52 protein-coding genes (2 of these 52 only partly in view) are annotated in these 57,671 nt (G+C 70.9%); 10 read left to right on the top strand and 42 right to left on the bottom strand.

Annotated features, from left to right (window positions below):
• Positions 1-482, top strand: partial view of a YncE family protein gene (locus FKO37_RS36110; protein ID WP_238607432.1) — the 3' end only. Its footprint begins 499 nt before the window's first position; only the last 482 of its 981 coding nucleotides appear in the window; its start codon lies off the left edge, out of view; the stop codon is at positions 480-482.
• Positions 483-530: 48 nt separating this feature from the next.
• Here the strand turns inward: FKO37_RS36110 and FKO37_RS36115 are convergent, their stop codons facing one another.
• The 3 genes from FKO37_RS36115 to FKO37_RS36125 form a co-directional block, all read right to left on the bottom strand.
• The gene (locus FKO37_RS36115; RefSeq protein ID WP_238607433.1) at positions 531-5,000 is read right to left on the bottom strand and encodes a hypothetical protein; all 4,470 of its coding nucleotides are present in this window, start codon (positions 4,998-5,000) and stop codon (positions 531-533) included.
• Positions 5,001-5,220: 220 nt separating this feature from the next.
• Positions 5,221-6,024 carry a hypothetical protein gene (locus FKO37_RS36120; RefSeq protein ID WP_037814632.1) on the bottom strand — a complete coding sequence of 268 codons (804 nt, stop codon included), beginning with the start codon at positions 6,022-6,024 and terminating at the stop codon, positions 5,221-5,223.
• Positions 6,024-7,487 carry a hypothetical protein gene (locus FKO37_RS36125; RefSeq protein WP_238608389.1) on the bottom strand — a complete coding sequence of 488 codons (1,464 nt, stop codon included), beginning with the start codon at positions 7,485-7,487 and terminating at the stop codon, positions 6,024-6,026. The genes FKO37_RS36120 and FKO37_RS36125 overlap by 1 nt, the downstream gene beginning before the upstream one ends.
• Before the next feature lie 77 nt (positions 7,488-7,564).
• On the opposite strand from FKO37_RS36125, the gene FKO37_RS36130 reads away from it, so the two are divergent.
• Together FKO37_RS36130 and FKO37_RS36135 are read left to right on the top strand one after the other, a co-directional pair.
• A complete protein-coding gene (locus tag FKO37_RS36130) occupies positions 7,565-8,005 on the top strand; it encodes a PPOX class F420-dependent oxidoreductase (RefSeq protein WP_037814629.1) in 441 nt (146 codons plus the stop codon).
• A 181-nt stretch (positions 8,006-8,186) separates the two neighbouring features.
• Positions 8,187-10,262 (top strand): PQQ-dependent sugar dehydrogenase, encoded by a 2,076-nt coding sequence (locus FKO37_RS36135; RefSeq protein ID WP_238607434.1) that lies wholly within the window; start codon positions 8,187-8,189, stop codon positions 10,260-10,262.
• 48 nt (positions 10,263-10,310) lie between these two features.
• On the opposite strand, the gene FKO37_RS36140 is transcribed toward FKO37_RS36135, so the two are convergent.
• From FKO37_RS36140 to uvrC, 5 genes are all read right to left on the bottom strand, one after another.
• Positions 10,311-11,285, bottom strand: a complete 975-nt coding sequence (locus tag FKO37_RS36140) for an LLM class flavin-dependent oxidoreductase (RefSeq protein WP_134730936.1) — start codon at positions 11,283-11,285, stop codon at positions 10,311-10,313.
• A gap of 516 nt (positions 11,286-11,801) precedes the next feature.
• The gene (gene whiA / locus FKO37_RS36145) at positions 11,802-12,791 is read right to left on the bottom strand and encodes a DNA-binding protein WhiA (protein WP_093574335.1); all 990 of its coding nucleotides are present in this window, start codon (positions 12,789-12,791) and stop codon (positions 11,802-11,804) included.
• A gap of 36 nt (positions 12,792-12,827) precedes the next feature.
• Positions 12,828-13,790, bottom strand: a complete 963-nt coding sequence (gene yvcK / locus FKO37_RS36150) for a uridine diphosphate-N-acetylglucosamine-binding protein YvcK (protein ID WP_043827416.1) — start codon at positions 13,788-13,790, stop codon at positions 12,828-12,830.
• A 1-nt stretch (position 13,791) separates the two neighbouring features.
• The gene (gene rapZ, locus FKO37_RS36155) at positions 13,792-14,649 is read right to left on the bottom strand and encodes an RNase adapter RapZ (protein ID WP_020658140.1); all 858 of its coding nucleotides are present in this window, start codon (positions 14,647-14,649) and stop codon (positions 13,792-13,794) included.
• A gap of 52 nt (positions 14,650-14,701) precedes the next feature.
• The gene (uvrC, locus tag FKO37_RS36160) at positions 14,702-16,720 is read right to left on the bottom strand and encodes an excinuclease ABC subunit UvrC (protein WP_238607435.1); all 2,019 of its coding nucleotides are present in this window, start codon (positions 16,718-16,720) and stop codon (positions 14,702-14,704) included.
• Positions 16,721-16,915: 195 nt separating this feature from the next.
• Between uvrC and FKO37_RS36165 the strand changes: the two genes are divergently transcribed.
• Positions 16,916-17,701 carry an exodeoxyribonuclease III gene (locus FKO37_RS36165; protein ID WP_238607436.1) on the top strand — a complete coding sequence of 262 codons (786 nt, stop codon included), beginning with the start codon at positions 16,916-16,918 and terminating at the stop codon, positions 17,699-17,701.
• Between the two features lie 6 nt (positions 17,702-17,707).
• Here FKO37_RS36165 and FKO37_RS36170 read toward each other — a convergent pair whose 3' ends face one another.
• From FKO37_RS36170 to rpe, 5 genes are all read right to left on the bottom strand, one after another.
• Positions 17,708-18,154, bottom strand: a complete 447-nt coding sequence (locus tag FKO37_RS36170; RefSeq protein ID WP_037814999.1) for a PH domain-containing protein — start codon at positions 18,152-18,154, stop codon at positions 17,708-17,710.
• A 5-nt stretch (positions 18,155-18,159) separates the two neighbouring features.
• Positions 18,160-18,666: a 6,7-dimethyl-8-ribityllumazine synthase gene (gene ribH / locus FKO37_RS36175; RefSeq protein WP_037814621.1), complete on the bottom strand. Its 507-nt coding sequence runs from the start codon at positions 18,664-18,666 to the stop codon at positions 18,160-18,162.
• On the bottom strand, positions 18,663-19,994 hold the full coding sequence (locus FKO37_RS36180) for a bifunctional 3,4-dihydroxy-2-butanone-4-phosphate synthase/GTP cyclohydrolase II (RefSeq protein ID WP_037814620.1): 1,332 nt from the start codon (positions 19,992-19,994) through the stop codon (positions 18,663-18,665). Before FKO37_RS36180 ends, ribH begins: the two co-directional genes overlap by 4 nt.
• 33 nt (positions 19,995-20,027) lie before the next feature.
• Entirely contained in the window at positions 20,028-20,633 is a 606-nt protein-coding gene (locus FKO37_RS36185; protein ID WP_238607437.1) for a riboflavin synthase, read from the bottom strand.
• A gap of 84 nt (positions 20,634-20,717) precedes the next feature.
• Positions 20,718-21,401, bottom strand: coding sequence for a ribulose-phosphate 3-epimerase (rpe, locus tag FKO37_RS36190; protein WP_037814617.1), 684 nt, complete (start codon positions 21,399-21,401; stop codon positions 20,718-20,720).
• Between the two features lie 169 nt (positions 21,402-21,570).
• On the opposite strand from rpe, the gene phoA reads away from it, so the two are divergent.
• Positions 21,571-22,974, top strand: coding sequence for an alkaline phosphatase (phoA, locus tag FKO37_RS36195; protein ID WP_238607438.1), 1,404 nt, complete (start codon positions 21,571-21,573; stop codon positions 22,972-22,974).
• A 69-nt stretch (positions 22,975-23,043) separates the two neighbouring features.
• On the opposite strand, the gene FKO37_RS36200 is transcribed toward phoA, so the two are convergent.
• Genes FKO37_RS36200 through fmt form a run of 3 tightly spaced genes read right to left on the bottom strand, consistent with a single transcriptional unit; the run spans position 23,044 to position 25,894 of the window.
• Entirely contained in the window at positions 23,044-23,550 is a 507-nt protein-coding gene (locus tag FKO37_RS36200; protein ID WP_134666288.1) for a flavoprotein, read from the bottom strand.
• Positions 23,547-24,971 (bottom strand): RsmB/NOP family class I SAM-dependent RNA methyltransferase, encoded by a 1,425-nt coding sequence (locus tag FKO37_RS36205; RefSeq protein ID WP_238607439.1) that lies wholly within the window; start codon positions 24,969-24,971, stop codon positions 23,547-23,549. The genes FKO37_RS36200 and FKO37_RS36205 overlap by 4 nt, the downstream gene beginning before the upstream one ends.
• Positions 24,968-25,894: a methionyl-tRNA formyltransferase gene (fmt, locus tag FKO37_RS36210; protein ID WP_134730944.1), complete on the bottom strand. Its 927-nt coding sequence runs from the start codon at positions 25,892-25,894 to the stop codon at positions 24,968-24,970. The genes FKO37_RS36205 and fmt overlap by 4 nt, the downstream gene beginning before the upstream one ends.
• A 125-nt stretch (positions 25,895-26,019) precedes the next feature.
• Here fmt and FKO37_RS36215 point away from each other — a divergent pair, with 125 nt between their 5' ends.
• Positions 26,020-26,478 (top strand): GatB/YqeY domain-containing protein, encoded by a 459-nt coding sequence (locus FKO37_RS36215; protein ID WP_238607440.1) that lies wholly within the window; start codon positions 26,020-26,022, stop codon positions 26,476-26,478.
• A 593-nt stretch (positions 26,479-27,071) separates the two neighbouring features.
• Here the strand turns inward: FKO37_RS36215 and FKO37_RS36220 are convergent.
• The 3 genes from FKO37_RS36220 to FKO37_RS36230 all read right to left on the bottom strand — a co-directional run bounded on the left by FKO37_RS36220 (position 27,072) and on the right by FKO37_RS36230 (position 28,794).
• On the bottom strand, positions 27,072-27,356 hold the full coding sequence (locus FKO37_RS36220) for a hypothetical protein (RefSeq protein WP_199817737.1): 285 nt from the start codon (positions 27,354-27,356) through the stop codon (positions 27,072-27,074).
• A 120-nt stretch (positions 27,357-27,476) separates the two neighbouring features.
• Positions 27,477-28,139, bottom strand: a complete 663-nt coding sequence (locus tag FKO37_RS36225) for a Crp/Fnr family transcriptional regulator (RefSeq protein ID WP_037814608.1) — start codon at positions 28,137-28,139, stop codon at positions 27,477-27,479.
• A gap of 34 nt (positions 28,140-28,173) precedes the next feature.
• Complete coding sequence (locus FKO37_RS36230) at positions 28,174-28,794, bottom strand: hypothetical protein (protein ID WP_037814607.1); 621 nt, start codon at positions 28,792-28,794, stop codon at positions 28,174-28,176.
• 253 nt (positions 28,795-29,047) lie between these two features.
• Between FKO37_RS36230 and FKO37_RS36235 the strand changes: the two genes are divergently transcribed.
• A complete protein-coding gene (locus FKO37_RS36235; protein WP_134730950.1) occupies positions 29,048-30,115 on the top strand; it encodes a helix-turn-helix domain-containing protein in 1,068 nt (355 codons plus the stop codon).
• Positions 30,112-31,269, top strand: a complete 1,158-nt coding sequence (locus tag FKO37_RS36240) for a hypothetical protein (protein ID WP_238607441.1) — start codon at positions 30,112-30,114, stop codon at positions 31,267-31,269. The genes FKO37_RS36235 and FKO37_RS36240 overlap by 4 nt, the downstream gene beginning before the upstream one ends.
• A gap of 4 nt (positions 31,270-31,273) precedes the next feature.
• On the opposite strand, the gene FKO37_RS36245 is transcribed toward FKO37_RS36240, so the two are convergent.
• The 14 genes from FKO37_RS36245 to pyrR form a co-directional block, all read right to left on the bottom strand.
• Positions 31,274-31,819: a GNAT family N-acetyltransferase gene (locus FKO37_RS36245; RefSeq protein ID WP_134730954.1), complete on the bottom strand. Its 546-nt coding sequence runs from the start codon at positions 31,817-31,819 to the stop codon at positions 31,274-31,276.
• 437 nt (positions 31,820-32,256) lie between these two features.
• Positions 32,257-34,359, bottom strand: a complete 2,103-nt coding sequence (locus FKO37_RS36250; RefSeq protein WP_134666302.1) for a primosomal protein N' — start codon at positions 34,357-34,359, stop codon at positions 32,257-32,259.
• Positions 34,360-34,893: 534 nt separating this feature from the next.
• Entirely contained in the window at positions 34,894-36,096 is a 1,203-nt protein-coding gene (metK, locus tag FKO37_RS36255; RefSeq protein WP_037819197.1) for a methionine adenosyltransferase, read from the bottom strand.
• 90 nt (positions 36,097-36,186) lie between these two features.
• Complete coding sequence (gene coaBC / locus FKO37_RS36260; RefSeq protein ID WP_078870735.1) at positions 36,187-37,419, bottom strand: bifunctional phosphopantothenoylcysteine decarboxylase/phosphopantothenate--cysteine ligase CoaBC; 1,233 nt, start codon at positions 37,417-37,419, stop codon at positions 36,187-36,189.
• Entirely contained in the window at positions 37,412-37,681 is a 270-nt protein-coding gene (gene rpoZ, locus FKO37_RS36265; protein WP_020658117.1) for a DNA-directed RNA polymerase subunit omega, read from the bottom strand. The genes coaBC and rpoZ overlap by 8 nt, the downstream gene beginning before the upstream one ends.
• Positions 37,678-38,349, bottom strand: a complete 672-nt coding sequence (gmk, locus tag FKO37_RS36270; protein ID WP_037818934.1) for a guanylate kinase — start codon at positions 38,347-38,349, stop codon at positions 37,678-37,680. Before gmk ends, rpoZ begins: the two co-directional genes overlap by 4 nt.
• Complete coding sequence (mihF, locus tag FKO37_RS36275; RefSeq protein ID WP_003096398.1) at positions 38,346-38,663, bottom strand: integration host factor, actinobacterial type; 318 nt, start codon at positions 38,661-38,663, stop codon at positions 38,346-38,348. Before mihF ends, gmk begins: the two co-directional genes overlap by 4 nt.
• A 107-nt stretch (positions 38,664-38,770) precedes the next feature.
• The gene (gene pyrF / locus FKO37_RS36280; protein ID WP_238607443.1) at positions 38,771-39,613 is read right to left on the bottom strand and encodes an orotidine-5'-phosphate decarboxylase; all 843 of its coding nucleotides are present in this window, start codon (positions 39,611-39,613) and stop codon (positions 38,771-38,773) included.
• Positions 39,610-42,927, bottom strand: a complete 3,318-nt coding sequence (gene carB, locus FKO37_RS36285) for a carbamoyl-phosphate synthase large subunit (RefSeq protein WP_134731715.1) — start codon at positions 42,925-42,927, stop codon at positions 39,610-39,612. Before carB ends, pyrF begins: the two co-directional genes overlap by 4 nt.
• Positions 42,927-44,054, bottom strand: coding sequence for a glutamine-hydrolyzing carbamoyl-phosphate synthase small subunit (carA, locus tag FKO37_RS36290; RefSeq protein ID WP_037818937.1), 1,128 nt, complete (start codon positions 44,052-44,054; stop codon positions 42,927-42,929). Before carA ends, carB begins: the two co-directional genes overlap by 1 nt.
• Positions 44,051-44,554, bottom strand: coding sequence for a hypothetical protein (locus FKO37_RS36295; RefSeq protein ID WP_037818938.1), 504 nt, complete (start codon positions 44,552-44,554; stop codon positions 44,051-44,053). The genes carA and FKO37_RS36295 overlap by 4 nt, the downstream gene beginning before the upstream one ends.
• Complete coding sequence (locus FKO37_RS36300) at positions 44,554-45,840, bottom strand: dihydroorotase (RefSeq protein WP_238607444.1); 1,287 nt, start codon at positions 45,838-45,840, stop codon at positions 44,554-44,556. The genes FKO37_RS36295 and FKO37_RS36300 overlap by 1 nt, the downstream gene beginning before the upstream one ends.
• Positions 45,837-46,784 (bottom strand): aspartate carbamoyltransferase catalytic subunit, encoded by a 948-nt coding sequence (locus tag FKO37_RS36305; RefSeq protein WP_238607445.1) that lies wholly within the window; start codon positions 46,782-46,784, stop codon positions 45,837-45,839. Before FKO37_RS36305 ends, FKO37_RS36300 begins: the two co-directional genes overlap by 4 nt.
• Positions 46,781-47,377 (bottom strand): bifunctional pyr operon transcriptional regulator/uracil phosphoribosyltransferase PyrR, encoded by a 597-nt coding sequence (gene pyrR, locus FKO37_RS36310; RefSeq protein WP_009075803.1) that lies wholly within the window; start codon positions 47,375-47,377, stop codon positions 46,781-46,783. Before pyrR ends, FKO37_RS36305 begins: the two co-directional genes overlap by 4 nt.
• 261 nt (positions 47,378-47,638) lie before the next feature.
• Here pyrR and FKO37_RS36315 point away from each other — a divergent pair, with 261 nt between their 5' ends.
• Positions 47,639-48,127 carry a transcriptional regulator gene (locus FKO37_RS36315; RefSeq protein ID WP_003096372.1) on the top strand — a complete coding sequence of 163 codons (489 nt, stop codon included), beginning with the start codon at positions 47,639-47,641 and terminating at the stop codon, positions 48,125-48,127.
• A gap of 838 nt (positions 48,128-48,965) precedes the next feature.
• Here FKO37_RS36315 and nusB read toward each other — a convergent pair.
• From nusB to FKO37_RS36330, 3 genes are read right to left on the bottom strand one after another with little or no spacing between them, the layout of a single operon-like run.
• Positions 48,966-49,424 carry a transcription antitermination factor NusB gene (gene nusB / locus FKO37_RS36320; RefSeq protein WP_037818946.1) on the bottom strand — a complete coding sequence of 153 codons (459 nt, stop codon included), beginning with the start codon at positions 49,422-49,424 and terminating at the stop codon, positions 48,966-48,968.
• The gene (gene efp, locus FKO37_RS36325; protein ID WP_134666313.1) at positions 49,424-49,987 is read right to left on the bottom strand and encodes an elongation factor P; all 564 of its coding nucleotides are present in this window, start codon (positions 49,985-49,987) and stop codon (positions 49,424-49,426) included. The genes nusB and efp overlap by 1 nt, the downstream gene beginning before the upstream one ends.
• 43 nt (positions 49,988-50,030) lie before the next feature.
• Positions 50,031-51,122, bottom strand: a complete 1,092-nt coding sequence (locus FKO37_RS36330) for a Xaa-Pro peptidase family protein (protein WP_134666315.1) — start codon at positions 51,120-51,122, stop codon at positions 50,031-50,033.
• A 117-nt stretch (positions 51,123-51,239) separates the two neighbouring features.
• On the opposite strand from FKO37_RS36330, the gene FKO37_RS36335 reads away from it, so the two are divergent.
• Positions 51,240-51,857, top strand: coding sequence for a B-4DMT family transporter (locus tag FKO37_RS36335; RefSeq protein ID WP_238607446.1), 618 nt, complete (start codon positions 51,240-51,242; stop codon positions 51,855-51,857).
• Here FKO37_RS36335 and FKO37_RS36340 read toward each other — a convergent pair.
• The 6 genes from FKO37_RS36340 to aroC all read right to left on the bottom strand — a co-directional run.
• Complete coding sequence (locus FKO37_RS36340; protein WP_238608390.1) at positions 51,781-53,271, bottom strand: beta-xylosidase; 1,491 nt, start codon at positions 53,269-53,271, stop codon at positions 51,781-51,783. The genes FKO37_RS36335 and FKO37_RS36340 overlap by 77 nt on opposite strands.
• 609 nt (positions 53,272-53,880) lie before the next feature.
• Positions 53,881-54,312 carry a type II 3-dehydroquinate dehydratase gene (gene aroQ, locus FKO37_RS36345; RefSeq protein ID WP_037818952.1) on the bottom strand — a complete coding sequence of 144 codons (432 nt, stop codon included), beginning with the start codon at positions 54,310-54,312 and terminating at the stop codon, positions 53,881-53,883.
• Positions 54,309-55,424 (bottom strand): 3-dehydroquinate synthase, encoded by a 1,116-nt coding sequence (aroB, locus tag FKO37_RS36350; RefSeq protein ID WP_037818953.1) that lies wholly within the window; start codon positions 55,422-55,424, stop codon positions 54,309-54,311. Before aroB ends, aroQ begins: the two co-directional genes overlap by 4 nt.
• Before the next feature lie 8 nt (positions 55,425-55,432).
• Entirely contained in the window at positions 55,433-55,606 is a 174-nt protein-coding gene (locus FKO37_RS36355; RefSeq protein WP_238607447.1) for a hypothetical protein, read from the bottom strand.
• A 416-nt stretch (positions 55,607-56,022) separates the two neighbouring features.
• Positions 56,023-56,547 (bottom strand): shikimate kinase, encoded by a 525-nt coding sequence (locus FKO37_RS36360; protein ID WP_238607448.1) that lies wholly within the window; start codon positions 56,545-56,547, stop codon positions 56,023-56,025.
• Positions 56,544-57,671, bottom strand: partial view of a chorismate synthase gene (aroC, locus tag FKO37_RS36365; protein WP_037818955.1) — the 3' portion only. Its footprint extends 60 nt past the window's final position; only the last 1,128 of its 1,188 coding nucleotides appear in the window; its start codon lies beyond the right edge, outside the window; its stop codon occupies positions 56,544-56,546. Before aroC ends, FKO37_RS36360 begins: the two co-directional genes overlap by 4 nt.

Consider the following 57,671-nt stretch of genomic DNA (forward strand, 5'->3'; position numbering starts at 1 on the left):
GCGGCGAGGTCGAGAAAATCTCCGTGCCCGGCAGTGAAGGGCTGGAGGTTTCCCGGGACGGCAAGCGGCTGTACGTCGCGGCTCCGTATCTGGAAAACGGGACCGAGCCGGTTCGCGCGGCACCCGGGATCCGGGTGTTCGACGCGGTCACCGGGACTCTAGAAACCCTGTTGCCGACGGAACGTCCGGTGCTGCCGATCCATTGCACGGCGTCCGGCGAGGTGCTGGCCGCCGAACTGGGCGGGCGGTTGCTGGCGTTTTCGGCGACCAGCCACGAGCTGCTCGGCTCGATGGAGCTGCGGACGGAGTTCCCGCTGGCCATTCTCGCCGACCCGGACGGCCGGATCGCGTTCGTGTCAGGGGCGGCATCGACCGAGGTGGAGGTCATCGATCTCGAGACCCGCACACTGGTGACCACATTGGACACTGAAGCGGCCGGGGCGGCAGGCGGTCACGGGCTGGCGTACGTGCCCGTCAGCTGACGGGTCTCGGCGCGCGGTGTGCCGCCTGGGCAGACCGCGCGCCAGCCGTCAGGCCGGTTGTTCTTCTTCGGCAGACGAGTCCACTGCGGGAGCGGAAGGCCCCCGGCTGAACATCCGCGTCGCCGAAAGCCGGGCGACCCCGTCCGGGTCCCCGAGGTCGTCGAGGGAATTCCGGATCGTCGCGTCCACCGACAGGTACTTCCGCCCGGCCCGCAGGTCCGCGTCGTTGCGCAGCCGCACGATCAGCGGGAATTCCGCCAGCGCGCCCGCGTCGAACAAGCCCGTCGTGTAGATCAGCTGCACGCCCAGCGCCTCCGCGACGGCCCGCTGCAGTTCCAGCAGGTATCCGGCGGACGCACGGCCGATCGGGTTGTCCAGGAACAGCACGCCCGAATGCCGGTTCCGTGCCTTGCCCCGGTTGTTGGCGCGCAGCGCGGCGAGCGTGCAGTACAGGATGATCGCCGCGGTCAGCTGCTGGCCGCCGGAGAACACGTCGCGGATTTCCGACACCCGCTGGCGTTCGGTGCGCAGCACGGAGTCCGGCTTGAGCATGTCGACCCGATACCCCTTGGGCGCGGCGACGTGCACCCCGCGCAGCACCAGCGACAGCCCGTCGCGCTTCACGTCGCGGCCGTCGGCGGTCTTGCCCGCGGCCGCCTCGTCGACGACCTCGCCCAGTTTTTCCGCCAGCACATGGTCTTCCAGCTCGGTGAACCGGATCCGCAGGAATTCCTGGCCGGACCAGTCGCCGAGCCCGTCCGGCAGCCGCGACACCCGCTGCGCCGACCGCAGGGTGCGCAACGCGCCTTCGACCATCCCCTGCAGCCGCGTGATGATGCCGCCGCGGTGCCGGTCGATCTGCGCGAGGTCGTCGGTGAGGGTCCGCAGCCGAGGGCGCAGCGCCTCGCTCCATTCCGCCGCGTGCGCGGGAAGCTGGTCCCGCTTCACGGAAATCACCTGCTGCCGCACCGGAGTGCTGAGCTTTTCGAACCGCTTCTCGGTCGCGTATTGCGCCAGCTGGTCCGCCGCCGCGCGCACCCGCCGGTCGCCGGAATCGGCCGCCGACTGCGCGTCGTTCAGGACGGTGTTGAGCTGGTTGTACCGGGTCCGCGCGGACTCGACGTCGCCGTCGTAGGCGTCCGCGGGTTCCTCGGAACGCAAGTGCGCCAACGATTCCGACAGCAACCCGAAGCCGGACGCCGAAGCCTTGCCCGCTTCCAGCGTCGCTTCCGCCGCCGCTCGGCGCTCTTGCAGTTCTTCCCATTTCCGGGCCGCCGCAGACACTTCCAGCGAAGCCGCGTCGATCAGCTCGAGGCCGTGCTCGATGTCGCGCGGCCGCTCGGCCGGAGACGCGACGCCGGTCTGCAACGGCAGCACGTCCAGCTCCGCCCGGCGCGTCGACACCTGGCCGATCGCCTCGGTGCGTTCCTCCTCCAGCGCGTCGACGACCCGCCGAGCCCGCGCCAACGCCGCCGCCCGAGTGGAAGCGTCCGAACCGTCCGGCGTCTCCAGCAACGCAGCCGCGCGCACCCGGACCTCTTCGTCCAGCGCTTCCAACGCCGACGAGGCCGCTGCCTCAGCGGATTCCGCCTGCTCCAACTCTGCCCGGAGATCGCTGCCGACCTCGACCTTCGCGTAAGACTCGGAAGCTGACACAAAGGTGCGCCGCAACGCGTCCACCGGTTCCGAAGGCGCTTCAACGTCCTCCGGCAGCTCGGCCGCGCCAGGCACCTCAGCCAGCTCGGACCGTGCGGTGGTGACGGTGCGACGGTGTCCGTCAGCGGTCCGCTGCTCCTCCGCCGCCTGCTCGCGCAACCGCGCCGCTCGCGCCGATGCCTCAGCTGCCGACGTCTCCGCGCGTTCCGCGATTTCCGTTGCCCGCTCGACTTCTTCGGTCCACTCCGCGACACGCGCGGCCCGAGTGGACAGTTCGCCGAGCCGACGCGCCTTCTCCTCGGCTTCTGCCGCTGCGGTCCGCAACGCCGGGACTCGCTCCCGCAAGGCGGTGATTTTTTCGCTCAACCGGGCGAATTCCGCCTCCGCTTGCGCGAGCGCGGTCTGCGCGGTCTCCCGGGCGACGCGAGCGCTTTCGGCCTGCTCAGCAAGCGTTCCGATCGCGCCGGCCGGATAGTCCTCGCGCCAGGTGGTCAGCTTCCACGTCAACGCGCCATCAGCCGCCAGCGACTCCGACAGCTGCTCCAGCCGACGCTGCCGTTCGGCGTGCCGCTGCGCCACGGCTTCCCGCTCGGTGTCCGCGGCTTCCTCGTCGTACATCGCCGGGTTCGGCGGCACGAGGAACTCGACACCCGCAGCGGCCGGACCGTCCTTTTGGAACGCGTCCGTGGTCCCGACCGCGATCACCGCGCTCGGCAGCAGCCGCGAAGCCGCCAGCACTTCCCGCGCCCGCTTCGCCTGCGCCGCGTCGTTCAGCAGTACGCCGGCGACGAGCTGTGGCATTCGCTCCAGCACTTCGTCGCGTCGCACCGAGTCCAGTTTGGACAGATAACGCCAGCCCGACCACGCGGTGATTCCCGCCTGCTCCAACGCATCCAGCGCGGCCTGGACATCCTCCGGCGGCGGCAGCAGCCCGCCCGAACCGAGCGCGGCCAGCGCCCGTTCGTCGGCCGACTCCTCCATCCGCAGCGCGGTCTGTTCCTTCTCCACCGCCGCGCTCGCGTCGCGCAAGCGCTGCAGCAGCACCGGAAGATCGCTCTCCAGCTTCACGTCGTCCGCGCCGAGCAGCTCCATCAACCGCGGTTCGGCGGCCAGCGCGTCGGTCCGCCGGTGCGCGCGTTCGAGGTCTTCGGCCGCCCGCACGAGACGGTCCTGAGTGGACCCGGCGAGCTGATGCGCCTCGTTCACCGAACGCTGCGCCGCTTGCAGATCCTCGCCGACGCGGTCGAGTTCCTGTTCCCGGCGAACGGATTCCGCCGCCGCGGCCTCGGCTTCCGCCCGCGCGGACCGCGCGGCTTCGGCGACATCCGTCCCGGAGGACAACAGTCCACTTCGGACCGATTCGGAAATTTCCTCGCGCAGCTCAGCAATCCGCGACGACAGTCCACGCGCCTCAGCCCGGCGACCAGCAGCCAGGTTCGCCGCCTCATCCCGCTCGACCTGCGCCTTCTCCGCTTCGGCGCGCAACGCGTCCGCGTGTGCCTCGGCTTTGTCCGCCTGCCGCTGCGCGTCACGCGCCAGCGAAAGCAAACCGCGCCCCAACGCGACCGCCGCCGCATCCCGGGCGGCCAACGCCGGCTTCGCCTTCTCCTCCCGGTTTCCGACCAGCTCACGCAGGTCTTTCGCCTTGCGCGCAGCGTTCAACCGGTTCAGCACGGTCGCGGTTTCGCGCCACGCTTCCGCCTGCGTCTTCGCCTCGGCCAGCTCGCCGTCGACGCGCTCGCGTTCGATCTGCGCTTCTTCCAGCCGCAGCACCGCGACCAGCCGCCGCAGCTCGGTGACGCCCGCGGTCAGCCGCCGATGGTCGCCCTCGGCGAGCTTTTCCGCACTGCGCACTTCCTCGACGTGTTCTTCCAGCCCCGACAGCCGCGCGTTCTCCAGCTCGTTGCGCGCGTGGATCCGCCCGGCCAGCTCGCCGAGATCCTCGCGCGCCGATTCGGCGATCCGCCGCGAAGCCGCGGCCACGCCTTCCTCCTCGGCCAGCGGACCGAGCAGTTCCAGCGCACCCTCGACGAATTCCTTCTCCGCCATCAGATCGCCGCGCTGCGCGAGGTTGTTCGCGTACGTCGACACGACCTCGGCGAGGTCCTTCGGCTCGTCCTCGGACAGCACCGCGCGCAGCAGGAACTCCACGAACGCCTCGTCGGTGGAGAACTGGAACGCGTCGGCCGCCTCGCCCTCGCCCGCGTTCATCGCGCGCTGGTAGCGGAACAGCTCGGTGTCGAGACCGAGCTGGTCGAGCCGCCCGGTCCACTCGTGGTGCCGGCGCGTCCAGAACAGCTCCAGCTCCGGTTCGGCCATCGCCGCGCCCGCGATCCGGTCGTGGAACCCGGACATCGTCAGCAGGCGGCCGTCCTCGGTCAGCGGCAGCGAATCGAGCGCGACGTCGGCGGTCGGGCGGAAGCAGTACCAGGAGTCGACGAGGTTTTCCGAGTCCGCCGACGTCACGTGCCCGCGCCACTCCGACACCTTGCCGGTGATCACCCGCTGGCCGGTCTCGACGTGCAGCCACTCCAGCACCACGTGCGCGACGTCCTTGGCCGTCACGAACTTCTCCAGCACCTTCGTGCTCGTGGTGCCGACGACCTGGCGCCGCCCGGGCAGCATCACCGAGAAGATCAGCTTGATCAGCACGGACTTGCCGCCGCCGTTCTCCAGGAACAGCACGCTCGCCGGAGACGGGCGGCGCACCGGCCCGCCGGCGTGGATGCCCGCGGAGAACAGCGCGTCCTGCTTCGGCGCGGTGATCGTGGCCCCGACGCCGCTGAAGTCCAGCACCACGTCCTGGTACCGGGCGCCCGCCGGGCCCACCGAATGCAGGCGGACCCGCGAAAGCTCGTACATTCCCGTCCCCTCTACCGCGCCTGCTGGTCCGTGAAGGGCCCCTTCACGGACGCTGATTCCCATGCCGGGGGCTCAAGCCGAGCGGCCTCACCCGATTGATGCCCGCAGGACCGCTTCCGCGAGGCCGTGAGGGGAACCCTGAGGGAATCTGATTCCCTGAGGGTTCCCCTCACGGCCAGCACACCGTCCCGCCGCCCGCGCCGCTTCAAGGCCCCGGCCCTCATTGCAGCGTGTCCGAGGCCGTCGCGCGCAGCGTTCCCCCGGCCCCGGCGACCGCGACGACGTCGAGCGCGAGCAGGTCGTCGAACGCGGCGTCCGCGGCCAGCTCCCGCACCTGGATCTGGTACCGCGGCGTCGTGCGGTAAGTGCCGCCCTGCTCGTCGCTCACCTGCACCAGAAAGCCTTGATCGGCAAGGAATCGCAGCGCCCGCGACACCATGCCGCGCGTGGTGTCCGCCGCCATCCGGCCGTCCTTCGTCGCCGCTGCGGCCGGACGCCGAGCGTACGCACGCCACGCCTGCTCCAGCTCCGGCGCGTCCGCGAGCGGGTCGTTGTTCGCCTCGGCCAGCTGTGCCCGCTCGTCGAGCACCCGCGCGGCTTCGCGGACCATCGCGTCGACCTGCTCGACGCTCACCCGGCCGATGTAGGTGTCGTTGGCCAGGTCGTCCGGCCGCGGGTAGCCGAGCGCGGCCGTCGCGAGGTGGATCAGGCCGTGCAGCACCTTTTCCGTCTCGCGCCGCTCGCGGATCTTGGCCTGCCGCGCGTAGCTGTCCATCTTGATCTCGAAGACGGACTCGTCGGTGGCCGCGAGCACGCATCCGGCCTGCTGCGTCACCTCCAGCACCATCAGCCCGAGCCCGGACGCGACCGCGTGGGTGAGCGCCTTGAACGCGTTGTCCTCGCCGTAGCGGCGCACCAGCTCGCCGTACACGACGTCGCGGGCGGGCAGCTGCTTCGGGCGCATCCCGAACGCGACGAGGCGCGCGGCGGCCTCGGCGTCGACGCTCGTGTGCGTCACCGGCATCAGGCGACCTCCTCGGTCTCGTCGTCAGCTCGTTCGACCTCCGCGGTGATCAGCAGCAGATCGGCCCCGCCGAACTCCGGGTCGTCGAGCAGGGTGCCGTCGTCGACGGCGAGCAGCACCTGGCGTTCCCCCTGCCGGCGCGCCGGGCCGACCTCGGGACTGTAGGCGTGCAGCGCACGCAGCGCGACCAGGGACGCCAGGTTCGGCTGCCCGGAGCGGCGCGCGTCCTCCAGCAGCCCGGACAGCCGCCGCGGCACGTCGGGCAGGTCGAGCAGTTCGTCGGCGAGCCGCCACACGTCGTCGCCGAAGCGGTCGGTCACCTCGGCGGGCACCAGCTCCGGCTCCGGCACCTCGCCGACCAGCTGGTCGCGTTCCGGGGCGGGCCGCAGCAGCAGCGAAACCAGCGAAGACAGCGACGGCACGACCGGCGTCGTGATCCCCGCGACGGCGTGGAAGAAGTGCTCGGCGGGCGCGGTGGCATCGGCGAGCGGCAGCCCGAGCGTCGGCATCAGGAGCTGGCCGAACAGGTCGATGGTGGCTCGCTGCGGCGGTCCGGAGAACTGCTGGCGGTCCTGTTCGGCGCGGAAGACCGCGCCCGCGTCGGCCAGCCGCGACTGGAGGCGGGTGTGCCGCCGGATGCAGTCGGCGACGATGTCGACCAGTTCGGCGGCGCGGCGCTTGTGGTCGACGTCCTCGGACTCGTCGCGCGCGGTGGTGATGTTCTTCAGGATCGCGTTCTCCGCGCGGAACCGGGACTCGATGTGCCCGAGCGCCGACTCGATCAGCTCCGGCACTTCGCTCTCCCAGTCGACCGCGCGCACGTCGCGGCGAGTCGCGTCGAGCTTCGCGCGCAGCGTCTCGCCATACTGCACGGTGCGGTAGCGCGCCTGCTCCGCGGCGAGCTTCGCGTCGGCGAGGCGGCCGCGGTTGATCAGGTTCTCCAGCTTCACCTCGGCCGCGATCTGCGCCGACTCGACGTCCGTGTCCAGCGCGCCGACCAGCACGTTGATCGCCTCGTCGGTGGCGCGCAGGTACACCTCGCCGTCGGGGGCGGCCAGCTCGACCAGCAGCTTGAAGTCGAACTGGCGGCGCTGGTAGCCGCCGGGACCGAGCGAGCCGTACACGCGCCGGAAGCCGCGGTCGGTGGTGCCGACGTTGATCAGGTTGTCCAGCACCCACTTCGCCACGCGCACGTGCTCGTCCGGCATCCGCGAGGGCGCCTGCAGCGAGATGAACGGCAGCAGCCGGTCGATGACCTGGTCGTGGCCCGCGCCGGTGTCGAAGTCCATCGCGATGGTGACCTGGTCGATCGTGTGCAGCGCGATCTCGGCCATCTGGTACACCGTGGCGTCGGCCCAGTCGAGCTTCGCCTTGCGCGCGTCGAGGTCGTGCAACGGCGCGGTGCAGGCGAGCGCCTTCAGCCGACGGGTCAGCCCCTCGTCGGCGAGCCCAGCGGCGCCCATCTCGTCGTATCGCACAGCAGGTCAGGCTAGTCGGCCCGGCCGGGAGCCCGCACACGCGGACGGCTAGCGTGGCAAGCATGCGGGAGATGACCAGGGCGGAGTGGTGGAAGTTCGCGAGCGAGGGCACGCGGACCGGGATGCTGGGGATCGTGCGGGCCAACGGGGCCCCGGTCGTCACGCCAGTGTGGTTCCTGCTGAACGAGGGACCGAACGGCGACGAGCTGATCTTCACCACCGGCACCGACACGCTCAAAGGCAAGGCCCTGCGCCGCGACGCGCGGCTCTCGCTCGCGGTGGACGACCAGCGGCCGCCGTTCTCATACGTCCAGTTCACCGCCGAGGCGGAACTGCACCACGACTACGACGAAATGCTGGAGTGGGCCACCCGGCTCGGCGCGCGGTACATGGGCGAGGAGAACGGCCCGGCCTACGGCAAGCGCAACGCCGTCCCCGAAGAATCCCTCGTCCGGGCGAGGATCACGAAGGTCATCGCGCGGGCGGACATCGCCGGCTTCTGACCTACCCGTTCTTTCTGCGCGCGCTCCGCGGCCACGACTGCGGAGCGTAATGCCGCGATCGCACTATTGACACCGCACCTGCCGAGGGTGTGTGATCTGTCCCGATAAATAGGAAACTTTCCTAACGAAGACCGTGCAGTTCCCCGCCGCCGCCCCGATCCCCCTCAAGCAGGAGGCCCCCGTGGCACGACGCTCGACGTTGAGCGCGCTGTTCGCCGGTACCGCGGCGACCGCGCTCGGCTGCGCACTGCTGACCCCCGTGACCGCCACCGCGGCCACCGGGGATTACGAGTCCGAGGACGCGACGCTCTCCCAGGCCAAGATCGCCACGAACCACTCCGGCTACTCCGGCAAGGGATTCGTGGATTTCGAAAACCTCGTCGGCAGCTACGCCGACTACTCGGTCAACGCGGCACAGGCCGGCACGCACACGCTGACTTTCCGCTATGCCAACGGAACCGCCGACGACCGGCCGATGAAGCTCGTGGTCGACGGCGGCGACAAGGGCACGGTTTCCTTCCCCGGCACGGGTTCCTGGACGACGTGGAAGACCGTCACCGCGACCGTCCAGCTCACCGCGGGCGTCAACCACGTGCGCACCGTTTCGGCGTCCGCGAACGGCGGGCCCAACACTGACAAGATCACCGACAGCTTCTCCGCACCGGTGGACACCGAGCCGCCGACGCCGCCGAAGAACTTCCAGGCGTCGAACATCCGGCCCACCGCGGCCGACTTCCGCTGGGACGCGGCGACGGACAACGTCGGCGTCACGCGGTACGAGATCAACCGCGGCGGCAACACGCTGAAGGTCGTGGACGGCAAGACCACCTCGGCGACCGTCGACCAGCTGACGCCGAACACGTCGTACGACATCTCGGTGATCGCCTACGACGCGGCGGGCAACCCGTCCCAGCCGAGCAACGTCGTCGGCGTGAAAACCCCGCCCAGCGACGACAAAACCCCGCCGAGCGTGCCCGGTTCGCTCAAGGTGACCGGCAGCACTTCGGAGAGCATTTCGTTGTCCTGGAAGGCTTCCACCGACGACAGCGGCTCGATCGCGGGCTACGACGTGTACCAGGGCGGCACCGTCGTCTCGACCACGTCGCAGACTTCGGCGACGGTCACCGACCTCAAGCCGAACACGTCCTACACGTTCACGGTGAAAGCCCGTGACCCCAACGGAAACGCCTCCGCGGCGAGCAACGCGGTCACCGCGAAGACGACCAGCAGCAGCGGCGCGGGCGGCGGAATCCCGTCGTACGACAAGGACATCGCGAAGGTCGACCTCGGCTGGGCGGTCGGTTTCCTGCCGAACGGCAACGCCTTGGTGACCGAACGGGACCGGTTCGAACTGCTGCAGATCACCCCGGACGGCAAGAAGACGACGCTCGGCAAGATCCCCGGCGTGGTCACCACGAACGGCGAGGGCGGCCTGCTCGGGCTGGCGATTTCGCCGCAGTGGAACACCGACCACGCGGTGTACCTGTACCACACGTCGTCCAGCGACAACCGGATCGTGAAGGTCACCTACGACGGCGCCACGCTGTCGAAGACCACCACGCCGGTGCTGACCGGGATGTCGAAGAACCAGTACCACAACGGCGGCCGGATCGCGTTCGGCCCGGACGGCAAGCTGTACGCCACCGTCGGCGACGCGAAGGTCAAGGCCAACGCGCAGAACAAGAGCTCGCTCAACGGGAAGATCCTGCGGCTCAACCCGGACGGTTCCGCGCCGAGCGACAACCCGTTCTACGCGACCGGCGGCAACGCGCGGTACGTCTGGAGCTACGGGCACCGCAACCCGCAGGGCCTCGCCTGGGATTCGCAGGGGCGGCTGTGGTCGTCGGAGTTCGGCGAGAGCAGCCAGGACGAGCTGAACCTGATCCAGAAGGGCGGCAACTACGGCTGGTCGGCGTGCGAGGGCACGATCGGCGACTGCAAGGGGACGATCGCGCCGAAGAAGACGTGGCCGACCTCGCAGGCCGGGCCGTCGGGCATCGAGATCGTGAACGACTGGATCTACATCGCGGCGGTGACCGGCAAGCAGTTGTTCGCGACGCAGATCAAGGGCGACAGCATCGGCACCGTGTCGGCGGTGTTCTCCGGCCGCTGGGGCCGGCTGCGCTCGGTGACCAAGACGCCGGACGGGCGCCTCTGGGTGACCTCGACGAACAACGACAAGCTCGGCGGCACGCCGGACACCATCGACAACGTGGTGGTGCAGCTGAAGTTCCCCGGCGCGGCGTTCGCCGGATAAAGCCGCGGCAGGGGTGACCGGAGCGGCGCCGGTCACCCCTGCCGCACCTTATTCTTTCACCAGTTCGTAGCAGCGGATCCGCGCCTTCGCGTCGAAGACCGGCACCGTGACCATGATTTCGTCCGCGCCGGTCTGCTTCGCCAGCTCCGCGAGCCGCGCCTGGACCTGCTCCCGCTCGCCGTACGCCTGAGCCGCGCGGAAGTGTTCGAGCTGCGGAACCATCTCCGGCGCGAACTCGTACCCGGCGGCTTCGTCCGGCGTGAGCATCGGCTGATCTCCCCCACCACCGGTGAGCAGATGGGACTTGAGGACGTTCATCGGCCCGGAGAGGTATTCCGCTTCGGCCTCGGTGTCCGCGCAGATCGTCTCGACGCACAACAGCACGTACGGCTCGGAGCGCCACTTCGACGGCCGGAACTTCTCCCGGTACCGCTCCAGCGAGGGAGCCGTGTTGTCCGGCCGGATGTGATGCGCGAACGCGATCGGCAACCCGCGCTCAGCCGCCACCTCCGCGCCCGCCGGACTGGAACTGAGCAGCCACGGCTCCGGCACGGTCACCCCGCCGGGGAGGACCTTGTCGCTGCCGAGGTGCTTCAGGAGCTCGTCGACGTCAGCGTGATAGTCGGCTTCCCCGGCCGGCTCGGCTCCGCGGCGCAGCGCCCGGATGATGTCCGGATCGAGCGCACCCGGCCCCCGTCCCACACCGAGATCGACCCGGCCGCCGTTGAGAGCGGACAGGGTGCCGAACTGCTCCGCCAACGCGAACGGGGCGTGATTGGGCGCGAGAACGCCGCCGGACCCGACCCGGACCCGGGACGTCACCGCACCCGCGTGCGCCGCGAGCACCTGCGGGGAGGCACTGGCGATGGCCGGGGAACCGTGGTGCTCGGCAAACCAGAGCCTGCGGTAGCCGAGCTCGTCGACCCGGCGCGCGACAGCGGAGAGCGGTTCGAGCGCCGCGGTGGCCGACTGCCCGGCCTCGACCAGCGCGAGTTCAAGTGCGGAGAGCGGCAGATCGATCATGCCCCCTACGGTAGCGAAGACGGTGGTGTGGCGGGGGTGATTTGTCCACTGTGGACGAAGTCTTGACGGCCGGGGCGGCGCGGTTGGGGTCGGGCAGGTGCTGCGGAAAACGCAGGGTGGGGTGGGGCGTGGTGCGGAAGGCGTAGCGGGAGGTTCGCGGTGCAGGGGATGATGCCGGGCGCGGCCAGCGCGGCGAGGTTTTCGGCATGCTCACTCTCGTGAGCGTTTTTGCCAGTTAGAACCGGCATGAACACTCACGAGACTCCCGCCAACGATCGCGCAGGCCCCGGGCGACCACGGCTGATCCTCCGACGCGGCTTCTTGTCGCGCGGATCTTGGCGGGCCGACCCTCGCCAGCCACCGCGAACGGAGCAGGCTGGCCGCCAGACCAACGCGACCGGGCGAAGCGGGCTTCCACCTGAGAAAGCTACAAACCGGGCCAGGCAGGCCACTCCCCCAGCCAAACCACCGCGGCGGGGCTAGGCATCCCCGCCTAGAACCCCGCCGTCAAGCGCGTCAGGCTTCTTCTTCCAGCATTTCCGGGGTCACCGCCGATTCGGTGTCCGGGATGCTCAGCTCCTTCGCCCGCTTGTCCGCCATCGCCAGCAGCCGGCGGATCCGTCCGGCCACGGCGTCTTTCGTCATCTGCGGGTCGGACAGCTGGCCCAGTTCCTCGAGCGACGCCTGGCGGTTCGACAGGCGCAGACGTCCGGCGGCGAGCAGGTGGTCGGGAGCGGTGTCGCCGAGGATCTCCAAGGCGCGTTCCACCCGGGCGGCCGCGGCCACGGCGGCGCGGGCCGAGCGGCGCAGGTTCGCGTCGTCGAAGTTCGCGAGGCGGTTGGCGGTCGCCCGCACTTCGCGGCGCATCCGGCGTTCTTCCCACTGCAGCACGCTCGTGTGCGCGCCCAGACGGGTCAGCAGGGCGCCGATGGCGTCGCCGTCTCGGACCACGACGCGGTCCGCTCCTCGCACCTCCCGGGACTTCGCTTGGATGCCCATCCGCCGCGCCGCGCCGACCAGGGCCAAGGCCGCTTCCGGGCCGGGGCAGGTCACTTCCAGGGAGGACGAGCGGCCCGGTTCAGTCAGCGAACCGTGGGCCAGGAAGGCGCCGCGCCAGGCTGCTTCGGCGTCGGCCACTCCGCCGGACACCACGGCGGCGGGCAGGCCGCGCACGGGGCGGCCGCGCTGGTCGATCAAACCCGTCTGGCGCGCCAGGCCCTCGCCGTCCTTCACCACGCGCACGACGTAGCGCGTCCCCTTGCGCAGGCCGCCGCTCGCGGTGATCACGTGGACGTCCGAATGATGTCCGTACAGCTCGTGGATCTCCTTGCGCAGCCGCCGCGCGACCGAACCCGTGTCCAGCTCCGCTTCGACCACCACCCGGCCGGCCACGATGTGCAGCCCGCCCGCGAAGCGAAGCAGCGACGCGACCTCCGCCCGGCGCGGCCCGATCTTCGTGATCTCGAGCCGGCTCAGTTCGTCTTTCACCGCGGCGGTCATCGCCATGTACTGCCCCTCCTGCCTTTCGCTGCGCGCCCGCCGTCACCCACAGTGCTCCCCGCCGAGGCCGAGTGCCTCTCGCATGCACTGGGCGAGCGCACCAGGATCATGCCGTCCCGCCACGACCGGGTCGGCCACCGCCCCCAGGCAGGCCCTCGCCCCGAGGCGTTCGGCCGCCCGGCGCAGGCTTGCCGGGTCAGGGACGGAATCACGGTCCGCGACGACGGCGTCGACCCGCAGCGCGGGCGCGTGCTCGAAGAGTACGTCCAGATGCCGCTCCGGGGAGAATCCGCCGGTTTCCCCCGGTTGGGGGACCAAGTTCAGCACGACGACCTTCGTCGCCGTCGTGCGCACGAGCGCGTCGTGCAGATCCGGGACCAGAAGATGCGGCAGCACGCTGGTGAACCACGAGCCGGGGCCGAGGAACACGACGTCCGCCTCCAGCACCGCCTCGATCGCCTCCGGGCAGCCGCGCGGCGGGCGCTCCTGGCGGCCGGCCGGGTGCAGCGTGATGCGGTGCACCTGGCCGGGCGTGCTCGCGACCGCGACCTGGCCGCGGATGCGCCGGATCGCGTCCGGGTCTTCGCTGTCCAGGCCGCTGACCTCGCCCTCGATCTCCAGCGGCTCCGGCGACATCGGCAGCACCCGGCCGGAGATGCCCATCAGCCTGCTCGCCTCGTCGAGCGCGGCCACCGGGTCGCCGAGCACCTCGAACAGCCCGGCGAGCAGCAGGTTGCCGACCGCGTGCCCGGCGAGCGCGCCGTCGCCGCCGAAGCGGTGCTGGAACACCTCCGCCCACAGCCGCCCGCCGTCCTCCGCGGCGAAGGCGGCGAACGCCTGGCGCAGGTCGCCCGGCGGCAGCAGCCCCAGTTCGCGCCGCAGCCTGCCGGACGACCCGCCGTCGTCGGCCACCGTGACCACCGCCGTGACGGCGCGGGTGATCCGCCGGAGCGCGGTCAGCGTCGCGTGCAGCCCGTGTCCTCCGCCCAGCGCCACCGCGCGCACGTCACTCCCGGCCAAGATCCCGGTGCACCACCTTTACTGCCATGCCGTCCTCATTGGACAGTCGCTGGGCGAGTTCCTCGGAGATCGCGACGCTGCGGTGCTTGCCGCCGGTGCAGCCGACCGCGAGCGTCAGGTACCGCTTGCCCTCGCGCTTGTAGCCCGCGCCGATGAGCCGCAGCAGCTGGTGGTAGCGGTCGAGGAATTCCTCGGCGCCTTCCTGCGACAGCACGTAGTTGCGCACCTCGCCGTCGAGGCCGGTGTGCTCGCGCAGCTCCGGGATCCAGAACGGGTTCGGCAGGAACCGCACGTCCATCACCAGGTCGGCGTCCATCGGCAAACCGTACTTGTAGCCGAAGGACAGCACGGTGACGCGGGTCTGCGTGCTGGCCTCGGAACCGAACGCGTCCTCTATTTTCGCGCGCAGGTCGTGCACCGACAGCGCGGACGTGTCGAGCACCAGGTCGGCTTCCTCGCGCAGCGGCGAAAGCAGTTTGCGCTCGGCGGTGATGCCGTCGGCGAGCCTGCCGTCGCCCTGCATCGGGTGGCCGCGGCGGACCGACTCGAAGCGGCGCACCAGCACCGCGTCGGTGGCCTCCAGGAACAGCACGCGCGGCTTGTACCCGCGCGCGTCGAGGTCCTTGATGACCGAGGCGAGGTCGTCGGTGAACGCGCGCGAGCGCACGTCCATCACCACCGCAACCTTCGTGATCGCCCCCCGTGCCTGCGCGCCGAGCTCGACCATGGTGGCGATCAGCTCCGGCGGCAGGTTGTCGACCACGAACCAGCCGAGGTCCTCCAGGCATTTGGCCGCCGTGGAGCGGCCCGCGCCGGACAGGCCGCTGACGACCGCGACCTCCATCCCGCTGCCCCGCTTTTCCTCTTCCGCACTCACGTCTGTGCTTCCTTCCCGATCACGACCCCTGGTCCCCTCCCGGTACTGCCCGCGGTGCGGCGCCGGTCTCCCCGGCCAGTGCCGCCACCACGGCCTCGGCAGTGCGCCTGCCGAAGCCGGGCACCGCTTCGATTTCCTCGACCCGGGCCTGTTTGAGCTTTTTCACCGAGCCGAAGTGCTTGATCAGCGCGGTGCGCCGAGCCTGCCCGAGTCCGGGCACACTGTCCAATTCGGACGTCTGCATGCGCTTGGCGCGCTTTTCGCGGTGGTAGCGAATGGCGAACCGGTGCGCCTCGTCGCGAAGCCGCTGCAGCAGATACAGCGCGTCCGACGTGCGCGGCAGGATCATCGGATCCGGTTCGCCGGGCAGCCACACCTCTTCGAGCCGCTTCGCGAGCCCGACGACGGCGATGTCGGTGATGCCCAGTTCGGCGAGCACGTCCGCGGCCGCGGTGGCCTGCGGGCCCGCGCCGTCGACGACCAGCAGGTTGGGCGGGTAGGCGAACTTGCGCGGGCGGCCGGTCTCCGGGTCGATCCCGGCGCGCACCGGCCGGACCGCCTCGTCCGCGGTCTCCGACGCGGTTTCCGTTGTCTCCTCGGCGTTTTCGGCCGTTTCCTTGAGGTACCGGTAGAACCGCCGCCGCACGACCTCGGCGATGGACGCGACGTCGCCCTCCGTCGCCGCCTCGCGCAGCGCGAACTTGCGGTACTCGGACTTGCGCGGCAGCCCGTCCTCGAACACCACCAGCGACGCCACGACGTCGCTGCCCTGGATGTGGCTGATGTCGATGCATTCGATGCGCAGCGGCGCGCTGTCGAGCGCCAGGTAGTCCTGAAGTTCCTGCAGCGCCGCGGACCGCGCGGTGAGATCGCCCGCGCGGCGCAGTTTGTGCTGGGTGAACGCTTCCTTGGCGTTGCGCTCCACCGTTTCCGCGAGCGCCTTCTTGTCTCCGCGCTGCGCGACCCGCAGCCGTACCCGCGACCCGCGCAGGCCGGACAGCCACTCCGCGACCGCGTCGGCGTCCGCGGGCAGCTCCGGCACCAGCACCTCGCGCGGGACGACCGGACCGGTCTCGACGTCGTCGCGGCCCGCGCGGTCGGATTCCTCGCCGTAGAACTGGGTGAGGAAGTGGTCGACCAGCGCCTGGACGTCCATTTCCTCGGCCTTGTCGATCACCCAGCCGCGCTGCCCGCGCACGCGCCCGCCGCGCACGTGGAACACCTGGACGGCGGCTTCCAGCTCGTCGTGCGCGAACGCGACGACATCGGCGTCCGTGCCGTCGCCGAAGACCACGGCTTGTTTCTCCATCGCGCGCCGCAACGCGCCCAGATCGTCCCGCAGCCGCGCGGCGCGCTCGAACTCCAGCTCCTCGGAAGCGGCGGCCATCTCGCGTTCGAGCCGCTTCACCATCGCGTCCGTGCGGCCGGCGAGGAAGTCGCAGAAGTCCTCGACGATCGCCCGGTGCTCGTCCGCCGACACCCGGCCGACGCACGGAGCCGAGCACTTGTCGATGTAGCCGAGCAGGCACGGCCGCCCGATCTGCCCGTGGCGGCGGAAGACGCCGGCGGAACAGGTGCGGGCGGGGAAAACGCGCAGGAGAAGGTCGAGCGTCTCGCGGATCGCCCACGCGTGCGAGTACGGCCCGAAGTAGCGGACGCCCTTCTTGCGCGCGCCGCGGTAGACGTGCAGCCGGGGGAACTCCTCGTTCAGCGTGACCGCGAGGACCGGGTAGCTCTTGTCGTCGCGGTAGCGGACGTTGAACCGCGGGTCGAACTCCTTGATCCAGTTGTACTCCAGCTGGAGCGCCTCGACCTCGGTGCCGACGACGGTCCACTCGACGCTCGCCGCGGTGGTGACCATCTGCCGCGTGCGCGGATGAAGGCCGGACAGGTCGGCGAAGTACGAGTTGAGCCTGCTGCGGAGGCTCTTCGCTTTGCCGACGTAGATGACCCGCTTGGCGTCGTCGCGGAACTTGTAGACGCCAGGCGAGTCCGGGATGCTCCCCGGCTGAGGTCGGTAGGTGGTCGGATCAGCCACGTGCCCCACTGTATGGCGAGGGTCCGACAGTTTCCGTGAGACCCCTTGCTGCGGGCAGGGGTGCCGGGCCGCGACGTTCGCGAGCGACAGTGTGCTCGCGTCCCCTGGGGGTCGTGCGGCGGAAGGCGTCCCGAGGCACGGAACTGGGCTGCCGTAGCCTAGCCTCGCCGACCCGCCGAACGATCAGGAGCAGCCATGACCGTCCGCGTCGCCACCTGGAACGTGAACTCCATCGTTCCCCGGCTGCCGCGCGTGCTCGACTGGCTCGACAGCACCGCTCCGGACGTTCTGTGCCTTCAGGAGCTCAAGAACACCACCGAAGCCTTCCCCGCCGACGAGATCACCGCGCGCGGGTACGAGGTCGCCGCGTACGGGCTGGGGCGGTGGAACGGCGTCGCGATCCTCTCCAAGATCGGGCTCGACGACGTGGTGCGCGGGCTGCCGGGCGAGCCGGGCTTCGACGGGAAGGCCGAGGCGCGCGCGATCGGCGCGACGTGCGGCGGGATCCGCGTCTGGTCGGTGTACGTGCCGAACGGGCGCGAGCCGGAAAACCCGCACTACGCCTACAAACTCGAGTGGTTCGAGAAGCTCGGCGACCTCGTCGGCGAAGAACTGACCCACGCGCGCCCGTTCGCGGTGCTCGGCGATTTCAACGTCGCGCCGACCGACGAGGACGTCTGGGACATCTCGCTGTTCGCCGAATCCACGCACGTCACCGAGCCCGAACGGGCCGCACTCAAGAAGCTCCGCGACGCGGGACTGTCCGACGTGTTCCCGCGGCCGCTGAAGTACGACCACCCGTTCACGTACTGGGACTACCGCGGCGGGAACTTCCCCAACAACAAGGGAATGCGCATCGACCTCGTCTACGGGAACGAGGTTTTCGCCAAGGCGGTCACCGATTCCTACGTGGATCGCGAAGCCCGCAAGGGCAAGCAACCGTCCGACCACGCGCCGATCGTCGTGGATCTGGACCTGTAGGAGACCTCAGGCCTCGGTGGCGGCGCGGTGCAACCGGCGCAGCGCGCGCACCGCCGTCACCGCGCGCTCCCGGTCCACTGCCTGCACGGCCATCACCGAGAAGTACTCGTCGTCCGGCAGTTCCAGCCGGGCCCACGAAGCCCCATCCGGGAAGCTGATCGACAGCACCTGATCCCAGGTGAAAACCCGCCGCGCCAGCACGTTGCGGACCTCAATGCCGGTGGCGTCCGCGCGGACGCGGGCGTTGCCGAACAGCATCGTGCCCGCCGACAGCGCGACGCCGATGCCGATCATCGCGATCTGGTCCGACGCCTCGAACACGACGCCGGTGTGCGAACTGCGCAGCAGGACCGCCACCACCACGAACGCCGCGAGCAGCGCCACCGCGAGCACGCTGCACATGATCAGCGCCCGGCGCGGCCGGATCACCAGGGCGGTCTGCTGCTCGGTCATCACGCTCACACGAATCCCCGCTCGGTCCACGGCTTGCCGAGACCGCGCAGCACGTGCGCGGTGTCGAGCGCCGCCACGGCCGCCTCGTAGCCTTTGTCCTCCACGGAGCCGGGCATGCCGGAGCGGTCCAGCGCCTGCTGCTCGGTGTCGCAGGTCAGCACGCCGTTGCCGACCGGGGTGCTCTCGTCGAGCGCGACCCGGGTCAGACCGGCGGTGACCGCGTCGCACACGTACTCGAAGTGCGGGGTGCCGCCGCGGATCACGACGCCCAGCGCGACGACCGCGTCGTGGTTGCGCGCGAGTGCCTGCGCCGCGACCGGAAGCTCCACCGCGCCCGCCACCCGGATGACCGTGGGCTCTTCCTCGAGCCCGGCGTCCTTCGCCGCGGCGAGCGCGCGCTCCAGCAGCACGTCGGTGATCTTCGCGTTCCACCGCGTCGCGACGACCGCCAGCCGCAGGGACTTGCAGTCGCGCAGGTCGAGCGCGGCTTCCGGCCGCCCCTCGCCGCTCATCGCGTGGTGTCCTCCTCGGTGCCCGGGTCGGACGCGCCGACCTGGTCGTAGTGCTCGAGCTGGCTGAGGTCGTGCCCCATCCGGTCGCGCTTGGTGCGCAGGTACCGCAGGTTTTCCGGGTTCGGCGAGATCGGCAGCGCGACCCGCCCGGTGACGCGCAGGCCGTAGCCCTCGAGGCCGACCCGCTTCGCCGGGTTGTTCGTGAGCAGCCGCATCGACCGGACGCCGAGGTCGCACAGGATCTGCGCGCCGGTGCCGTAGTCGCGCGCGTCCGCCGGGACGCCCAGCGCCAGGTTCGCGTCGACGGTGTCCGCGCCCGCGTCCTGCAGCTGGTAGGCCTGCAGTTTGTGCAGCAGGCCGATGCCGCGGCCCTCGTGCCCGCGGATGTACAGCACGACCCCGCGGCCCTCGTCGGCCACCTTCTGCAGCGCGGCGTCCAGCTGCGGGCCGCAGTCGCAGCGCAGCGAGCCGAACACGTCGCCGGTGAGGCATTCGGAGTGCACCCGGACCAGGATGTCCTCGCCGTCGCCGATCTCGCCGTACACGAAGGCGACGTGCTCGATCCCGTCGAGCAGGCTGTCGTACCCGACCGCGCGGAACTCCCCCGCGGCCAGCGGAATCCGCGCCTCGGCGACGCGTTCGACCTGCTTCTCGGTGCGCCGCCGGTAAGCGATGAGGTCCGCGATGGAGATGATCTTCAGGTCGTGGTCGGCGGCGAACACTTCCAGCTCGTCGCGCCGGGCCATGTCGCCCTCGTCCTTCTGCGACACGATCTCGCAGAGCGCGCCCGCCGGGTGCAGACCGGCCAGCCGGGCCAGGTCGACCGCGGCCTCGGTGTGCCCGGGACGGCGCAGCACGCCGCCTTCCTTGGCGCGCAGCGGCACCACGTGCCCGGGACGGCGGAAGTCCTTCGCGGTGGCTTCGGGGTCGGCCAGCAGCCGGGTCGTGTGCGCGCGGTCGGTGCCGGAGATCCCGGTGCTGATGCCCTCCGCCGCGTCGACCGTGACGCTGTACGCGGTGCCGCGCTGGTCCTGGTTCGTGTGGTACATCGGCGGCAGGTCGAGCCGGTCCGCCTCGGATTCGGTCAGCGCGACGCACACGTAACCCGAGGTGTAGCGCACCATGAAGGCGAGCAGCTCCGGCGTCGCCTTCTCGGCGGCGAAGATGAGGTCGCCCTCGTTCTCGCGGTCCTCGTCGTCCACGACGACCACCGCACGCCCGGCGGCGATGTCCGCGATCGCCGCCTCGATGGCGTCCACGTCGACCGCCGCGCCTGCTCCGCACGGGGTCCATCCGGTCTGCGGCTCGGCCGCCTTCGTCTCGCTCACGGGTGCTCCTTCGCTGCCGCCGCCGGGTGGATGTCACACATTGTGCGCGTTCGCCGCCACGTGTGGCGCAGTGAGCTTCTCCACGTACTTCGCGACGACGTCCACTTCGAGGTTCACGTGGTCGCCTTCCTGGCGCCTGCCGAGGGTCGTCACCTCGAGCGTGGTGGGGATCAGCGCGACCGAAAACCGGTCCTCGGCGATGCTCGCGACGGTGAGCGAAACGCCGTCGACGGCGATCGAACCCTTCTCCACGACGTACCGCGACAAGGCCGGGGGCAGGGAGAACGTCGTCACGCCGCGCTCGTCGCGGGAGATGAAGACGCCGGTGCCGTCCACGTGGCCCTGCATGATGTGCCCGCCGAGCCGTCCGCCCGCCGGGGTCGCGCGCTCGAGGTTCACCGCGTCGCCGACGGCCACCTTCGCGAGGCTCGAACGCTGGAGTGTTTCGTTCACCACATCGACGGTGAACTCGCCGCCGGAGACCGTGACGACGGTCAGGCAGACGCCGCTGACCGCGATCGAATCGCCGTGGCCCGCGTCCGAGGTGACCAGCGGGCCGCGGACGGTGAGCCGAGCCGCGTCGGTGAGCTGCTCGACCGCGGTGACCTCGCCGACCTCTTCGACAATTCCCGTGAACACTGCTGCCTCCTCGCCCGGCCGCCGTCTTCGGCGACCCCTCCATCCAACACCCGCCCGGCCCCGGGAGCTTCCCCGGCCGGAACGTCAGCCGACGCGGAGGCGGGCGGCCTGTTCGCGCAGCGCGGCGACGGCGCGGCCCGGGTCCTCGGCCCCGTAGACGGCCGAGCCCGCGACGAAGCAGTCGACGCCCGCTTCGGCGGCCTGTTCGATGGTGTCGGAGTTGATCCCGCCGTCGATCTCGACGACCAGCTTGAGGTGCCCGGTGTCGACCAGCCGGCGCGCGGTGCGCACCTTGTCGAGCACGTCGGCGATGAACGACTGCCCGCCGAAGCCCGGTTCGACCGACATGACGAGCAGCGTGTCGTAGTGCTTGAGGGTTTCCAGGTGCGGTTCGAGCGGCGTGCCCGGCTTGATCGACAGCCCGGCCTTCGCGCCCGCGGCACGCAGGTTCTTCGCCAGCATGACCGGGTCCGCGGCGGCTTCCACGTGCACCGTGACGTTGTACGCGCCGGCCTCGGCGTAGCCGATCGCCCAGCGGTCCGGGTCGTCGATCATCAGGTGGCAGTCGATGGGGACGTCGGTGGACTTGAGGATCGACTGGACCACCGGCAGGCCGAGGGTCAGGTTCGGCACGAAGTGCGCGTCCATGACGTCCACGTGCACCCAGTCGGCCCGGGTCTCCCCGGGGCGCGCGACGGCCGCGATCTCCTCGCCGAGCTTGGCGAAGTCGGCGGACAGGATGCTGGGTGCGATGAGAGGTGAAGCCACGACCCGAGTGTAAAAGGACCCGGTTCCGGCCTGTTCACCGGCCGTGACCGCACCGGAGTTCGCTTTACGGACATCCGGCGCTCATCCGGATTCTCCGCGTCGAACACATCGTCGAGCACTAATGGGTCACGTCCGGAAGTTCCGGACGAGAGGCACTTCGAGGAGAACCATGAGAACGGTCTTGGCAGGCCGCCGCAAGTGGCTGGCCGCGGGCGCGCTCGGCGTCGCGATGGTCGCCGCCGCCCCGGTCGCGATCGCCGCGCAGGGCAACCAGGACGACCAGGGCGCGCGGGCCGCTTCGGCCGGTGCGGGCGACCGCACGCAGGAGGTCCGCCAGGCGATCCAGGGCGGGCACGCGCGCAACGTCATCCTGTTCATCGGCGACGGCATGGGCCAGTCCGAGATCACCTCGGCGCGCAACTACGAACGCGGCGCGGCCGGGCGGCTCGCGATGGACGAGTTCCCGCTGACCGGCGACTACACCACGTACGCGGTCGAGAAGGGCAACCCGGCGAAGCCGGACTACGTCACCGACTCCGCGGCGTCGGGCACCGGCTGGGCGACCGGCACGAAGACCTACAACGGCGCGATTTCCGTGGACGCCTACGGCAACCCGGTCCCGACGCTGCTCGAACTCGCCAAGCGCAGCGGCCTGCGCACCGGCGACGTGACCACCGCCGAGGTCCAGGACGCGACCCCGGCCGTGCTCGGCGCGCACGTCGTCGACCGCGACTGCAAGGGCCCGGACGAGACCACCAAGAAGTGCGCGCGGAACGCCAAGGAGAACGGCGGCGCGGGCTCGATCTCCGAGCAGCTCGTGCAGACCCGCCCGGACGTGCTCCTCGGCGGCGGCGCGAAGTACTTCGACCAGAAGGCGACCGCCGGGCAGTTCAAGGGCAAGCCGGTGCTGGAGCAAGCCAAGGCCGCCGGGTACACCGTGGTCAACACCGCTGACGACCTCGCCAAGGCGCGTCCCGGCAAGCCGCTGCTCGGGCTGTTCGCGCCCGGCAACCTGCCGGTGAACTGGACCGGCCCGAAGGCGACGCAGGGCGGCACCGCGCCGACCCGCTGCACCGCGAACCCGGCCCTGCCGAAGACGCAGCCGAAGCTGGTGGCGCAGACGCAGAAGGCGTTGCAACTGCTGGAGGACCGCCGCAGCAACAAGGGGTTCTTCCTCCAGGTGGAGGGTGCGTCGATCGACAAGCAGGACCACGCGGCTGACCCGTGCGGGCAGATCGGCGAGACGATCGACTTCGACGCCGCTGTCGCCGCCGGGCTCGCGTATGCGCGCAGCCACACCGACACGCTCGTTGTGGTGACCGCGGACCACGGGCACACCAGCCAGATCGTGTCCAACGACGCCAAGACGCCTGGGCAGACTGCCACGCTGATCACCAATGAGGGCGCGAACATGACCCTCAACTACGGCACCGCGCTGCCCGGTTCCTCGATGGAGCACACCGGCACGCAGGTCCGGATCGCGGCTTACGGGCCGCAGGCGGCGAACGTCGTCGGGCTGACCAACCAGACCGATCTGTTCGGCACCGTGAAGCGCGCTCTTCGCTTGCGCTGAGTCTCCGCTGAGGTCCGTGAAGGACTCCTTGAGGGAATCTGATTCCCTCAAGGAGTCCTTCACGGCTTTTCACGCAGGCGAGGGCAGCAGATCGAGCGCTTCCGACCAGGGTCGGCGCGGATCGAGCCGGTGCAGCCGGACGCCCGCCTCGGTCAACGTGTCCAGATGCCGCCGCCAAGCCGGATGGTGCTCCCGGGTCGGCTGGATCTGGTAGGCCACGACGATCGTGATCCCTGGCGCGCCAAGGACATCGCCGAGCAGCGTGAGCGCCTGGTTGTCCGCGATCCCCAGCGCCAGCTTCGCCACCGAGTTCGCCGAAGCGGGCGCGAAAAGGAACACCTTCGGATCCGGGTGCGGACGCGGCTCGCCGGGAAGGCGGGACGTGCTGCGCACCGGAAGATCCGTCGTGGCTTCGAGTTCGCCCAGCCCGCCGGTCGCTTTCAGCCAGCCCCAGGCGGTCGGCGTGAGGGTGACGGCCAGCCGCCAACCTCGGGCTACCGCTGGTTTCGCCAGCTCGTCGGTGAACCGGGTGTCCAGTCCGCCGCACGAGCTGGCGACCAAACCCAGATCCGTCACGGCTTGCGCAGCACCGCGCAGAACATCGCGTCGGTGCCGTGTCGGTGGGGCCACAGCTGGACGTACGGGCCGTCGCCGAGTTGCGGGACGTCCGGGAAGAACTCGCGGGCGTCGACGATCTCGGACTTGGTCCGGCGGGCGGTTTCGCCTACCACGCCTTCGGTTTCGGCCAGATGCGGCGAACACACGACGTACGTGACGATGCCGCCCGGACGCACCAGGTCCAGCGCCGCCATCAGGAGTTCGCCTTGCAGTTTGGTGAGGTCCGCGACGTCCGACGGCTTGCGGCGCCACCGAGCCTCGGGACGTCGGCGGAGCGCGCCAAGACCGCTGCACGGGGCGTCGACCAGGATCCGGTCATAGCCCGGTTCGAGGCCGGTTTCACGACCGTCGGCGACGTGCACGGTGACCGGCAGGCCCTCGGTCGCGTTCTCGATCAGCCGGGCCCGGTGCGGGGCCTTCTCGACGGCGTCCACGTGCGCACCGCTGATCTTGGCCAGCGCGCCGAGCAGCGCCGCTTTGCCGCCGGGGCCCGCGCACAGGTCCAGCCAGCGCTCGTCGGAGCCTTCCAGCGGGGCCTTGGTGACGGCGATGGCGCACAGCTGGCTGCCTTCGTCCTGCACCGCGGCGAGGCGCTCGCGCACCGGTTCCGCGTCGGCCGGGTCGCCCGCGCCGGCGGGCAGGTGCACGCCGTAGGGCGAGTACGGCGCGGGGTCGCCGCCGGTGATGGCGGCGAGTTCGTCTGCGCTGATCTCGCCGGGACGCGCGACCAGGTGCACCTCGGGGCGGGCGTCGTCCGCTTCGAGAGCGGCTTTCAGCTCAGCGCCCTTGTCCCCCAACGCTTCCGCGAACGACCGGGCGACCCAGCGCGGGTGCGCGGTGCGGAGCGCGTACGCGCCGATCGGGTCGGTGGCATCGTCCGGCGTCAGTTCGTCGAGCCACTGCGTCTCGTCCTTCGCGGACACCGCGCGCAGGATGGCGTTCGTGAATCCCGTTGCCCACGAACCGGCTTCGGCGCGCACCAGGTCCACAGTGGACCCGACAGCGGCGTGCTCCGGGATCCGGGTGCGCAGCAACTGGTAGACGCCGAGCCGCAGCGCGTCGAGCACCACCGGGTCGGTCTTCTCGATCGGCCGGTCGGCGCACGCGGCGATCACCGCGTCGAGCAGGCCCTGCGCACGAGAGGCGCCGTAGGTCAGTTCGGTGGCCAGCGCTGCGTCGCGGCCGGTCACGCGGCGTTCCCGCAGCAGCTGCGGGAGGACGAGGTTGGCGTACGCGTCCTTCTCGCGGACAGCGCGCAGCACGTCGAACGCGACCTGGCGGGCCGGGTCGATCTCCGGCGGACGCCGCGGTCCCTGTTTGCGCGGAGCCGGACGGCCCCGCTGCGGCCGTGACGGCCGCCGTTCTCCACGCTCGTTCACTGGAGGCGCTCTCCTTCGTCGATCCTCGTGCCGCGCGCCCAGTCGGTGGCCGCCATCCGTTTCTTCCCGGCCGCCTGGACCTCGCCAAGCCGCACCGGTTTCGTCGCCGTGCCCACAAGCACGCGCTTGCGCTCGACCACCAGCTCGCCCGGCCGCGGACCGGGTTCGTCGAGCACGGTGACCGGCCCCAGCTTGAACCGCTCGCCGCGGAACTCCGCCCACGCGCCGGGATCCGGCGTGACCGAACGGATGTGCCGGTCGACCGCGGAAGCCGGGTCGGCGAACGACACGCGCGCGTCCTCGACGGTCACCTTCGGCGCGTAGCTCATGCCCTCGCCCGGCTGCTCGACCGCGCGGAGCGTGCCGTCCTCGATGCCGTCCACGGTGGACACCAGCAAGTGCGCCCCGGACTCGGCGAGCCTGCCGAGCAGCGCACCGGACGTGTCGTCCGGGCCGATCGGCTCGGTCACCACGCCGAACACCGGCCCCGCGTCGAGCTCCTTCACGATCCGGAAGGTGGACGCGCCGGTCATCTCGTCCCCGGCCCGGATCGCCGCCTGGACCGGGGCCGCGCCGCGCCACGCGGGCAGCAGCGAAAAATGCAGGTTGACCCAGCCGTGCGCGGGAATGTCGAGCGCGGACTGCGGCAGCAACGCCCCGTACGCGACGACCGGGCAGACGTCCGGCTCCAGCTCGCGCAACCGGGCGAGAAACGCCGGGTCGCCGGCGCGCGCGGGCGTGAGCACCTCGATGCCGTGCTCGTCGGCGAGCGTGCCCACCGGGGACCGCAGCACCTTGCGCCCGCGCCCGGCCTGGGCGTCCGGCCGAGTGACGACCGCGACGACCTCGTGCCGCTCGGACTCGATCAGCGCGCGCAACGACGGCACGGCAGGCTCCGGGGTGCCGGCGAAAACGAGACGCATCACCGCACCTCCGGAAGGGAAAAGGGGATTTCAGGCTGGTCGGACATCGGAAGCGAGTCTAGAAGACCCCCGCATCGACGGCGCGGCGCGGGCAGCCAGCCGCGGCGGGCGCCAGGATCGGGTATATGACCACGCTGAAGGCGACCCTGCACGACGACCTGACGACCGCGATCAAGGCCCGAGACCAGCTGCGCTCGGCAACGCTGCGGCTGACCCTCTCGGCGATCGGCTACGAAGAAACCGCAGGCGACACCGCCCGCGAACTCTCGGACGACGAGGTACAAAAGATCATCACCCGAGAGGTGAAGAAACGCCGCGACGCCGCCGAAGCCTTCGAGAAGGCAGGCCGAGCGGACTCAGCGGAACGCGAACGAGCCGAAGCAGAGGTCCTCACCGCCTACCTGCCCGCCCAACTCTCGGACGACGAGCTGCGCACCTTGATCACCGAGGCAGTGACGGAAACCGGCGCCTCCGGAATGGCCGGAATGGGCGCCGTGATGAAGGCCGTACAGCCAAAGATCGCAGGCCGCGCCGAAGGCTCCCGCGTCGCCGCAGAGGTGAAACGCCAACTCGCCAACGGCTGACTCCGACTGCGCCCCCTCTCGCCCAGGCACTTCGGTCCGCACTCCGGTAGCGCCCCAATGCGGCATTGGGTGCGTCAGACGCACCGAACGCCACATTGGGTGCGTCCCACGCACCCAATGCGGCATTGGGGCGCTATCCCAGCCCCACCCGCAGCCGATGCACCCAACGAGCGAGGCACCCAGCCCTCCCCCCAACCCCGATACGAAGCTCCCCTGCGGTTCGGGGGTGCTTGTCAAGGCATCTTTCCCGCCTTGACAAGCACCCCCGAACCGTCAGCACAATCAACCTTCGGGGTGCCCCACGCAACCAACGAGGCCGATGTCGCCGCCAGGCGACGAGGCGGACCGACCTCACTTAGAAGCAGCCATAGCCACCGCAGTAATAGTCGCCAACCCCCCAACCCCAGCCGCCCCCACAACCAGCCCAGCCACAGCCGCAACCGAAGCAGCCAACCGCACCGCCAGCCCGGCAACCCACCGCAGCACCCGAACCACCGCGATCAACACAACCAGCGCCAGCACCAAAACCCCAGCCGACACCCCTTGCCCGCCGCTCTCCGCAGCAGCGCTCTCCGCAGCAGCCAGCACGGCACTCATAACCGCACCTCTATCCGCGGTTCGGCCAAACTCTCCCGCCCGAATTCGCGCACGTTCTCGTACGCCCGCCTGCGCATCTCCTCACGCGCCCGCACCCGCCGCCGTTCCGAGCCCAACTGCCACACCCACCGCCAGCCGATGACCGTCGCGACGACGGAACCGGCGAGGGTCACCAGGAAGGCCTGTCCGACGAGACCGTGGAGCGATTCGAGGCTCAGCAACACCAGCAGCGCCCACACCTGAGCGACGGTGAACGGGATGACCAGAGCTGCCGCGTACACCCCCCGACGCCAGCGAACCGGCTGAGGAGCGGGAAGAAACGGTTCCATGACTGCCTCCCTCGGTGGTGTGCTTCCAGAAAACCCCGGCGGCGCCGGGAAATCTGTGTCAGCTGACACGTTTCAGCGGGCGAGCCTCCGCAGTTCCGCGAGCCGGTGAACGGTCACCTTGCCGCGCGCGGTGCTGATCACCCCCTGGCGGCGGAGTTCCCGTGTCACCCGTGCCCACGATTCGCGCGAAATCGCTGCTGTCATAGCGAGTTCTGCTTGCGTTCCGGGCACCGCGACTTCGATATCCGTACCTCGCCGCACGCCGTGCTGAACCGCCAGCTGCATCAACTGCGCGGCGACGCGGCGGGTGGCCGTCCCGCCGCCGATGTCGAGCCATTGCCGTCCGACGTCGCGCATCCGGTCCGCCAGAACTTGCAGCAGCGCCCAGGAAATCGCCGCCTCGCGCCGGCACAGCGCGACGAACCGCGCGGCGGGCACGACCAGGACGTCCAGTTCGTCGAGCGCTTGCACTGTCGCCGACCTCCGTCCGCCGTCGATCACGGCGAGTTCGCCGATCACGTCGCCCGCGCCGCGGACGCCGATCACGACCTCGCGCCCGTCCGGCGTCGCGTTGGTGATCCGGACGTGCCCGGCAAGGAGGAGAAGCACCACCGAGGCCCGCTCGCCTTCGCGGCAGAGAACGTCCCCGCGCCGGTAAGCCTTGCGGACGGACAGCTCTTCGAACTTCGCGCGCTCCGCGGCGCCCAGCGCCGGCCAGAACCCGATCGTTTCCACGGCGGTCCCCCCTCCTCGTCGTCGGCCGGACCGGTCAGGCGATCAGTCCCGCTCCCGGCCGGACGGCGTCGGTGGTGCGGACCCAGCCGCGGGTCCGCTGCCCGCCGACGCGCACGCGGAAGGCGTGTGCGAAGGAGCTGCGGTCGATCCCGGCGTAGCCGTGCCGGACGACCGAGCGGTGGATCGCGTTCGAGACGACGAGCGCGAGCGGCCCCGAGGAGCTGCGCAGCCTGCGTCTCAGATCAGGGGCGTCGAGGAGACGGCAGGCGATGTCGATGTCCTCGCCGTACGGCCCGTGCGCGTCGTAGTGCACCTCGCCGGCGTGCACCGAAACACGCAGCCGGAAGGCCAGTTCGGGCTCCTGGTCGCCGTGCCGGGCGAGCAGGTCGGCGAGCGCGGGCACCACGCGGGCGAGCAGGACCGTCTTCGGCACCTCGTCGACCGGCCGGACGAGGCACAGCGCCCCGTCGCCCCGGTCCACGAACGGATCCCGGAACTGCTCCGTGATGCCGCCGGCCCGGAACGCCTCGTCGAGCAGGGCGAACAGAACCGAACGGAGCCCGGCCCGAGCCGGGTTCGTACGGGTGGTCGACCCTTCGATGTCGACGACCACGATGGCTCGGTGTACTGGTGCCGGTACTGCTGAGGTGTCCATGACCGCCCCCTTATTTCAGGAAGCTACTGAAATCTAGTAGACTTTCACAGCAGCTACTATAAGGGTGGGCCCGTACTGAAACAATGGTGTCGCGCACACGACATCTTCGATTCAGGTGCGGGTCAAGTCCGAGATAGGCAACCCCTGAACACCCGCCGACACTCGACCCCGGCCCGTCCGGCCACTCCGGCTTCCTGGGTGTAGAATCCCCGCCATTCACGCCTGACTGAACTTCACTGAAGGGTCTGAAGTCGTGTCTCAGCCCAACCCCGCGCTCGCCGCTCGCCTGCGTACTCTGCGCAAGGAGAGCTGGTCCGACGTGGTGCTCACCCAGAAGCAGCTCGCCGAGGCCTTCGGCGTGAGCACCGGCCTGCTGTCGTCGTGGGAGAACGTGGCGAAACCAGTGACGCCCCCGCCGCACCGCCTCGAGGCGTACGCGACCTTCTTCGCCACCCGCCGTTCGGTGCAGGGCCCCCAGCTTCATCTCCTGGACACCGAGAACCTGACGGACGACGAGCACACTGTCCGCAAGGAACTGCTCGCGGAGCTGCAGGCGCTGCGCGGCGACCTCGACGACCCGCCGGCCCAGCCGGTGTTCGCCCCGTCGAGCCTGTGGCACTTCCCGCCGAACCAGGACATCGTCATCGTCTGCGCGCAGCTGCCGGAGAAGTACCGGATCGCCTACACCGACCCGTCCAGCCCGGACTACGTGAACCTCTACACCTACGCCGACCCGGACGCGCTGCTGGAGCTCTACGGCCACATCCGCGCGTGCAACCCGGCCAGCAACGTCACCTTCCGCACCACCGACCAGAACACGACGCTGTCGGCGGACGAGTACACCGCGCACCTGGTGCTGCTCGGCGGCGTCGACTGGAACCCGCAGACCCGCGCGCTGCTCGACCGGGTCGACGTGCCGGTCCGCCAGATCAGCCGCAAGGGCGACGAGGACCAGCTGGACACCGGGTTCGAAGTGACCCGCCCGGACGGCAGCACCCAGAGGTTCAGCGCCAAACTGCGCGACGGCATCCTGCTCGAGGACGTCGCGCACTTCTACCACGGCGTCAGCCCGCTCAACCGCAAGCGCACCGTGACCGTGTGCAACGGAATGTACGGCCGCGGCACCCTCGGGGCCGTACGAGCGCTGACCGACCGCCGCTTCCGCGACCGCAACCAGGCCTACCTCGACCAGCGCTTCGCGGGCGCGGATTCCTTCAGCATCATCAGCCGGGTCCCGGTCTTCGACAACCAGGGGCTCACCCCTGACTGGACCCTGCCCGAAAACCGGCTGCACGAGTGGCCAGAATCGAGCCTCACATGACCGCGACCGTCGCAGCGCCGGCGCAGCACACGACGCATCAGCGGCTGCTGCACCACGTCGCCGCCGAAGACGCGCCGCAGGCCAGGCTGGACGCGATCGTCGTGCCCAACGGCCGCCCCGCCGCCTATCTCAAGGACGCGTTCCGCGCCGCCCGCGAAGCCGACGCCACGCTTCTGCTGCTGTGCAGCAAGAACGCGCGCGCGACCGACGCGGTGCTCGCCGCGAAGCGCGCCGGGGTGCGAGTCCGCGCGATCGACACCGACGAGGCCGCCGGTCTCGGCGCCGTCCCGCCGTTCGCGACGAGCAAGCTGCTGCAGGCGAAGCGCCTGCTGCGCCGCACTGACACGAGCTTCAAGCGCAACCTCGGCGTGCTCGTCGCCGACCTGGCGGGCTGGCAGCGCATCCTGTTCCTCGACGACGACATCCGGCTGTTCCCGCACAAAGACATCCCGCTCCTTCGCCCGAGCAACCTGCGCGCCGCCGCGGGTCTGCTCGACCAGTACGCGGCAGCGGGCCTGGCCAACGTCGGCATGCCGGACAACTCCGTGGTGTGCCACGCCTACCGCGAGTCCGGCGGAAAGCAGGACACGTTCGTCGGCGGCGGCGCGCTGGCCGTCGGGCGGGCCGCGTTCTCCTCGTTCTTCCCGGACATCTACAACGAGGACTGGTTTTTTCTCCTCACCGCGACCGGATTGCGCGCCACGGCGATCACCAGCTTCGCCTACCAGCACGACTACGACCCCTTTCGCGACACGGTGCGCGCCCGGTCGGAGGAACTGGGCGACACGCTCGCCGAGGGCATCTACGGCCTGCTGGACAACGGTCTCGGCATCGCCGGCGCGGACGTCGCGTACTGGGCGGACTTCCTGGAAAGCCGCCGAGCGTTCATCCGCACCACGCTGCAGCAGGTCCAGGACGCGCCTTACCTGACCGGCGCGTACGAGAACCGGATGGTCGCGGCGCTGAAGGCCGCGCTCGGCCGCAGCCTGCTGATCGAGCCGGACCTCTGTGTTCGCTACCTGCGCGCTTGGCAACGGGACCGGGACACGTGGGAAACGCATCTGCTGTCGTTGCGCGCGCGCCACGGCGCGCCGGGCGATCCGGACGCCGCGTTCGACACGCTGGGGATCGCGGAGATCGTGCACAAGTCCTGAAGGTTCAGCGTTCGCCGCAGCCGCGGGTGGCGAGCGGCGCGGGACGGTCGTCCGGCAGCCGCTTCACCAGCACGTGGCAGCGTTCGGCTTCGAGAATCGTGCGCCCGTCCGGCGAAACGCGCTCGGCGTAGCAGACGACCGTGCCGTGACCCCAGTCGTGATAGCCGAGGCGGCGGTACAGCCTCGCGGCGCGCGTGTTGTCCGTGCGGACCGCGAGCGCGCCGAGCGCGTGACCGTGGCCGACCAAGTAATCCTCGACTGCGCGCACGAGAGCCGCGCCGATGCCGCGGTTGCGCGCGTCCGGGGCGACCTCCAGATGGTTCAGGAGCGGAACGCCCGGCAGGTGGCCGCGGATCGGCGGCTCCTCGGCGTCCTCGAGCCAGAGATACACGGCGCCGACCGGCCGCGCGGAGCACCACGCGGCGAACAGGACGCCGAGTCCCTTCGCCTGCCGGGTGAACCGGTCCTCGAAAAACCCCTGGTCGCCGAGGATCCCCGCCAGCGCCGCGAGGTCCGCCTGCTCAGCCGGCCGGATCGAGACCTCGCCCATCAACGCCGACTCCTGTCCGCGGGACCGGGGCACGCGAGCGGCAGGCCCGGGCCGCGGTCCTGATCTTGGCCGCCCGGCCTCAAGGGTAAGTGCGCGCCTGGGCACCGCGAAGACGGCGAATGCCGCAGCGCGGTCCTGCGAACGGAGCAACGGGCCGCCCTGCGCCGCCGCGCCCCTCCCCCGGTTTCCACGTCCCCAATACACCCCAGGACGCCCCGATTCAAACGGAAACCGGGCGGTAGTGCGGAAAACCGCTTCCGGTGGTGGGTTTGGCGCGCAAATGAACGGTCGGGCGGACGGGGGTCAGCGGATCCAGTCGTGTTGGCGGGTCTGTGCGGCGGTGGGAGGACCGCTGCCTGGCCGCCCCGCGCCTCGATCAGGACCAGCCGATCCAGCCGTGCTCGCAGCGGAACAACCGCTTCCCCGCCGCACGGCGCCTAGATCAGGTCCAGCGGATCCAGCTGCACCCGCACCGGTTCGACGGCTTTCCGGGCGTCCCGGCGGGCCACCGCGTCGCGCACCACTGTCGCCAGGGCGCGGCCGTCCGGGCGGGCCACCCGTACCAGTGCCCGTTCGCGTTCCGCGTTGCCCTCGTCGTCGTAGTCGCCCAGCGGGACCGGACCCAGGACCTCGCCGCTGTCCGGCAGCGGGAGGTCGTCGAGCACGCTCGCCACCGCAGCCGGGCTTCCCTCGACGCTCGCCATCCGCATCGCGGGCGGGAAACCCAGTTCCCGGCGCTGTTCCAATTCCTGGCTCGCATGCCAGCCCGGATCCCAGCGCACCAGCGCCTGCACCACCGCCAGCCCCGCCTCCGCGCCGACGATTACCCGGCCCCCGCCCGACGCGGGGCGCACCAGCGCGCCGGCGGCCATCCAGCGGCGAAGGGTTTCTTCCGCGGCACGCAGATCCTGGCGTCCGAGCAACGCCCAGCCGTCCAGCAGCAGCGCCGCGCCGTAACCGCCTTCGGCGACCGGCTCCGCGCCCGGCGTGCAGACCACCAGCGCCGGGCGGCCCGGGACGGTCGCGAGGACTTCGGTCGCGCCGGAAGTCCGGACCGGAACCCCGGGAAAAGCCCGGCCCAGTTCTTCGGCGGTGCGTTTCGCGCCGACCACCACGGCCCGCAACCGGACGGAACCGCAAGCAGGACAACGGAAAGCGGTCTCCGGGACGCCGCACCACCGGCACGCGGGCGGGCGCGGAGCACCGTCCGCCGACCCGCCGGGCAACGCCAGCGGACCGGCGCAGCGACGGCAGTGGGCGGGCGTCCGGCATTGGCCGCACGACAATCCGGGAACGTAACCCCGGCGCGGAACCTGGACCAAAGCCGGCAAACCGGCGGCGAAAGCTTGGCGCGCGGCTTCGAACGCGACCGCGGGCAGCCGGGCGACCCGGGCGGCTTCGTCGCGCGCTACGTCGAAGTCCTCGCCGACCGGGGTCACCCGCGGGGCGGCGGCGCGGAGTTCGGCGCGATCGGCCTGGATCTGTTGCGCCCAGCCGGATTCCACCAGCAGCTGCGCCTCGGCGGTCCGGGCGAATCCGCCGACCAGGAACGCCGATTTCGTGGCATGCGCCCGATCCATCAGCACATCCCGCACGTGCGGGTACGGGGCATGCGGATCCAGATGCAGATCGTCGCCGTCGTCCCACACGACGAACAGACCGGGATCGGCGACAGGCGCGAACATCGCCGCGCGAGTGCCGACCACCACGCGAACCGCACCGCGCAGCACGGAAAGCCAGCGACGGTACCGTTCCGCCGGTCCCAGCCCGGCGATCAGCGCGGCGACGCCCTGCTCCCCCACCAGTTCGATGCACGCCTCGTGGACCCGGGTGAGGTCGCGGTGGTCCGGGACTACCAGGACCGCGCCCCTGCCTTGAGCTGCCGCGGTGGCAGCCGCTTCGGCGAGGCGGCGCGGCCAGTCTTCGCCGGGGAGAGCCTGCCAGACCGCGTTCGCTTGACGGGATTCGGCGATCGCTTCCAGGAACGCTTCGCCGCGTTGGTAACGGGACCAGGCGGAGACGTCCGGGGCCTCGGGTTTCGGGGCCGGTTCCGCGGGCGGCTCGCTTTCCGTCTTCGCGTGGCGTGGGGGCAGGGCCAGGCGCAGGACGTCGGAAAGGGTTCCGGCGTAGCGGTCGGCTACCGAGCGGCAGACGGCGTGCAGCGACGGCGGGAGGACGGGTTCGCTCGAGGTGACTCGCTCCAGGTAGGCGAGTTTCCGTTCGTACTCCGTCGTGTCGGTGCGTTCGATGAGGTAGCCGTCGACCAGCTGGCCCGCGAAGCGCACCCGGACCCGGCAGCCGGGGACTGCGGATTCGTGCAGTTTTTCCGGGACCTGGTAGTCGAAGGTGCGGTCCAGGTGGGCCAGCGGGATGTCTACGGCGATCTTCGCGACGGGGAGTTCGGGGGCCGGGGTCTGCTGGCCTTTTCGGGAACGGGCCGGTTTGCGGGCGGGCTTTTTCGCCGGGGTGGCCTTCGGCTCCGGGGCGGAGCGCGGAGGCTCCGGGAGGTCCCATAGGGGGGTGGGTTCGGAGCTGGTCACTTGGAGATCTCTACCAGACTGGTCCGACAGTGCGGCGGGGAGATTCCCCTTCGGGGAGGGTGCGGCGGGGCACCCCGAAGCTTGATTGTGCTGACGGTTCGGGGGTGCTTGTCAAGGCGGGAAAGATGCCTTGACAAGCACCCCCGAACCGCAGGGAGGCTTCGTATCGGGGTGCGCGGGAGGGGCTGGGTGCCTCGATAGCGGGTGCATCGGCTGCGGGAGGGGCTGGGTGCTCGATGCGTTGGGTGCGCTGGCTGCGGTGTGGGCGAGGTGGGGGGCTTGCGCCCCAATGTGGCATTGGGTGCGTCAGATGCACCCAATGTGGCGTTCGGTGCGTCCCATGCACCCAATGCCGCATTGGGGCGCACCCCGGCGGCGGTGGGCGTGGGGTGAGCGGGTCGGTCGTGAGGGGAACCCTGAGGGAATCAGAGTCAATGAGGGTGGCCCTCACGAACCGCGGCCGGGCCGAAAGCCGTGAAGGGCTCCTTGAGGGAATGGGATTCCCTCAAGGAGCCCTTCACGGACCGAAACGGGTCAGGCGCCGGCGAGTGAGCGCAGGGCGTCGGCGCGGGCGGTGCTTTCCCACGGGAGGTTCAGGTCGGGGCGGCCGAAGTGGCCGTACGCTGCGGTCGGGGCGTAGATCGGGCGCAGCAGGTCCAGGTCGCGGATGATCGCGGCGGGGCGCAGGTCGAAGACCTCGCTGATGGCCGACTGGATCTTGGTCGGGTCGACCGTTTCGGTGCCGAACGTCTCGACGAACAGGCCCACGGGAGCCGCCTTGCCGATGGCGTACGCCACCTGCACCTCGACCCGTCCGGCCAGGCCCGCGGCGACCACGTTCTTCGCCACCCAGCGCATCGCGTACGCGGCCGAACGGTCCACCTTGGACGGGTCCTTGCCGGAGAACGCGCCGCCGCCGTGGCGGGCCATGCCGCCGTAGGTGTCGACGATGATTTTGCGGCCGGTGAGCCCGGCGTCGCCCATCGGGCCGCCGATCACGAAGCGGCCGGTGGGGTTCACCAGGAGGCGGGTGCTGTCGGTGTCGAGGCCCAGTTCGGCCAGCTCCGGCTCCACGACGTGCTTGCGCACGTCGACCCCGAGCATCTGCTCCAGGTCGATCCCGTCCGCGTGCTGGGTGGACACCACGACGGTGTCGAGCCGCACCGGCTGTTCGCCCGCGTACTCGATGGTGACCTGGGTCTTGCCGTCCGGGCGCAGGTACGGCAGCACGCCGTCCTTGCGGACCGCGGTCAGCCGGCGCGACAGGCGGTGCGCGAGCGCGATCGGGAGCGGCATCAGCTCGGGCGTGTCCGAGCAGGCGTAGCCGAACATCAGGCCCTGGTCGCCCGCGCCCTGGCGGTTGATCTCGTCCTCGTCCGATTCGACCCGCGACTCGTACGCGGTGTCGACGCCCTGGGCGATGTCGGGCGACTGCGAGCCGATCGCCACGTTCACGCCGCAGGAGTTGCCGTCGAAGCCCTTGGCCGACGAGTCGTAGCCGATGCGCAGGATGACATCCCGCACGATGGTGGGGATGTCCGCGTAAGCCTCGGTCGTGACCTCGCCCGCGACGTGCACCTGGCCCGTCGTGATCAGGGTCTCGACGGCGACCCGGCTGCGCGGGTCCTTGGTGAGCAGGCCGTCGAGGATCGAGTCGCTGATGGCGTCACAGATCTTGTCGGGGTGGCCTTCCGTCACGGATTCCGACGTGAACAGCCTCTTCGTGGACGCAGACACGACCTCGTCACTTCCCTCGGTCAAGCGATGGCGCCCCACCGGTATTTCAGGCGCTCCTGGCACAGCCCACCCTACCCAGCGGGCCTGTAGCTAGAGTCGACGTTCGATCAACGCTGTTACGGCATCCCACAATGTGGCCGCCAGCCGGGCTTTAGCGCCTTGCGAGATGACCTGCTCGGTGCCGTCCGCGGCGAGCAGCCAGCCCGAATTGTCCTCGGTGCCGAAGGCTTTGCCGTCGCCGACCGCGTTGACCACGAGCAGATCCGCGCCCTTGCGGCGGAGCTTGGCGCGGGCGTGGTCGAGCACACTGCCGTTCTCGTCGCCGGTTTCCGCGGCGAAGCCCACCACGATCTGCCCGGAACGCCGTTCTCGCACCAATTCGGCGAGGATGTCGGCGTTGCGGTCGAGCGTGATGACCGGGTCCGGGCTGTCGTCGGACTTCTTGATCTTGTGGTCGGCCAGCGTCGCGGGCCGGAAATCCGCGACCGCGGCGGCCATCACGACCACATCCGCGTCCGCCGCGGCGGCGTGCACCGCTTTGCGCATTTCCTCCGCGGTGGACACCCGCTGCAGCGTCGCGCCCGCCGGGGACGGCAGTTCGTCGGTGTGCCCGGCGACCAGCGTCACCTCGGCGCCGCGCTGCGCGGCGACCCGGGCGAGCGCGAAGCCCTGTTTGCCGGACGAGCGGTTGCCCAGGAAGCGGACCGGGTCCAGCGGCTCGCGGGTGCCGCCCGCGGAGATCACCACGCGCAGGCCTTCGAGGTCCCGCGGCAGCGCGCGCGGCTCGGCGAGCAGCAGCCGGGCCAGGTCGACGATCTCGGCCGGGTCGGCGAGCCGTCCCTTGCCGGTGTCGACGCCCGTCAACCGGCCCGCCGCGGGTTCGGTGACGACCATGCCGCGCGAGCGCAGCAGCGCCACGTTGTCGCGGGTGGCCGGGTGCTCCCACATCTCGGTGTGCATCGCCGGGAAGAAGGCGACCGGGCACCGGGCGGTGAGCAGGGTGTTGGTGAGGAGGTCGTCGGCGAGCCCGTGCGCGGCCTTGGCCAGCAGGTTCGCGGTCGCCGGGACGACCAGCACGAGGTCGGCCTCTTTGCCGACCCGCACGTGCTGCACCTCGGGCACCTCGGTGAAAACCCCGGTGTGCACCGGGTTCCCGGACAGTGCCTCGAAGGTCGCCGCACCGACGAAGTTCAGCGCGGCCTCGGTGGGCACGACGCGGACGTCGTGCCCGGATTCGGTAAGGCCCCGCAGGACCTCGCACGCCTTGTAGGCGGCGATGCCGCCGCCCACGCCCAGGACGACCCTGGGCTTGGCGTCATTCACCCTCGGTGTGCTCGAGCAGCCCGCCGTGGATCTCGCGCAGCGCGATCGACAGCGGCTTCTCGCGGGGGCCGGGCTCGACCAGCGGGCCCACGTACTCCAGCAGGCCCTCGCCCAGCTGCGCGTAGTAGTCGTTGATCTGCCGGGCCCGCTTGGCCGAGTAGATCACCAGCGCGTACTTCGAGGAGACCTTTTCGAGCAGGTCGTCGATCGGCGGGTTGGTGATGCCTTCGAGCTCTTCCAGCGTCGCCTGTTGCACAGTCACTCGTGGTGCTCCGTATCGTCACATCGATCGGCGGCAGAATCGCCACCGCCGGTAATCAAGTCTAGCAACCGCCGCGCGGCGACCTCGACGTCGGCGTTCACGACCCGTTCGTCGAACTCCCCGGCCGCCGCCAGTTCGCGTTCCGCCTCGGCCAGCCGGGCGGCCACCGCGGCCTCGGTCTCGGTGCCCCGGCCGGTGAGCCTGCCGACCAGTTCCTCCCAGGACGGCGGCATCAGCATGACCAGCCGCGCCTCCGGCATCGCGGCCCGGACCTGGCGCGCGCCCTGCAGTTCGATCTCCAGCACCGCCGGACGGCCGTCCGCCAGCGCCTTCTCGACCGGCTCGCGCGGCGTCCCGTACCGGTTGCCCGCGAACTCGGCCCATTCCAGCAGCCGGTTCCCGGCCACCATCCGGTCGAATTCGGCGGAATCCACGAAGTGGTAATGGTTTCCGTCGACCTCGCCCGGCCGCGGCGCCCGCGTCGTCACCGAAACGCTGAAGTACAGGTTCGGCTCGAGCCGGCGCAGCTGTCCCACCACACTCGACTTCCCGACGCCGGAAGGGCCGGAGACGACCGTGAGCCGGGGGCGGGAGATGTCCCCCGCCACCGGCTCACTGCCGCGGTCGGCGCCCCGGGTCACCGGGTAGTCCTGACCGACGCCGCTCACTCGCCGCTGAACTCGGCCAGCAGCGCCTTGCGCTGCCGGTCGCCGAGCCCGCGGAGCCTGCGGCTGGGGGCGATCTCCAGTCGTTCCATCGTCTGCTGGGCACGGACCTTGCCGACGCCGGGGAGCGCCTCGAGCAAAGCCGAAACCTTCATCTTGCCGAGGACTTCGTTCTCCTCGGCCTGCTTCAGCACGTCGACCAGAGTGGTACCGCCCCGCTTCAGCCGCTCCTTCAGCTCAGCACGGATGCGGCGGGCGGCGGCGGCCTTCTCCAGCGCCGCAGCACGCTGTTCCTCTGTCAGCTGGGGAAGTGCCACGTTTTCCTCCGGTAGTTCTCACATCTGGGTGGGTGACGCGACGGTACCCACCCCTGAGCAGGGGCCACAATGCGGGGGTGGCTGGTGGAGCGCGATTCCGGGGCCTGCTATTGGTCTTTTCCGCGCAGTCCCGCCAACCGGCCGTTCACCTCTTGGGCCGCACGGCGTAACGCCGCCGTGTCCGGGCCGTGCCGCAGCAGGTCGCGCGAAGACGCCGGGAGCAGGCCAGGGAGGCCTTCCCCGAAGACTGCCCGCAAATCCGCCTCGGTTGCCCCCTGCGCCCCGAAACCGGGCGCGAGCACCGGTCCGTTGAGCCGGCTCAGGTCGACTTCCCCAGGAGCCACAGTGGCCCCTACGACCACGCCGACGTCGCCGTACGGCTCAGCACCTGCGTTGTGGTCCGCCGCAGCGTCTACGACGCTCTGAGCGACCGTACGGCCGTCTTCGAGCCGCGCGCGCTGCAACGCGTCCGCTTCCGGGTTGGACGTGCGCGCGAGCACGAAGAGGCCGTTGCCCGCTTCGCGCGCCGCCGCGACAGCCGCGTCGAGCGCGCCGAAGCCGAGGTAGGGCGACACCGTGGCCGCGTCGGCGGTGAAAGCCGCCTTTTCGGCCACGTACGCCGCCGTGTAGGCCGCCATGGTCGAGCCGATGTCACCGCGCTTCACGTCCAGCAGGACGAGCGCTCCGGCGTCGTGAGCGACGTCCACGACGCGTTCGAGCACCGCCACCCCGGCGGGCCCGAACGCCTCGAAGAACGCCGACTGCGGCTTCACGATCGCCGCCACCTCGCCCAGCACCTCCGCGGCGCTGAGCGCGAAGCGTTCGAGCCCGCTCGCGTCGAGCGGCAGGCCCCACGCCTCGATCAGGCCCGGGTGCGGGTCGATCCCGGCGCAGAGCGACCCGCGCGCGGCCACCGCTTCGGCGAGCCGCGTCCCGAATCGCGCGGTCACGACGTCGCCTTCAGCGCCGCCTGGAGGTCCTGCAGGCTGCGCACGCCGATGTCACCGCGGATAAGCGCTTCGATGCCGTGCACCGCAGCCGCGGCGCCCTGCACCGTGGTGACGCACGGAATGTCGCGCGACACCGCGGCAGTCCGGATTTCGTAACCGTCCACGCGCGGTCCGCTGTTTCCGTACGGCGTGTTGATCACCATGTTGACGTCGCCGGCGAGGATCACGTCGACGATGTTCGGCTCGCCGGTGCCCGGGTCCGGCTCGGAGTGCTTGCGCACCACCGAACAGGCGACTCCGTTGCGCCGCAACACTTCCGCGGTGCCGGAGGTGGCGAGGATCTCGAAGCCGAGATCGGCCAGCCGCTTCACCGGGAAGACCAGCGAACGCTTGTCGCGGTTGGCGACGGAGACGAATACCCGGCCCGAGGTGGGCAGCGATCCGTAGGCGCCGCTTTGCGATTTCGCGAATGCTTTCCCGAAGGAGGTGTCGACGCCCATGACTTCGCCGGTGGATTTCATTTCCGGGCCGAGCAGGGAGTCGACGCCGTGTCCTTCCGGCGTGCGGAACCGGTGGAACGGCAGCACGGCTTCCTTGACCGCGACCGGGGAGTCGGCGGGCATCCGGCCGCCGTCGCCCTCGGCGGGCAGGACTCCGGAGGCGCGCAGGTCCTTGATCGTCGAGCCGGTCATCACCAGCGCCGCGGCCTTCGCCAGCGGGACGGCGGTGGCCTTGGAGACGAACGGGACGGTGCGCGAGGCACGCGGGTTCGCCTCCAGGACGTACAGCACGTCGTCCTTGAGCGCGTACTGCACGTTGAGCAGGCCGCGGACGCCGACGCCGCGCGCGATGGCCTCGGTGGAGCGGCGGACCGCGTCGAGGTCCTGCGCGCCGAGGGTGATCGGCGGCAGCGCGCACGAGGAGTCGCCGGAGTGGATCCCGGCTTCCTCGATGTGCTCCATCACGCCGCCGAGGTAGAGGTCCTCGCCGTCGAACAGCGCGTCGACGTCGATCTCGATCGCGTCGTCGAGGAACCGGTCGACCAGCACCGGGTGCTCAGGGGTGACCTCGGTCGCGCGGCGGATGTAGCCGGCCAGGGACTCCTCGTCGTAGACGATCTCCATGCCGCGCCCGCCCAGCACGTAGGACGGGCGGACCAGGACCGGGTAGCCGATCTCGTCGGCGATCCGCTTCGCGCCCTCGAACGAGGTCGCCGTCCCGTACTTCGGCGCGGGCAGCCCGGCGGCGGTGAGGACCTCGCCGAACGCGCCGCGGTCCTCGGCCAGGTCGATCGCCTCCGGCGGCGTCCCGACCACCGGCACCCCGGCGTCGGCGAGGCGCTGCGCGAGCCCGAGCGGGGTCTGCCCGCCCAGCTGCACGATCACGCCGGCGACCGTGCCGGACTGCTGCTCGGCGTGCACGACCTCCAGCACGTCCTCGAACGACAGCGGCTCGAAGTACAGCCGGTCGCTGGTGTCGTAGTCGGTGGACACGGTTTCCGGGTTGCAGTTGACCATCACGGCCTCGAACCCGGCCTCGCGCAACGCGATCGCCGCGTGCACGCAGGAGTAGTCGAACTCGATGCCCTGCCCGATCCGGTTCGGCCCGGAGCCGAGGATCAGCACCTTCGGCTTGTCCGACTGCACCGCGACCTCGGAGGTTGCGGCGGGGTCGGTCTCGTAGGCCGAGTAGTGGTACGGGGTCTTCGCCGCGAACTCCGCCGCGCAGGTGTCGACCGTCTTGAACACCGGCCGCACCCCCAGCCGGTGCCGCAGCGCCCGCACGCCGTCCTCGCCCGCCAGCTCCGGCCGCAGCGCGGCGATCTGGCGGTCGGACAGGCCGGTGCGCTTCGCCCGCCGCAGCAGGTCGCCGTCCAGCACCGGTGCGTCGCGGACCTCAGCGCCGACCTCGCCGATGAGGGCGATCTGGTCGATGAACCACGGGTCGATCCCCGACGCCTCGTGCACCTGCTCGACGGTGGCGCCGAGGCGAAGCGCCAGCTCCACCTCGTAGAGACGGCCTTCGTGCGGGGTGCGCAGCGAGTCCAGCGTGGACTCGGCCGTCGCGCCCTCGGGGTCGGGCTGGGTCCAGAACCCGGTCGCCTTGGTCTCGATCGACCGCATCGCCTTCCCGAGGGCTTCGGGGAAGCTGCGGCCGAACGACATCGCCTCGCCGACCGACTTCATGGTCGTGGTCAGCGTCGGGTCCGCGCCGGGGAACTTCTCGAACGCGAACCGCGGGACCTTCACCACCACGTAGTCCAGCGCGGGCTCGAACGACGCCGGGGTCTCGCCGGTGATGTCGTTGCGGATCTCGTCGAGGGTGTAGCCGATCGCCAGCTTCGCCGCGATCTTCGCGATCGGGAAACCGGTCGCCTTCGACGCCAGCGCACTGCTTCGCGACACGCGCGGGTTCATCTCGATCACGACCATCCGGCCGTCGTCCGGGTTGAACGCGAACTGGATGTTGCAGCCGCCGGTGTCCACGCCGACCTCGCGCAGCACCGCGATCCCGACGTCCCGCATCACCTGGTACTCGCGGTCGGTCAGCGTCATCGTGGGCGCGACGGTGACCGAGTCGCCGGTGTGCACGCCCATCGCGTCCACGTTCTCGATCGAGCACACGACCACCACGTTGTCGTGCTTGTCGCGCATCAGCTCGAGCTCGTACTCCTTCCAGCCGAGCACGCTCTCCTCGATCAGCACCTCGGTCACCGGGGACTCCGTGAGCCCGGTCGACGCCAGCCGCTCCAGGTCTTCGGGCGTGTGCGCCATGCCCGAGCCGAGGCCGCCCATCGTGAACGACGGCCGGATGACCACCGGCAGCCCGAGTTCCTCGACCGTGGAACGAACCTCGTCCATGTCGTGGCACACCCGCGACCGCGGCACGTCCGCGCCGACCGTGCGCACGATGTCCTTGAACTTCTGCCGGTCCTCGCCCCGCTGGATCGCGTCGATGTCCGCGCCGATCAGCTCCACGCCGTACTTCTCCAGCACGCCGCGCTCGTGCAACGCGACCGCGCAGTTCAGCGCGGTCTGCCCGCCCAGCGTCGCCAGCAGCGCGTCCGGGCGCTCCGCCGCGATGACCTTCTCCACGAAGTCCGGCGTCACCGGCTCGATGTAGGTCGCGTCCGCGAACTCCGGATCCGTCATGATCGTCGCCGGGTTCGAGTTCACCAGCGACACCCGCAGGCCCTCGGCCCGCAGCACCCGGCAGGCCTGCGTGCCCGAGTAGTCGAACTCGGCCGCCTGCCCGATCACGATCGGCCCGGAGCCGATCACCAGCACGTGCTGGATGTCCGTCCTCTTCGGCATCAGGCCTTCTTCTCCATCAACTCAACGAATTCATCGAACAGGGGCGCGGCGTCGTGCGGACCCGCGGCCGCTTCGGGGTGGTACTGCACGGAAAACGCGGGCACGTCGAACGCGCGCACGCCCTCGACCGTGTCGTCGTTCGGGCAGTAGTGGCTGATCTGCGCGGCCCCGTAAGGGGAATCGAACCGCTGGCCCGGTTCGCCTTCGAGGGCGAAACCGTGGTTCTGCGCGGTGATCGCGACCCGCCCGGTCGCCACGTCGATCACCGGGATGTTGATCCCCCGGTGCCCGTAGCGCATCTTGTAGGTGCCCAATCCCAAGGCACGGCCCAGGATCTGGTTGCCGAAGCAGATCCCGAACAGCGGAATCCGCTGCTCCAGAACGGTTTTCGTCAACGCCGTCGCGTGCGCGGTCGTCGCCGGGTCGCCCGGGCCGTTGGAAAGGAACACCCCGTCCGGCTCCAGCGCCAGCAGTTCCTCCGCGCTCGTGCTCGAGGGCAGCACGTGCACCTCGATGCCCCGCTGCGTCATCAGCCGCGGCGTGTTCGACTTGATCCCCAAGTCCAGCGCCGCGACCCGGAACCGCTTCTCCCCTTGCGCCGCAACGACATACGGCTGGTCCGTGGAGACCTCGCCCGCGAGGTCCGCGCCCTTCATCTGCGGGCTCGCCAGCACCTCCGCGACCATCTGCTCGTCGCTGCCCAGCGCGTCGCCCGAGAACACGCCCGCGCGCATCGCGCCCTGCTCACGCAGATGCCGCGTCAGCGTGCGGGTGTCCACTTCGGAAATCCCGACCACGCCCTGGCGCACCAGTTCCTCGTCCAGCGACCGCTTCGAGCGCCAGTTCGACGGCGTGCGCGCGGGATCCCGCACCACGTAACCGGAAACCCAGATCCGGGCCGATTCGTCGTCCTCGTCGTTCCAGCCCGTGTTGCCGATCTGCGGCGCGGTCTGCACCACGATCTGCCGGTGGTAGGACGGATCGGTCAGCGTTTCCTGGTAGCCCGTCATGCCGGTGCAGAACACCGCCTCGCCGAGGGTCCGCCCGCGCGCGCCGTATGCCGCGCCGCGGAACACCCGGCCGTCTTCGAGAACCAGGGCGGCGGGGCCGCGAGTGCCGGTGCTCACTGGGCACCTCCCTTGATGTCGTGATCGGAAAGTTCGTTGATCCACAATGGATAGTCGTCGAGATCGTCGCCGCGGAACCCGGTGTCCAGCGCGACGTCGCCGAGCTGCCAGGTGATCACCAGCAGCACGTCGGTGCCGGTGACCTTCCCGGCGAGCCGGGAGTCGCGGCGGATCCCGGTGATCGAGGCGCGCGGGATCCAGAAGTCCGGGAGCCCGCCGCGTTCCACGGCCACCCCGTCCGGGTGCAGCCGCCAGACCGCGCCGGACCGCGGGCCCGCGCCGCGCGTGACGATGCGGTCCTGCCAGTTGCCCGCGGTCGTGGTGCCCACGTACACGCCCGTCGATTCCAACTGGAACTCGCCGGAGTCGGCCGGGATTTCCGGGAACGGGGCGATCCGCGCGCTCTGCGAACGCGCCTTGCGCCGCCAGCCCATCCACATGCCCCACAGGCACAGCAGGAAGAACGCGACGATCCCCAGCGTCAGCAGCAACCGCTCCATCAGCAGATCTTCCCCTCGCGCGCGGTGATCCGCCCGCGCAGCAGGGTCGCCGTCACCACGCCGGGCAACCGCATTCCCTCGTACGGGGTGTTGGCCGCGATGCTGGCCAGTTCGGCCCCGCGCACGGTCCATTCGGCGTCCGGGTCGACCAGCGTCAGGTTCGCCGGTTCGCCCGCTTCGATCGGACGGCCGTGCCCGGACAGGTTCCCGATCTCCGCGGGCCGCTCGCTCATCACGCGGGCGACGCCGCGCCAGTCGAGCAGGCCGGTCTTGACCATCGTCTCGACGACCACCGACAGCGCGGTCTGCAGGCCGAGCATGCCGGGCCGGGCCGCGGCCCACTCGGTGTCCTTGTCCTGCACCGCGTGCGGCGCGTGGTCGGTGGCGACGCAGTCCACGACGCCCTCGGCCAGCGCGGCGCGCAGCTTCTCCGCGTCGCCGCCGGTGCGCAGCGGCGGGTTGACCTTGTTGACCGGGTCGTAGGTCTCCAGCCGGTCGTCGGTCAGCAGCAGGTGGTGCGGCGTGACCTCGGCCGACACCTTCGTGCCGCGTTCCTTCGCCCAGCGCAGGACGTCGACCGTGCCCGCGGTGGAGACGTGGCAGACGTGCAGCCGCGCGTTCGCGTGCAGCGCCAGCAGGCAGTCGCGCGCGACGATCGATTCCTCCGCCGACGCCGGCCAGCCCGCGTAGCCCAGCCGCGACGCCTGCTCGCCCTCGTGCGCCTGCGCGCCGACGGTGAGCCGCGGTTCTTCGGCGTGCTGGGCGATCACCGCGTCGAGCGCGGTCGAGTACTCCAGCGCACGGCGCATCAGCAGCGGGTCCGCGACGCACACGCCGTCGTCGGAGAAGACCCGCACCGCCGCGGTGCCCTTCGCCATCGTGCCCAGTTCGGCGAGCTTCTCGCCCTTGAGCCCGACGGTGACCGCGCCGACCGGGTGGACGTCGACCAGGCCGACCTCCTGCCCGCGCCGCCACACGTGGTCGGTGACGAGCGCGTTGTCGGCGACCGGATCGGTGTTGGCCATGGCGAACACGGCGGTGTAGCCGCCGAGCGCGGCCGCGGCGGATCCGCTGTCGATGGTCTCGGTGTCTTCGCGGCCCGGCTCGCGCAGGTGCGTGTGCAGGTCGACGAACCCGGGCAGCAGGACTTGGCCCTCGGCGTCGAGCACCTCGGCGCCCTCGGGAACGTCCACCTCGCCGATCGCGGCGATCACGCCGTCCTCGACCAGGACGTCCACCGGCTCGCCCTCGCCGTACGGGCGGGCACCCTTGATCACGATGCTCACGCGGCAGCTCCTTCACTGGCCAGCAGGTGGTAGAGGACCGCCATGCGCACGTGGACGCCGTTGCGGACCTGTTCGGTAATGGCTGAGGAGGGGGAATCCGCGACCGCGGAGGCGATCTCCATGCCGCGCAGCATCGGGCCGGGGTGCAGCACGACGGCGTGGTCCGGCAGCAGCGCCTGGCGGCGCTCGGAGAGCCCGTAGGAGATCGAGTATTCGCGCGCGGAGGGGAAGAAGCTCTGCCCAGGGCCCCCGCCCGTCATGCGCTCGGCTTGGACGCGCAGCATCATCACCGCGTCGACCGCGGGCAGTTCGGCGTCGAGGTCGTGCGACACGGTGACCGGCAGCTTTTCGACGCCGACCGGCAGCAGCGTCGGCGGCGCGACGAGCACCACCTCCGCGCCGAGGGTGCTGAGCAGGTGGATGTTCGAGCGCGCGACCCGGCTGTGCAGGACGTCGCCGACGATCGCGATCCGCCGGTCCTTCAGGGAACCGAGACGTTCGCGCAGCGTCGCCGCGTCCAGCAGCGCCTGGGTGGGGTGCTCGTGCATGCCGTCGCCCGCGTTGACCACCGCGGTGCCCGGACCGGCGAGCCAGCCCGAAAGCCGGTGCGCCGCCCCCGAGGCGGGGTGCCGGATGATCACGCAGTCGGCGCCCGCGGCGGCCAGTGTGAGCGCGGTGTCCCGCAGCGATTCGCCCTTGTTCACCGAGGAACTGGACGCCGAGACGTTGATCACGTCCGCGCTCATCCACTTCCCGGCGATCTCGAACGACACCCGGGTGCGCGTCGAGTTTTCGTAGAACAGCGTGATCACGGTGCGGCCGCGCAGCGTCGGCAGCTTCTTGACCTCGCGGCCGAGCAGCGTGTGCTTCAGCTCGTCGGCGGTGTCGAGCACGGCGGTCGCGGTGTCCGCGTCGAGCCCGTCGGTGGCGAGCAGGTGCTTCACCGGGTTTCTCCTTCCGGCGCGCGCAGCAGCACCGCGTCCCGGCCGTCGGTTTCGGACAGCAGCACGGAGACGCCTTCGGCGCGCGCGGTGGGCACGTTCTTGCCGACGTAGTCGGCGCGGATCGGCAGCTCGCGGTGGCCGCGGTCGACGAGGACGGCGAGCTGGACGGCACGCGGGCGGCCGTGGTCGCGCAGGGCGTCGAGGGCGGCGCGGATGGTGCGGCCGGAGAACAGGACGTCGTCGACGAGGATGACGACCCGGTTGTCGATCCCGCCGGGCGGCAGCTGCGTCTGCTCGAGCGCGCGCGGCGGACGGCGGCGGAGATCGTCGCGGTAGAGGGTGACGTCGAGGGCGCCGTGCGGCGGCTCGGCCCCGGCGAATTCGCCGATCTTCCCGGCGAGGCGCGCGGCGAGCGGAGTGCCGCGGGTGGGGATGCCGAGCAGCACCGGGTACTGCTCGGGCGGACCGGCTCCGAGAGCGGTCTTCTCGATGACCTGGTGGGCCATCCTCGCGATCGTGCGCGCGACATCGCCGGCAGAAAGCAGCTCGCGCTCTCCCGCCGGCTCCGCCGCGCCACGCGGACGTGACGACAAGGCGGACCTCCTTCCCCGCCTCTCTGGACGGGTCCTTAAAGGACGTCGGCAACCGGCTGCTGCCGGAAACCGCACCGACAGTAGCAGGACCGGTCAATCAGTCTTCCGGGTGGTACGCGCACGGCCGCCACCTGCGCGGACCGACCTTCTGCTTGACCTGGTGACAACTATGCGTAACCATTACTCTGAGTATTCGACTCGAGGAGTCCCCGGCTCCGGTCCTCCCGGCCGGGCAGGGGCGATGAAACGGAGAACCACCAGATGGGCGATTACGCCAAGGCGCTCGGGGCCAAGCTCCGCGGGATCCGCCAGCAGCAAGGCCTGTCCCTGCACGGGGTCGAGCAGAAGTCCGGCGGACGCTGGAAGGCCGTCGTGGTCGGCTCGTACGAGCGCGGCGACCGGGCGGTCACCGTCCAGAAGCTGGCCGAGCTGGCGGACTTCTACGGCGTGCCGGTGGTCGAACTGCTGCCGGAGGGCCGGGTCCCCTCGGGAGCCGAGCCCGCCACGAAGATCGTGATCAACCTGGAGCGGCTCCAGCAGCTCCCCGCGGAGAAGGTCGGCCCGCTCGCCCGGTACGCGGCGACGATCCAGAGCCAGCGCGGCGACTACAACGGCAAGGTGCTCTCCATCCGCACCGAGGACCTGCGCTCGCTCGCCATCATCTACGACATGACCCCCGGCGAGCTGACCGAGCAGCTCATCGACTGGGGCGTCCTCCCGCCGGAAGCCCGCCCGTCCAAAGAGGACTGAGCACTGATGGCGGCAACGGCCGTGCACGACGCGGCGGGCTTCCCGCACCCGGGGAACCGGGAACGCCCGCCGCGCTTCGGGTGAGGCTCCGACCGCCGCGGTTCCGCACTGCCCGGCCCGGCCTCGGGCGATCCGGGGTGCCCGCGACCGTTGACCTGCTGTGTTCCGCACTTCGGCGAACGCCGTAAGTGCCCACGTTTTCCGTGTTGAGAGCCCGGATTCGTTCCGGATTCCGGCGCATTTCCGCTTCGCACCGCAGCGTCGCCCAGGACTTTTCCTCGCGGCCGCTCCCCCGCTCCGAGCTTCGGACGCCCGAGCGGATTCCCTTGCCTGGCTTCCGGTTTCGCGCCGATTGCTTGCTCGCCGCCGCGAACCTGAATCGCCGAGACCAAGCAGTGCGGTAATTCCGCGCTGAGCATTTCGCCCGCTCGCGACCGGTTTCCGCCCCAGGCACGCTCTCCCGGCATCGGCGGCTGTCCGGTCCCGCTGCTTTCCCGCCCGCGACATTCCTGCTCCGGGCAGCGGTTTCTCTCCCCCGCCTGGAAACCGTTGCCCCGTCGCGGTTTCCCCGGCAGCATGCGCGGCACTGCTCCGGCGGGTTGCTCACTCACCGCAGCGAATCCGGAAGACCGCCGCCCCGGCTCGCCGCGCGCCCGCCCGGATTCTGCCGCCGCGAAGGGCGCCCGCCGACCGGTTCTGATTCCGCTCGGTGATCAATTTTCTCCCGGACGCCCCTCGCGCCGGCCGCCGCGGTCCGGCGGTGACCCGATCAGGCAGCGGCCAATCAGGTGGCCGCTTTCCCCCAGCCGGGTTACCTCCGACTACCGAGCCGCGAGGGCTACAAGACCGCGCGCAGCCGGTCGGCGATCGTGCCAATGCGGCCGAGGACGCCGTTGATGAACCGCGGCGAGTCGTCCGTCGAAAGTTCCTTCGCGAGGCCGACCGCCTCGTCGATCGCGACCGCGTCGGGGACGTCGCCCGACCACAGCATCTCGTACACGCCGACGCGCAGGACCGCCAAGTCCACCGGCGGCATCCGCTCGAGAGTCCAGCCCTGCGAGTGCTCCGCGAGAAGTTCGTCGATCCGCTCGCGGTGGGCCGTGACGCCCTCCACGACAGTGATCGTGTAGTCCGCGACCGGGTCGACCTCGACCGCGCCGACCCGGTCGGCCAGCAGCGTGACCGCGTCGGCGGACCGCTGGGCGGCCTCGTACAGCATCTCGACCGCGCGCCGGCGCGCCTGCCGCCTGCTGATCGCGCCGCCGCGGTTCGGGTGCGGGGGAAGCTTGTCCGCCATCAGCTGGAGACGCGGCCGAGGTAACGGCCGTCGCGGGTGTCGACCTTGATCTTCTCGCCGGTCGTGAGGAACAGCGGGACCTGGATCTCCGCGCCGGTCTCGAGCGTCGCCGGCTTGGTGCCGCCGGTGGAGCGGTCGCCCTGCAGGCCCGGGTCGGTGTGCTGGACGACCAGCTCGACCGAGGTCGGCAGCTCGACGTACAGCGGCTCGCTCTCGTGCACCGCGACCTGGACCTCGGTGTTCTCGAGCATGTAGTTCGCGTTGTCGCCGACGGTCTCGGCGGGCACGGTGATCTGGTCGTAGGTGTCGCCGTCCATGAAGACGAAGTCCGCGCCGTCCTTGTACAGGTACGTCATGTTCCGGCGGTCCACCGTGGCCGTCTCGACCTTCGTGCCCGCGTTGAAGGTCTTGTCGACGACCTTGCCGGTCAGCACGTGCTTGAGCGTGGTGCGCACGAACGCACCGCCCTTGCCCGGCTTGACGTGCTGGAACGCGGTGACGCTCCACAGCTGGCCGTCCAGCTTGAGGACGAGTCCGTTCTTCAGGTCGTTGGTGGTGGCCACGAGTCTTCAGGTCTCCTGTGTTCGATCTCTTCGGCCGCGGCCGTCAGACGGCCACGAGGTCCTTGGTGCTCAGGGTGAGGAGTTCGGGTCCGGAGTCCCGCACGACGAGCGTGTCCTCGATGCGCACGCCACCGCGCCCCGCGAGGTACACGCCGGGCTCGACGGTGACCGCCATACCGGCGGACAGTGTACCGACGCCTGCCGCGGCGAGACTCGGTGCCTCATGCACTTCCAGCCCGACGCCGTGGCCGAGACCGTGCGCGAACTGCTCTCCGTACCCCGCGTCGGCGATCACCGAGCGGGCCGCGGCGTCCACTTCGGACACCACAGCGCCGGGCCGGACCGCCTCGCAGCCCGCCGCCTGCGCGCGGTGCACCAGGTCGTAGATCTCGCGCTGCCAGTCCGCGGGTTCGCCGATGACGACCATGCGGGTCATGTCCGAGTGGTAGCCGTCGACGGTGGCGCCGAAGTCGAATTTCACGAAGTCGCCGCGGCTCAGTTCGGCCCCGGTCGGGCGGTGGTGCGGAATCGCCGAGTTCGGCCCGGCGGCGACGATGGATTCGAAGGAGATCCCGGACGAACCGTGCTCCAGCATCCGGTTCTCCAGGTCGCGGGCCACTTCCAGCTCGGTCCGGCCCGGCCGCACTCCCCCGGCCTCGATCAGGGCGGCGAGCGCGCGGTCGGCGGCGGCGCACGCGGCGCGCAGGGCGGCGACCTCGACCTCGTCCTTGACCACTCGCAACTGCTCGACCAGGCCCGGCGTGCGGACCAGTTCGACCCGGTCGAAGCGCACCTTGAGGTTCTCGTGCTCCTCGACGCTCACGTGCTGGCTCTCGAACCCGGTCCGGCCGTAGCCCTGCTCCGCGGCGTGCACCGCGAGCGCGCGGGCGCTGGCGCGGTCGAGCACGCGCTCCAGGTCGGGCACCTCCGACTCCGACTGGGTCGTGTAGCGCCCGTCGGTGCAGAACAGGGTCTTCGCGTCGCCTGCCGCGTGCAGCAGCAGCGCGGCGTTCGACCCGGTGAACCCGGTCAGGTAGCGGATGTTGAGCAGATCGGTGACCAGCAGCGCGTCGACCCCGTTCTCGTGGAGCAGGGCGGCGAGCGCGGCGCGGCGGCGAGCGTGGATTTCCGGCACGCGACCAGCTTAACCAGCGGCTTCCGGACCCTGTTCGGGCGCGGTTCCGGCACGGTTCCGGCGCGGCGGGGAGGACGGCCTACTGGCGGTTAACTTCGGCGCGCCTACACTCCGTCCATGCTGGGTGCCTGGTTGACGCGCGGGCTGGTCATGGCGGTCGTGCACGCCGCCGCGATGACGCTGCTCGCCAAGTGGTCCGTGTTCCACCCGACCGGCCAGACGCTGTTCACGTCGCTCGCCATCGCCGTGCTGGTCGGCGTGGCGGCGTTGTGGAGCGCGATCGACGGCTGGTGCGGCCTGCGCGACAGAGGGCGCGCGTGGTTCATCGCCTCCCTGGTCGCGGGCGTGTGCTCGGGCATCCTGTACGTGATCGGGCGGGCGATTTTCGTCGACCAGACCGGGGTTTCCGAACTGGGAGCCGCGCTCACCGGCGGGGCGGCGTTCTCCGCGCTGCTGGTGCTGGTGCCCGCTGGGCTGGGATTGTTCGTCGGCGGCCGGATCCGGCGTCCGGCCGAGGATGCCGATGCCGACTCCGAGCCGGAGCCCGACGACGAGGACGAGGACGGCACCGGCAGCCGTTCCGGCGAACTCGAACTCCCGCCGAGCCCGGCCCCGCGGGAGGAGAAGCCGCCGGCCGAGAAGCCGAAGCCTTCTCCGGTCAGCCGCCAAGCGGCAAACCGCGCGCGGCGCCGTCCCACTGTTGCGGGTCGATCTCCTGCACCCCGGAACCGTTGAGCGACACGATCGTCGTGTCCGGCAGGCCGTAAAGCTGCCCGTCGAGCACCATGCCGTAGCCGCGGCCGTACGCGTGCACGACGGTCGCCCCCGAACGCAGACGGGTTTTCACCGGCACCTCCGGCACCTGCGGCAACGGCCGGTTCACCAGTTCCCCGGCGAGCACCTCGGCGACTGAACGCCGGTCGATCCGGATCCGCTCGCCGCGGCGGTAGAGGTCGATCATGCGGTCCGGCGAGGGCATCGCGACGCCGTCGAAGGTCGCCGTGCTGCGCGCCGGGGTCGAGCAGCCGCCCGCGCCTTTCACGTCGAGCCCGAAGTGCTTCAGCCCGGTCGGCGCGCCCGACGGGCCGATCTCGGTGGCGCGCACGACATCCAGCGAAACCAGGTCGCACGGGTCGCTGACCGACGTCGGCGCGTGCCCGTCGGGACGGCGGACGAGACCGGGGCCTTCCTTCCACGCGCCCGGGATCACGACCGGTTTGTACGGCTGCATCGTGAAATCGCGGTCCCAGAAGGTGATCGTGGTGCCGTCCGCGGTTTCGTGCGCGATGGCGAAGGCGTCGAGCGCGCCGACCCACTCCAGGTCGACGCTGAACGCGTCGACCACCGAACGGGTCCGCGGCGCGGCGGTGGTCGCGGTGGGCTCGAAACCCTTCTCCCCCAAGGCTTCCACGCCCTCGCGGAACGCCGGGTCGTGCGCCCGGATCACGAACTGGCCCGCCCCGTTCCACCCCGCCGCGCGGCCGGTGGTGTCGGTGAACATCAGGTAGTACCAGCCGTCGAGGAAGACCACCGAGGGCTGGCCGGCGCCGTAGACGTTGGCGCGGTGGACGTCGTGGGACGCGCCGAGAATCGGTTTGCCGCCGTTCGAACGGGTCCAGTGGATGCCGTCCGGGCTGGTGGCCATGCCGATCGCGTTGCCGAGCGCGTGGTCGCCCGCCGCGCCGGTGTAGTACATGAAGTAGGTGCCGCCGACGCGCAGCACGGACGGGTCGCAGGTGTGCATGCCGTCGAAGTTGCCGGGCGCGCCGGACAGGACCGCCGCGGGCGCGCCGCCGCCCGGCCCGGTGAAGGGTCCGTCGGCCGAGGGACCTTCGGCGTAGAGGATGTCGTCCCCCGGCGGCGGGGCGCTGCTGTACTGGCTGCACCACCAGATCCGGGTGCGGCCGTTCTCGACCATCACGGTGGGGCCGTAGTTGTAGGACGCGTCCGCGGCCCCCGCCGCCACGACGCCGCCGCTCTGCCTGCTGGCCCCCGAGGCGAGCGCGACGTCCGCCGCCCGAGGCGGATCCTTCGGCGTTTGGGGCGCCCCGCCCGCGATGCCGCCGTGCCCGGTGCCCTCGGCCTGCGGCTGCGCCAACGTCTGACTGCACCCGGAAACGAGGGATCCGGCGATCAGCAGCGAGAGCAGCTGACGCACGGGTCGCCGACCCCCACGACGAAACGGGTGCATGATCGCCGAGTGTAGCGACAGCGGCACCGGATGGGTGAACCACGTCGCGCATCCGCCGGTCAGGCGGCGGGTTTACCGGGGGCTTGCTTTTCGGCTGGTGCGCGGTGGTCTTTCGCCCGCTGGCCTGGGGAGCTGCGTGGCGTCGGGTGGGGCGTGGCTGTCCGCGCCAAGTCCGGCGGTTGTTGCGGGCGCGAGGTCTTTGAGAGCTCGCCCCTGCTGCCTGAACCGCCCCGCCGCAGTGTCAGGACGAGCGCGCGGCAATCCAGCGCAACACGAACCCGCAACCATCCGCCTCAACGCCAGCGATCCCGCCGGTCGCGATGCACGAAAGCCCGCCGTGCGCCCGAAACCACCTCGTCACAGCTCCCGCCGCGAGGTCGGGACGTGTGCACCGCGATCCAGCTCAATGCGAGCCCTTGGCTACCCGCCCCAAAACCAGCGATCCCCCCGGTTGCGGGGTTCCGCGGCGAGGTCAGGACGCGTGCGCGGCAATCCAGCGCAACGCGAGCCCGTGACCATCCGCCCCAAACCAGCGATCACGCCGGTCCCGAAGCTCCCGCCGCGAAGTCAGGATGCGTGCGCGGCAATCCAGCGCAACGCGAGCCCGTAACCGTCCACGCCGAGGCCGACGATCACCCCGGTCGCGATGTCGGAAAGCACGCTGTGGTGCCGGAATTCCTCACGTTTGTGCACGTTGCTGATGTGCAGTTCGATCAGCGGCGCGGTGAGCTGCGCGGCGGCGTCGCGGACGGCGATCGAGTAGTGGGTCCACGCGCCCGCGTTCAGCACGACCGGCGCGCCCGCGTCGGCGGCCTCGTGCAGCCAGCCGACCAGCTCGCCCTCGTGGTCGGTCTGGCGCACCTCGACGTCGAGGCCCAGCTCCTGACCAGTCGAGACGCACAACTGCGCGAGGTCGTCGTGCGTGGTGGAGCCGTAGACGTCCGGCTCGCGTTTGCCGAGGCGGCCCAGGTTGGGACCGTTGAACACGAACGTCTTCACAGCAGCACGCTCCCGCCGTTTCCGGAGGGCTCGGCCGCGATCGCCGAGTACGCGGCGGCGAGCAGCGACGGGTCGGGGCCTTCCAGCCTGCCGGGTTTGGCGAGCCCGTCGAGGACGACGAAGCGCAGCACGCCGGAGCGGGTTTTCTTGTCGCCCTTCATGGTTTCCAGCAGCTGCGACAGCGCGTCCGGGTCGTAGGCGGTGGGCAGGCCGATCAGCTTAAGCACCGAGGCGTGCCGGTCGGCGGTGGCGTCGTCGAGGCGTCCGGCGAGGCGGGCCAGTTCCGCCGCGAACACCAGGCCGACGCTGACCGCCGCGCCGTGGCGCCAGCGGTAGCGCTCGCGGCGCTCGATGGCGTGGCCGAGGGTGTGGCCGTAGTTGAGGATTTCGCGCAGGTCGGACTCGCGCAGGTCGGCCGCGACGACGTCGGCCTTCACCTGGATCGAGCGGCGGACGAGTTCGGCGAGCACGTCGCCGGCCGGGTCGAGCGCCTGCTCCGGGTCGGCCTCGATCAGTTCGAGGATGCGCGGGTCGGCGATGAAACCGGTCTTGACGATCTCGGCCATCCCGGCGACGAGTTCGTTGCGCGGCAAGGATTCCAGCGTCGCGAGGTCGACCAGGACGGCCGAGGGCTCGTGGAAGACGCCGACGAGGTTCTTGCCCGCTTCGGTGTTGATGCCGGTCTTCCCGCCGACCGCCGCGTCGACCATGCCGAGCAGCGTCGTCGGCACGTTCACCAGCCGGACGCCGCGCATCCAGGTGCCCGCGACGAACCCGGCGAGGTCGGTGACCGCCCCGCCGCCGAGCGCGACGACCACGCCGCGCCGGTCCAGCCCGATCCGGCCGAGCACCTCCCAGCAGAAACTGGCGACCGAGAACGCCTTGCCGTCCTCCGCGTCGGGAATCTCGACGCGGTGCGCGTCAAGCCCGGCCGCGGCCAGCTCGTCGCGAACGGCCTCGGCGGTGGCGGTGAGCGTCGGCGGGTGGATCAGCGCGACCTTCGACGCGTCGGCGAGCTGCTCGGTGAGTTCGCCGAGCAGGCCGCGCCCCACGAGCACGTCGTACGGCTGCGCGGTGGCGACCCGGATCCGGACGGGCGGGGTGGCGGACACGGTTCTCCTCACTGCTCCCGGACCGGGAGGCCCTGGGCGGGGTGGTGACTCAACGGCATCGGCTGGGTGCGGCCGAGGCTGGTGCGGACGGGGTGGCTGGCGGTGGGGTGCTGGTCCGCGGCGGGGTGCTGGTTCGCGCCGGGGACGGCCGAGGCCAGCAGATCCGGCGAACCGGTCGGCACGACTCGGCCCGCGGCGCGCGGTTCGGCGTGGCTGACCGGCCAAGGCGCTCCCGCTGGCCGGACTCCGGCAACGCGGCTCGGCGCGGCCGACCGGGCAGCCGCACTCGGACCTCGCTGACCGATTGTCCGGCAGGGCCATCGAACCGGCCAGCCGGTTCGGCTCGACCCGGCGGACCGCAATTGGCTCGGCGGGGTCAGCGGACTCGGCCAACCGATCCAGCGCGACCCGGCGAACCGCAGTCGGCTCGGCGCGGCCAGCCGAGCGAGGCCGAGCTGGCTCCACTGGCCGATCTCCGGCAGGGACTGCGGAGTCGGCCAACCGATCCGGCGCGACCCGGCGGGCCGCACTTGGCTCAGCGCGGTCAGCCAGGCGGGGCCGGGCTGGCTCCGCTGGCTGGGTCCGGGCCGGTGGCGGGTCACTGTTCGCGGACCCGGTCGGGTCCGAGGGCGGCGACGGCGGCCGCGACGACCTCTTCTGGCGTGCGTTTGTCGGTCTCGATCTCGACGGTCGCCACCTCGCGGTACACCGGCAGCCGCTGGTCGAGCAGGGCTTTGAAGGTGGCGCGCGGGTTGATGCCGGCGAGCAGCGGGCGGGCGCTGGACATCCCGGTGCGCTGCACGCCCGCGGCGAGCCCGACGTTCAGGAAGACCACCGTGTGCTCCTGAAGTCGCGCGCGGGTGCCGGGGGTGAGCGGGGCGCCGCCGCCGAGGGAGAGGACTCCGTCGTGTTCGGCGAGGGCGGTGGCGACCGCTTCCTCCTCGAGCGCGCGGAACGCGGGTTCGCCGTCGTCGGCGAAGATGTCCGAGATGGCGCGTCCGGCGCGGGCGACGATGTCGTCGTCCGTGTCGCGGAAGGACACGCCGAGCGCGGCGGCCAGCAGCGGGCCGACCGTGCTCTTGCCCGAGCCCGGCGGTCCGATGACGACCGCGCGCGGGCTCACCAGCGCTCCTCGAGCGCCTTCAAGTACGACTGCGCGTTGCGCCGGGTCTCGGCCAGCGAGTCGCCGCCGAACTTCTCCAATGCCGCGTCCGCGACGACCAGCGCCACGACCGACTCCAGCACCACGCCCGCGCGCGGCACCGCGCACACGTCGGAACGCTGGTGGATCGCCACGGCGGGCTCGCCAGTCCGGACGTCCACTGTGGACAGTGCCTTGGGCACGGTCGAGATCGGCTTCATCGCGACGCGCACCCGCAGCGGTTCGCCGTTGGTGATGCCGCCCTCGAGCCCGCCCGCGCGGTTCGACCGGCGCGTGACGCCGACCGGTCCGGTGCCGCGGTCGATCTCGTCGTGTGCCTGGCTTCCCCAGCGGCGGGCAGTGGTGAAGCCGTCGCCGACCTCGACGCCCTTCATCGCCTGCACGCCCATGAGCGCGCCGGCGAGCCGCGCGTCGAGACGACGGTCCCAGTGCACGTGCGAGCCGAGGCCCGGCGGCAGCCCGTAGACGATCACCTCGATCACGCCGCCGACGGTGTCGCCCGCCTTCCGCACCGCGTCGACCTCGGCGACCATCGCCTCGGTCCCCTCGGCCGAGAACGCGCGCACCGGGCTCTCGTCGATCGCCGCGAGGTCGCCCGGCTGCGGGAGCGGGCCGTCGGGAGCGTCCGCGCCGCCGATGGAGACGACGTGGCTCAGCACCTCGGCCCCGAGCAGCTGCCGCAGGAAGTTCCGCGCGACCGTGCCGAGCGCGGTCCGCGAGGCCGTCTCGCGGGCGCTGGCGCGCTCCAGGACGGGACGGGCCTCGTCGAAGCCGTACTTCTGCATGCCGGGCAGGTCGGCGTGCCCCGGGCGGGGCCGGGTCAGCGGCTCGTTGCGGGCGAGCCCGGCGAGCTCGGCCTCGTCGACCGGATCGGTCGCCATGACCTTCTCCCACTTGGGCCACTCGGCGTTCTCGATCTGGACGGCGATCGGGCCGCCCTGGGTGACCCCGTGCCGGACCCCGCCGAGGAACTGGACCTGGTCGGTCTCGAAGCCCATCCGGGGGCTGCGGCCGAACCCGAGCCGGCGCCGCGCGAGCTGCGCGGAGAGGTCCGAGGTCGTCACCTCCACCCCGGCAGGCAGCCC

Source organism: Amycolatopsis sp. Poz14 (genome assembly GCF_006704225.1).
GTDB classification, from domain to species: Bacteria; Actinomycetota; Actinomycetes; order Mycobacteriales; family Pseudonocardiaceae; genus Amycolatopsis; species Amycolatopsis nivea.

What these genes read in the sequence shown, in the direction of transcription:
- FKO37_RS36115 (WP_238607433.1), bottom strand. Translation starts at nt 5,000, where the DNA reads ATGTACGAGCTTTCGCGGGTCCGCCTGCATTCGGTGGGCCCGGCGGGC.
- FKO37_RS36120 (WP_037814632.1), bottom strand. Translation starts at nt 6,024, where the DNA reads ATGCCGGTGACGCACACGAGCGTCGACGCCGAGGCCGCCGCGCGCCTC.
- FKO37_RS36125 (WP_238608389.1), bottom strand. Translation starts at nt 7,487, where the DNA reads ATGGGCGCCGCTGGGCTCGCCGACGAGGGGCTGACCCGTCGGCTGAAG.
- FKO37_RS36130 (WP_037814629.1), top strand. Translation starts at nt 7,565, where the DNA reads ATGCGGGAGATGACCAGGGCGGAGTGGTGGAAGTTCGCGAGCGAGGGC.
- FKO37_RS36140 (WP_134730936.1), bottom strand. Translation starts at nt 11,285, where the DNA reads ATGATCGATCTGCCGCTCTCCGCACTTGAACTCGCGCTGGTCGAGGCC.
- whiA (WP_093574335.1), bottom strand. Translation starts at nt 12,791, where the DNA reads ATGGCGATGACCGCCGCGGTGAAAGACGAACTGAGCCGGCTCGAGATC.
- rapZ (WP_020658140.1), bottom strand. Translation starts at nt 14,649, where the DNA reads ATGGAGGTCGCGGTCGTCAGCGGCCTGTCCGGCGCGGGCCGCTCCACG.
- FKO37_RS36165 (WP_238607436.1), top strand. Translation starts at nt 16,916, where the DNA reads ATGACCGTCCGCGTCGCCACCTGGAACGTGAACTCCATCGTTCCCCGG.
- FKO37_RS36170 (WP_037814999.1), bottom strand. Translation starts at nt 18,154, where the DNA reads ATGACCGAGCAGCAGACCGCCCTGGTGATCCGGCCGCGCCGGGCGCTG.
- ribH (WP_037814621.1), bottom strand. Translation starts at nt 18,666, where the DNA reads ATGAGCGGCGAGGGGCGGCCGGAAGCCGCGCTCGACCTGCGCGACTGC.
- phoA (WP_238607438.1), top strand. Translation starts at nt 21,571, where the DNA reads ATGAGAACGGTCTTGGCAGGCCGCCGCAAGTGGCTGGCCGCGGGCGCG.
- fmt (WP_134730944.1), bottom strand. Translation starts at nt 25,894, where the DNA reads ATGCGTCTCGTTTTCGCCGGCACCCCGGAGCCTGCCGTGCCGTCGTTG.
- FKO37_RS36215 (WP_238607440.1), top strand. Translation starts at nt 26,020, where the DNA reads ATGACCACGCTGAAGGCGACCCTGCACGACGACCTGACGACCGCGATC.
- FKO37_RS36230 (WP_037814607.1), bottom strand. Translation starts at nt 28,794, where the DNA reads ATGGACACCTCAGCAGTACCGGCACCAGTACACCGAGCCATCGTGGTC.
- FKO37_RS36240 (WP_238607441.1), top strand. Translation starts at nt 30,112, where the DNA reads ATGACCGCGACCGTCGCAGCGCCGGCGCAGCACACGACGCATCAGCGG.
- FKO37_RS36245 (WP_134730954.1), bottom strand. Translation starts at nt 31,819, where the DNA reads ATGGGCGAGGTCTCGATCCGGCCGGCTGAGCAGGCGGACCTCGCGGCG.
- carB (WP_134731715.1), bottom strand. Translation starts at nt 42,927, where the DNA reads ATGCCGAAGAGGACGGACATCCAGCACGTGCTGGTGATCGGCTCCGGG.
- FKO37_RS36295 (WP_037818938.1), bottom strand. Translation starts at nt 44,554, where the DNA reads ATGGAGCGGTTGCTGCTGACGCTGGGGATCGTCGCGTTCTTCCTGCTG.
- FKO37_RS36315 (WP_003096372.1), top strand. Translation starts at nt 47,639, where the DNA reads ATGGGCGATTACGCCAAGGCGCTCGGGGCCAAGCTCCGCGGGATCCGC.
- nusB (WP_037818946.1), bottom strand. Translation starts at nt 49,424, where the DNA reads ATGGCGGACAAGCTTCCCCCGCACCCGAACCGCGGCGGCGCGATCAGC.
- FKO37_RS36335 (WP_238607446.1), top strand. Translation starts at nt 51,240, where the DNA reads ATGCTGGGTGCCTGGTTGACGCGCGGGCTGGTCATGGCGGTCGTGCAC.